The 57,671-nt window shown below is 54.3% G+C and carries 48 protein-coding genes and 1 riboswitch (2 of these 49 only partly in view); of the genes, 24 read left to right on the top strand and 24 right to left on the bottom strand.

Annotation, left to right across the window (positions count from 1 at the left end):
- The 16 genes from ftsQ to ilvI form a co-directional block, all read right to left on the bottom strand.
- On the bottom strand, positions 1-498 hold the 5' portion of the coding sequence (gene ftsQ / locus DFO57_RS08990; RefSeq protein WP_013024616.1) for a cell division protein FtsQ. It extends 342 nt beyond the left edge of the window; the window shows 498 of its 840 coding nt (coding positions 1-498); it begins with the start codon at positions 496-498; its stop codon lies beyond the left edge, outside the window.
- 1 nt (position 499) lies between these two features.
- Positions 500-1,417 carry a D-alanine--D-alanine ligase gene (locus tag DFO57_RS08985; protein ID WP_013024615.1) on the bottom strand — a complete coding sequence of 306 codons (918 nt, stop codon included), beginning with the start codon at positions 1,415-1,417 and terminating at the stop codon, positions 500-502.
- Positions 1,410-2,885, bottom strand: coding sequence for a UDP-N-acetylmuramate--L-alanine ligase (murC, locus tag DFO57_RS08980; RefSeq protein WP_013024614.1), 1,476 nt, complete (start codon positions 2,883-2,885; stop codon positions 1,410-1,412). Before murC ends, DFO57_RS08985 begins: the two co-directional genes overlap by 8 nt.
- Positions 2,886-2,959: 74 nt before the next feature.
- Positions 2,960-4,018, bottom strand: a complete 1,059-nt coding sequence (gene murG / locus DFO57_RS08975; protein WP_110015286.1) for an undecaprenyldiphospho-muramoylpentapeptide beta-N-acetylglucosaminyltransferase — start codon at positions 4,016-4,018, stop codon at positions 2,960-2,962.
- Entirely contained in the window at positions 4,015-5,229 is a 1,215-nt protein-coding gene (gene ftsW / locus DFO57_RS08970) for a cell division protein FtsW (RefSeq protein WP_013024612.1), read from the bottom strand. The genes murG and ftsW overlap by 4 nt, the downstream gene beginning before the upstream one ends.
- The gene (gene murD, locus DFO57_RS08965) at positions 5,229-6,545 is read right to left on the bottom strand and encodes a UDP-N-acetylmuramoyl-L-alanine--D-glutamate ligase (protein WP_015700959.1); all 1,317 of its coding nucleotides are present in this window, start codon (positions 6,543-6,545) and stop codon (positions 5,229-5,231) included. The genes ftsW and murD overlap by 1 nt, the downstream gene beginning before the upstream one ends.
- 2 nt (positions 6,546-6,547) lie before the next feature.
- Complete coding sequence (gene mraY / locus DFO57_RS08960) at positions 6,548-7,630, bottom strand: phospho-N-acetylmuramoyl-pentapeptide-transferase (RefSeq protein ID WP_013024610.1); 1,083 nt, start codon at positions 7,628-7,630, stop codon at positions 6,548-6,550.
- The gene (murF, locus tag DFO57_RS08955) at positions 7,624-8,982 is read right to left on the bottom strand and encodes a UDP-N-acetylmuramoyl-tripeptide--D-alanyl-D-alanine ligase (RefSeq protein ID WP_110015285.1); all 1,359 of its coding nucleotides are present in this window, start codon (positions 8,980-8,982) and stop codon (positions 7,624-7,626) included. Before murF ends, mraY begins: the two co-directional genes overlap by 7 nt.
- Complete coding sequence (gene murE / locus DFO57_RS08950; RefSeq protein ID WP_014606589.1) at positions 8,979-10,466, bottom strand: UDP-N-acetylmuramoyl-L-alanyl-D-glutamate--2,6-diaminopimelate ligase; 1,488 nt, start codon at positions 10,464-10,466, stop codon at positions 8,979-8,981. The genes murF and murE overlap by 4 nt, the downstream gene beginning before the upstream one ends.
- Positions 10,453-12,219 (bottom strand): peptidoglycan glycosyltransferase FtsI, encoded by a 1,767-nt coding sequence (locus DFO57_RS08945; protein WP_013024607.1) that lies wholly within the window; start codon positions 12,217-12,219, stop codon positions 10,453-10,455. The genes murE and DFO57_RS08945 overlap by 14 nt, the downstream gene beginning before the upstream one ends.
- Positions 12,220-12,235: 16 nt before the next feature.
- A complete protein-coding gene (gene ftsL, locus DFO57_RS08940; protein WP_013024606.1) occupies positions 12,236-12,556 on the bottom strand; it encodes a cell division protein FtsL in 321 nt (106 codons plus the stop codon).
- Positions 12,553-13,494: a 16S rRNA (cytosine(1402)-N(4))-methyltransferase RsmH gene (rsmH, locus tag DFO57_RS08935; RefSeq protein ID WP_014606590.1), complete on the bottom strand. Its 942-nt coding sequence runs from the start codon at positions 13,492-13,494 to the stop codon at positions 12,553-12,555. The genes ftsL and rsmH overlap by 4 nt, the downstream gene beginning before the upstream one ends.
- A gap of 2 nt (positions 13,495-13,496) precedes the next feature.
- Positions 13,497-13,955, bottom strand: coding sequence for a division/cell wall cluster transcriptional repressor MraZ (gene mraZ, locus DFO57_RS08930; RefSeq protein WP_014592911.1), 459 nt, complete (start codon positions 13,953-13,955; stop codon positions 13,497-13,499).
- Between the two features lie 493 nt (positions 13,956-14,448).
- Complete coding sequence (gene cra, locus DFO57_RS08925; RefSeq protein WP_019106419.1) at positions 14,449-15,459, bottom strand: catabolite repressor/activator; 1,011 nt, start codon at positions 15,457-15,459, stop codon at positions 14,449-14,451.
- A 196-nt stretch (positions 15,460-15,655) separates the two neighbouring features.
- A complete protein-coding gene (gene ilvN, locus DFO57_RS08920; protein ID WP_014592909.1) occupies positions 15,656-16,147 on the bottom strand; it encodes an acetolactate synthase small subunit in 492 nt (163 codons plus the stop codon).
- Between the two features lie 2 nt (positions 16,148-16,149).
- Positions 16,150-17,874 (bottom strand): acetolactate synthase 3 large subunit, encoded by a 1,725-nt coding sequence (gene ilvI, locus DFO57_RS08915; RefSeq protein ID WP_014606592.1) that lies wholly within the window; start codon positions 17,872-17,874, stop codon positions 16,150-16,152.
- Positions 17,875-18,607: 733 nt separating this feature from the next.
- On the opposite strand from ilvI, the gene leuL reads away from it, so the two are divergent.
- The 9 genes from leuL to aroD all read left to right on the top strand — a co-directional run bounded on the left by leuL (position 18,608) and on the right by aroD (position 28,759).
- Complete coding sequence (gene leuL, locus DFO57_RS23070) at positions 18,608-18,691, top strand: leu operon leader peptide (RefSeq protein WP_109707008.1); 84 nt, start codon at positions 18,608-18,610, stop codon at positions 18,689-18,691.
- Positions 18,692-18,779: 88 nt separating this feature from the next.
- Positions 18,780-20,342: a 2-isopropylmalate synthase gene (gene leuA / locus DFO57_RS08905; RefSeq protein ID WP_014606593.1), complete on the top strand. Its 1,563-nt coding sequence runs from the start codon at positions 18,780-18,782 to the stop codon at positions 20,340-20,342.
- Between the two features lie 2 nt (positions 20,343-20,344).
- Entirely contained in the window at positions 20,345-21,436 is a 1,092-nt protein-coding gene (gene leuB / locus DFO57_RS08900; protein ID WP_110015284.1) for a 3-isopropylmalate dehydrogenase, read from the top strand.
- 4 nt (positions 21,437-21,440) lie between these two features.
- Entirely contained in the window at positions 21,441-22,838 is a 1,398-nt protein-coding gene (gene leuC, locus DFO57_RS08895; RefSeq protein WP_014606594.1) for a 3-isopropylmalate dehydratase large subunit, read from the top strand.
- A gap of 10 nt (positions 22,839-22,848) precedes the next feature.
- Positions 22,849-23,454 (top strand): 3-isopropylmalate dehydratase small subunit, encoded by a 606-nt coding sequence (leuD, locus tag DFO57_RS08890; RefSeq protein WP_013024597.1) that lies wholly within the window; start codon positions 22,849-22,851, stop codon positions 23,452-23,454.
- Positions 23,455-23,848: 394 nt separating this feature from the next.
- Positions 23,849-25,882 (top strand): FAD-dependent oxidoreductase, encoded by a 2,034-nt coding sequence (locus tag DFO57_RS08885; RefSeq protein WP_110015283.1) that lies wholly within the window; start codon positions 23,849-23,851, stop codon positions 25,880-25,882.
- Between the two features lie 10 nt (positions 25,883-25,892).
- Complete coding sequence (locus tag DFO57_RS08880) at positions 25,893-26,756, top strand: shikimate dehydrogenase (protein WP_014606596.1); 864 nt, start codon at positions 25,893-25,895, stop codon at positions 26,754-26,756.
- Between the two features lie 11 nt (positions 26,757-26,767).
- Entirely contained in the window at positions 26,768-27,982 is a 1,215-nt protein-coding gene (locus DFO57_RS08875) for an MFS transporter (RefSeq protein ID WP_022622257.1), read from the top strand.
- A gap of 21 nt (positions 27,983-28,003) precedes the next feature.
- Positions 28,004-28,759 (top strand): type I 3-dehydroquinate dehydratase, encoded by a 756-nt coding sequence (gene aroD / locus DFO57_RS08870; protein WP_014606598.1) that lies wholly within the window; start codon positions 28,004-28,006, stop codon positions 28,757-28,759.
- Here aroD and DFO57_RS08865 read toward each other — a convergent pair.
- The gene (locus tag DFO57_RS08865) at positions 28,722-29,690 is read right to left on the bottom strand and encodes a LysR family transcriptional regulator (protein WP_014592901.1); all 969 of its coding nucleotides are present in this window, start codon (positions 29,688-29,690) and stop codon (positions 28,722-28,724) included. The two genes, aroD and DFO57_RS08865, sit on opposite strands and share 38 nt — an antisense overlap.
- Before the next feature lie 192 nt (positions 29,691-29,882).
- Between DFO57_RS08865 and DFO57_RS08860 the strand changes: the two genes are divergently transcribed.
- The gene (locus DFO57_RS08860; protein WP_110015282.1) at positions 29,883-31,190 is read left to right on the top strand and encodes an MFS transporter; all 1,308 of its coding nucleotides are present in this window, start codon (positions 29,883-29,885) and stop codon (positions 31,188-31,190) included.
- Positions 31,191-31,233: 43 nt separating this feature from the next.
- On the opposite strand, the gene DFO57_RS08855 is transcribed toward DFO57_RS08860, so the two are convergent.
- Complete coding sequence (locus DFO57_RS08855; RefSeq protein WP_013024590.1) at positions 31,234-32,412, bottom strand: MFS transporter; 1,179 nt, start codon at positions 32,410-32,412, stop codon at positions 31,234-31,236.
- A gap of 255 nt (positions 32,413-32,667) precedes the next feature.
- On the opposite strand from DFO57_RS08855, the gene sgrR reads away from it, so the two are divergent.
- The 4 genes from sgrR to thiQ all read left to right on the top strand — a co-directional run bounded on the left by sgrR (position 32,668) and on the right by thiQ (position 37,770).
- Complete coding sequence (gene sgrR, locus DFO57_RS08850) at positions 32,668-34,329, top strand: HTH-type transcriptional regulator SgrR (protein ID WP_110015281.1); 1,662 nt, start codon at positions 32,668-32,670, stop codon at positions 34,327-34,329.
- A 35-nt stretch (positions 34,330-34,364) separates the two neighbouring features.
- Positions 34,365-34,469: riboswitch (TPP riboswitch) on the top strand.
- 43 nt (positions 34,470-34,512) lie between these two features.
- Positions 34,513-35,499 carry a thiamine ABC transporter substrate binding subunit gene (gene thiB, locus DFO57_RS08845; RefSeq protein ID WP_013024588.1) on the top strand — a complete coding sequence of 329 codons (987 nt, stop codon included), beginning with the start codon at positions 34,513-34,515 and terminating at the stop codon, positions 35,497-35,499.
- Positions 35,475-37,085, top strand: coding sequence for a thiamine/thiamine pyrophosphate ABC transporter permease ThiP (gene thiP / locus DFO57_RS08840; protein WP_014592897.1), 1,611 nt, complete (start codon positions 35,475-35,477; stop codon positions 37,083-37,085). The genes thiB and thiP overlap by 25 nt, the downstream gene beginning before the upstream one ends.
- Positions 37,069-37,770: a thiamine ABC transporter ATP-binding protein ThiQ gene (gene thiQ / locus DFO57_RS08835; RefSeq protein WP_013024586.1), complete on the top strand. Its 702-nt coding sequence runs from the start codon at positions 37,069-37,071 to the stop codon at positions 37,768-37,770. Before thiP ends, thiQ begins: the two co-directional genes overlap by 17 nt.
- On the opposite strand, the gene DFO57_RS08830 is transcribed toward thiQ, so the two are convergent.
- Positions 37,767-38,531 carry a DedA family protein gene (locus tag DFO57_RS08830; protein ID WP_110015280.1) on the bottom strand — a complete coding sequence of 255 codons (765 nt, stop codon included), beginning with the start codon at positions 38,529-38,531 and terminating at the stop codon, positions 37,767-37,769. The genes thiQ and DFO57_RS08830 overlap by 4 nt on opposite strands.
- Before the next feature lie 167 nt (positions 38,532-38,698).
- Here DFO57_RS08830 and polB point away from each other — a divergent pair, with 167 nt between their 5' ends.
- The 3 genes from polB (at position 38,699) to rluA (ending at position 44,812) form a co-directional block, all read left to right on the top strand.
- Positions 38,699-41,059, top strand: a complete 2,361-nt coding sequence (gene polB, locus DFO57_RS08825) for a DNA polymerase II (protein ID WP_110015279.1) — start codon at positions 38,699-38,701, stop codon at positions 41,057-41,059.
- Between the two features lie 155 nt (positions 41,060-41,214).
- The gene (gene rapA / locus DFO57_RS08820; RefSeq protein ID WP_110015301.1) at positions 41,215-44,121 is read left to right on the top strand and encodes an RNA polymerase-associated protein RapA; all 2,907 of its coding nucleotides are present in this window, start codon (positions 41,215-41,217) and stop codon (positions 44,119-44,121) included.
- Between the two features lie 37 nt (positions 44,122-44,158).
- Entirely contained in the window at positions 44,159-44,812 is a 654-nt protein-coding gene (rluA, locus tag DFO57_RS08815; protein ID WP_088900667.1) for a bifunctional tRNA pseudouridine(32) synthase/23S rRNA pseudouridine(746) synthase RluA, read from the top strand.
- A gap of 64 nt (positions 44,813-44,876) precedes the next feature.
- Here the strand turns inward: rluA and djlA are convergent, their stop codons facing one another.
- Positions 44,877-45,692, bottom strand: coding sequence for a co-chaperone DjlA (djlA, locus tag DFO57_RS08810; RefSeq protein ID WP_013024581.1), 816 nt, complete (start codon positions 45,690-45,692; stop codon positions 44,877-44,879).
- 182 nt (positions 45,693-45,874) lie between these two features.
- Between djlA and lptD the strand changes: the two genes are divergently transcribed.
- From lptD to apaH, 6 genes are read left to right on the top strand one after another with little or no spacing between them, the layout of a single operon-like run.
- A complete protein-coding gene (gene lptD, locus DFO57_RS08805) occupies positions 45,875-48,247 on the top strand; it encodes an LPS assembly protein LptD (RefSeq protein WP_233255856.1) in 2,373 nt (790 codons plus the stop codon).
- Positions 48,248-48,301: 54 nt separating this feature from the next.
- Entirely contained in the window at positions 48,302-49,597 is a 1,296-nt protein-coding gene (gene surA / locus DFO57_RS08800) for a peptidylprolyl isomerase SurA (RefSeq protein WP_110015278.1), read from the top strand.
- Complete coding sequence (pdxA, locus tag DFO57_RS08795) at positions 49,587-50,579, top strand: 4-hydroxythreonine-4-phosphate dehydrogenase PdxA (RefSeq protein ID WP_013024578.1); 993 nt, start codon at positions 49,587-49,589, stop codon at positions 50,577-50,579. Before surA ends, pdxA begins: the two co-directional genes overlap by 11 nt.
- A complete protein-coding gene (gene rsmA, locus DFO57_RS08790; RefSeq protein ID WP_110015277.1) occupies positions 50,572-51,393 on the top strand; it encodes a 16S rRNA (adenine(1518)-N(6)/adenine(1519)-N(6))-dimethyltransferase RsmA in 822 nt (273 codons plus the stop codon). Before pdxA ends, rsmA begins: the two co-directional genes overlap by 8 nt.
- A 3-nt stretch (positions 51,394-51,396) precedes the next feature.
- Entirely contained in the window at positions 51,397-51,774 is a 378-nt protein-coding gene (gene apaG, locus DFO57_RS08785; RefSeq protein WP_013024576.1) for a Co2+/Mg2+ efflux protein ApaG, read from the top strand.
- A gap of 54 nt (positions 51,775-51,828) precedes the next feature.
- Positions 51,829-52,686, top strand: a complete 858-nt coding sequence (gene apaH / locus DFO57_RS08780; protein WP_014606606.1) for a bis(5'-nucleosyl)-tetraphosphatase (symmetrical) ApaH — start codon at positions 51,829-51,831, stop codon at positions 52,684-52,686.
- A 56-nt stretch (positions 52,687-52,742) separates the two neighbouring features.
- Here the strand turns inward: apaH and folA are convergent, their stop codons facing one another.
- The 3 genes from folA to DFO57_RS08765 all read right to left on the bottom strand — a co-directional run bounded on the left by folA (position 52,743) and on the right by DFO57_RS08765 (position 55,747).
- Positions 52,743-53,225, bottom strand: coding sequence for a type 3 dihydrofolate reductase (gene folA, locus DFO57_RS08775; protein WP_024472273.1), 483 nt, complete (start codon positions 53,223-53,225; stop codon positions 52,743-52,745).
- Positions 53,226-53,457: 232 nt separating this feature from the next.
- On the bottom strand, positions 53,458-54,597 hold the full coding sequence (locus DFO57_RS08770) for a porin (protein WP_014592892.1): 1,140 nt from the start codon (positions 54,595-54,597) through the stop codon (positions 53,458-53,460).
- Between the two features lie 262 nt (positions 54,598-54,859).
- Positions 54,860-55,747: a LysR family transcriptional regulator gene (locus DFO57_RS08765; RefSeq protein WP_110015276.1), complete on the bottom strand. Its 888-nt coding sequence runs from the start codon at positions 55,745-55,747 to the stop codon at positions 54,860-54,862.
- A gap of 95 nt (positions 55,748-55,842) precedes the next feature.
- Here DFO57_RS08765 and DFO57_RS08760 point away from each other — a divergent pair, with 95 nt between their 5' ends.
- The gene (locus DFO57_RS08760; RefSeq protein WP_013024571.1) at positions 55,843-56,901 is read left to right on the top strand and encodes an SDR family oxidoreductase; all 1,059 of its coding nucleotides are present in this window, start codon (positions 55,843-55,845) and stop codon (positions 56,899-56,901) included.
- A gap of 181 nt (positions 56,902-57,082) precedes the next feature.
- Here the strand turns inward: DFO57_RS08760 and DFO57_RS08755 are convergent, their stop codons facing one another.
- Positions 57,083-57,671, bottom strand: the 3' portion of a protein-coding gene (locus DFO57_RS08755; RefSeq protein WP_029570998.1) for a transcriptional regulator. 311 nt of this gene lie beyond the right edge of the window; the window shows 589 of its 900 coding nt (coding positions 312-900); its start codon lies off the right edge, out of view — the gene reads right to left on this strand; its stop codon occupies positions 57,083-57,085.

Raw genomic sequence — 57,671 nt, 5'->3', positions numbered from 1 at the left:
GCCTTCTGGACCGTATAACATCGGCAGCGTTTCTTTACCCATGTGGTTAGCCGGGACGCTGAATGACACACCGTCGCTGTCCACCATGTGTGAGTCATTCCAGCGCGCTACCGGTGTAAACTCCACCAAATGAATTTTCAGTTCGTCTGGCCACTGCTTACGCACACTAACCTGTTTAATCCATGGCAACCGTTCTATCTGCTGCTGGATCACGTTCACGTCCTGCGACATAAACGTGCCCGGTGAACCCAGTGACAAAATCGCCTGACGAATATCGTCATGGGTTGTGTAGTGCAGTTGCCCTGTGACCACCAGCTTCGACAGGGGTAAACGGGAGGCATCGTTCATCCACTTCAGAACGACCAGGCCACCCGCAATCATTACGCCCATCACCATCAGCAGAAACACGATGCCGAAGAGCCGGGCACCGTTACTGCGACCGGTGCGTGCCCGCTCCTGCGCTTCACGATTACGTACATTCATCGCCGCCTGTGACATATCAGTCGGCCAACTCCAGAATACGTACGACCAGTTGAGAAAATGTCAGCCCGGCCTGCTTTGCCGCCATCGGCACTAAGCTGTGGCTGGTCATGCCCGGTGAGGTGTTCGCTTCCAGCAGTTGGAAGTGTCCTTGATCGTCAGTCATGACATCAACGCGTCCCCAGCCGCTGCATCCGAGTGCACGCCAGGCTGACCACACCAGCTGTTGTAATTCCGCCTCGCGCTCGGCACTCAGCCCGGCTGGACAGAAGTACTGAGTATCGTCAGAAATGTATTTCGCTTCATAGTCATAGAACTCGCTGGCGGTCTTTATTTTTATCGCGGGCAGAATCTGGTCACCCAGAATGCCAACGGTATATTCCTCACCGCTCAGAAAAGCTTCGACCAGCACATTGTCGTCGTGGCGAAACGCCTCTTCCAGCGCAGCTGACAGATCGCTTAACTGGTTTACACGGCTGATGCCGACGCTGGATCCCTCGCTGCTCGGTTTCACGAACAGGGGTAATCCCAATGCGCTAATCGCCGCCTCGGTCGCCGCATCCAGACCGCTCTGCATCTGTTCACGCGTAATCCAGACAAATTTACCCGCCGGCAGTCCCCTGCCCTGCCACAGCAGTTTGGTGCGCAACTTGTCCATGGTGACGGCGGAAGCCATCACACCGCTGCCGGTGTAAGGCAACTGCAGGAATTCCAGCACCGCCTGAAGCGTGCCGTCCTCGCCGCCGCGACCATGCAGGGCGATAAACACCTTTTCAAAACCTTGCGCGGTTAACTCCAGCACTGAGACGTCGCGGGTATCAATACCCTGTGCATCGATACCGGCTTCACGCAGGCCCGCCAGCACGGCACCGCCGGACATCAGGGACACGTCGCGCTCGGCTGACGTGCCGCCCATTAAAACGGCAACTTTAGTCATGACGGCCCTCCACTTTACGTGCTGGCTGCAGTTTGCATTCAGCCAGCTTCCGCGCCACTTTACCGACGTTTCCTGCCCCCTGAACCAGAATCAGATCGTTGCCTGACAGCAAAGGCGCCAGCATTTCAACGAGCGCATCATGTTCCGGCACCAGAATAGGATCGACCTTGCCGCGATGACGAATGGCGCGGCACAGTGCACGGCTGTCTGCGCCTGGGATGGGCGTTTCGCCTGCGGCGTAGACATCCAGCATCAGCAAAACGTCAACCTGAGACAGCACGTTGGCAAAATCATCAAACAGGTCACGCGTGCGGGTATAACGGTGCGGCTGAAACACCATCGCCAGTTTTTTATCCGGCCAGCCCGCTCGCGCGGCTTTAATGGTGGCGTCAACTTCCGTGGGATGATGACCATAATCGTCCACCAGCATGGCGGTGCCAGGCTGCCCATTAACCGGCTCCGTAGGAAACTCACCCAGCTGGTCGAAACGACGACCGGTACCCTGGAAGCTTTCCAGCGCAGCCAGAATCGCGCTGTCTTCAATCCCTTCTTCGCTGGCCACCGCCACGGCGGCGGCGGCGTTTAAAGCATTGTGTCGACCCGGCGCATTCAGAGTGATCTGTAACGGCGCTTTGTCCTGACGAATCAGGCTGAAATGAACCTGCGCGCCGCGTTGTTCAAACGCCTCGATGCGAAAGTCGGCGTCGTCGCTGAAACCATAAGTAGTAATCTGGCGGCCGACACGCGGCAGCAGATCGCGGATCACGGCATCATCAACACACATCACCGCACGACCGTAAAACGGCAAATTGTGCAGGAAATTAATGAACGTCTGCTTCAGGTTTTCAAAATCGCCCTGATAGGTGTCCATATGATCCGCTTCGATATTGGTGACAACGGCGACCATTGGCTGTAAGTGCAGGAATGACGCATCGCTCTCGTCCGCTTCGGCGATCAGGTAGCGGCTACTGCCCAGACGTGCATGCGTGCCTGCGGCTTTTACCAGCCCCCCATTCACAAAGGTGGGGTCCAGACCGCCTTCCGCGTAAATGCTCGAGACCATCGCCGTCGTGGTGGTTTTGCCGTGCGTGCCGGCAATCGCAATACCGTGGCGAAAACGCATCAGCTCTGCCAGCATCTCTGCGCGGCGGATGACCGGGATTCGCTGTTCGCGTGCAGCCACCAGCTCAGGGTTGTCCTGCGCCACCGCACTGGAGACCACGACAACGCTGGCATCCGTTACGTTTTCCGGGCGATGGTTAAAGTAAATGGTCGCGCCCAGATTGATCAGATTCTGTGTCACCGGATTTGGCGCCAGATCAGAACCGCTGATATGGTAACCTTCATTCGCTAACACTTCGGCAATACCGCCCATGCCAGCACCACCGATGCCGACAAAGTGAATGTGCCGGACGCGACGCATCTCGGGCACGATAGAACGCAGTTTCGCCAGTTGTTGTGTATTCATTACGCTTTATTACCTACCTACTCATTCAGTTTGTGCTCAATATGAGCACGGGTCAGCCAGGCTGACCTGATGCGTTAATGTGCGGCGCGAGCCACTTCCTCCGCGACCCGTTCAGTCGCATCGGGTACCGCCACCTCGTGGGCTTTTTCAGCCATCGCGAGTAATGTTGGTCGATCCCAGTGACGCAACGTTTCCGCTACCGCCTCCGCTGTAAACTGCGGCTGCTCAAAAATTTTGGCTGCACCTGCGCCCTCAAGCGGCAAGGCATTCCAGTACTGCTGACGATCTTTATGCTGAAACGGCACGAAGATCGCCGGTAATCCTGCCGCGGCGATCTCACTCACCGTCAGTGCACCTGAGCGACAAATCACGACGTCTGCCCAGGCGTAGGCCGCTGCCATATCATCAATAAACTCGGTCACCTTGTGATGGTCCTGACCCACTTGCTGATAAGCATGTTGAACGTCCTGCAACGCGCCTTTTCCGGTCTGATGCCAGACGGTAATCTGCTCACCCAGTAGAGCCGCAATCTGGGGCACGGTCTGGTTAAGGATACGTGCGCCCTGGCTGCCACCCACCACCAGAATACGGATAGCGCCGCTGCGCCCGGCCAGACGCTGAGCCGGTGAGGGCAGTGCCAGCACGTCTGTACGTACCGGGTTTCCTACCACCTCTGCGTGAGGAAAGGCGCCGGGAAACGCCTGCATAACCTTGGTGGCGATTTTTGCCAGCCACTTGTTTGTCAGCCCGGCGATCCCGTTTTGCTCATGCAGCACCACAGGAACACCGCAGCTCCATGCAGCCAGGCCACCCGGCCCCGAAACATAGCCACCCATGCCCAGCACAACGTCAGGCCTCCAGGCTTTAATAATCTTGCGAGCCTGACGCCAGGCGTTGAAAATACGCACCGGTGCCAACAGCAGGGCTTTGATGCCCTTGCCGCGTAATCCGCTGATACGAATGAAGTCGATGTCGATACCGTGCTTCGGTACCAGATCGGCTTCCATACGATCTGCAGTGCCTAACCAGCGAACTTCCCAGCCCTGCGCTTTCAGATGATGGGCAACAGCCAGCCCCGGGAAAACGTGTCCACCGGTGCCACCTGCCATTACCATCAATCGTTTACCACTCATCGACCACCTCGGGTAAACGCCTGCGCTTTAGCCAGACGCGTTTCATAATCAATACGTAACAAAAATACGATGGCCGTCGACATAATGATCAAACTCGAGCCACCGTAACTAATCAGCGGCAACGTCAGACCTTTGGTCGGTAACATACCGGCCGCAGCGCCCACGTTGACCAGTGCCTGAAAGCTGAACCACACGCCAATTGAACAGGCTAAAAAGCCGGAAAAACGTTGATCAAGTTCAAGCGCGCGCCGGCCAATCGACATCGCACGAAAAGCCACGAAGAATACCATTAACAGCGCTAAAACCACACCGATGTAACCCAGTTCTTCTCCGATAATGGAGAAAATAAAGTCGGTATGGGCTTCGGGCAAATACTCCAGTTTCTGAACCGAATTCCCCAGCCCCTGCCCCCAGAATTCACCGCGGCCAAACGCCATCAGAGACTGCGTCAGCTGGTAGCCGCTGCCGAACGGATCTTCCCACGGATTCCAGAACGAGGTGACACGGCGCATACGGTATGGCTCGGCGATGATCAGCAGCACCACAGCAAAGATGCCGGAGCCGATAATGGCCAGGAACTGCCACAGTTTGGCCCCCGCCAGAAACAGCATCGCCAGCGTAGTGACAAACAGCACGACCACCGTCCCCAGATCGGGCTGGGCCAGCAGCAGTACGGCCAGCACCACCATCACGCCCATTGGCTTACAAAAGCCCCAGAAGTTATTTCGCACCTCTTCTACCTTGCGCACCAGGTAACTGGCGAGATAGCAGAAGAGCGTGAGTTTAGATAACTCGGCGGGCTGAATACGCAGCGGCCCCAAGGCAATCCAGCGTGACGCACCGTTTACCGAGCTGCCCACCACCAACACAATCAGCAGCATGGCGACGGAAACCATCAGCATTATGTTGCTGTAGCGCTGCCAGAAATCCATCGGAACGCGCAGCGTGACCAGCGCCATGCCGAATGCCAGCGCAATATAGAACGCATCACGCTTGGCAAAGTAGAACGGATCGTCATTCAGACGCTGACCTACCGGCATTGATGCCGACGTCACCATCACAAAACCAATCGCGGCTAATCCCAGGGTTAACCACAGCAGCGTACGATCGTAGAGCACCAGTGAGGTATCGTCGCTCTCACGCGACCCCATCACCCAGTTGCTCAGGCGACCTGACAGATAATTCACTATGCCTGCACCAGGAATCCGCATCAGCTTAACTCCCTGGCCAGCTGCGCGAAGACGTCACCGCGCTGTTCAAAATTGCGAAACTGATCGAGGCTGGCACAGGCGGGGGAAAGCAGTACCATATCGTCCGGCTGGACCTGTCTGGCGATCTGCTCCATGGCCTGCTGCAGCGTATCGGTACGCACCGCCGCGTCAGGCCGCAGCGTGGCGAGCGCATCGCCATCGCGACCAAAGCAGTACAGCCGGATACGATCGCCTTGCAGATAAGTGGCCAGCGGCGAGAAATCAGCCGATTTACCATCGCCCCCGAGCAGCAGCCAGAGCGTGCCGTTAACCTGTAAGCCTTTCAATGCCGCTTCCGTGCTGCCAACGTTGGTCGCTTTTGAATCATTGATCCAGCGCACCCCGCGACTCTGATGAACCAGTTGAAAGCGGTGTGGCAGTCCAGAGTACGCTGCCAGCGCAGACAGGCTGGTTGAGCGGGGCAGCCCTACCGCATCTGCCAGCGCTAAAGCCGCCAGCGCATTGGTGTAATTGTGTTGGCCCACCAGCGTCATTTCGTCGGTATTCAGGACCTTCTCGCCTTTGGCGCGCAGCCAGATACTGCCCTGCTGCTTATTAAGGTGATAATCGCCAATATCGATGCCAAAACTCACGCAGCGCGCGTCAGCGCCGCGTACCGGCATCGTCATGCCATCATCCGCGTTCACGACACAGACCTGCGCGTTTTCGTAAATCCGCAGTTTTGCTGCCCGATACTGCTGCATACCTAACGGATAGCGATCCATATGATCTTCAGTCACGTTAAGGATGGTGGCCGCTGCGGCTTTCAGGCTGTGAGTGGTCTCCAACTGAAAGCTGGACAGTTCAAGGACATAGAGCTGCGCAGGCGCTTTCAGCAGGCTGAGGGCGGGTAAGCCAATGTTGCCGCCGACACCGACCTGCCAGCCTGCGGCCTTCGCCATTTCGCCGACTAAGGTGGTGACCGTACTTTTTCCGTTCGAACCGGTAATTGCCACGATGGGTGCCTGTGCTTCACGGCAAAACAGCTCAATATCGCCCACGATTTCGATGCCCGCATCCGCGGCTTCGCACAGCGCCGGATGTGCCAGCGCAATACCGGGGCTGGCAACAATCAGGTCGGCAGCCAACAGCCAGTCGCTGTTGATCCCGCCCACATAGCGCTCCACCTGCTCAGGCAGCTTGTCCAGCCCGGGCGGTGACATACGGGTATCCATCACGCGTGGCGTTACGCCCTGCGCTACAAAGAAATCAACACAGGACAGCCCGGTCAGGCCCAGTCCGATGATGACAACTTTTCTCCCGCGATAGTCAGCCATGATTAACGTACCTTCAGCGTCGCCAGGCCAATCAGCACCAGCATGAGCGAAATAATCCAGAAGCGCACAATCACGCGCGGCTCCGGCCAGCCTTTAAGTTCATAGTGGTGGTGAATCGGCGCCATACGGAAAATGCGTTGCCCGCGGAGCTTGAACGATCCCACTTGCAGGATCACCGACAGGGTTTCAACAACAAACACGCCGCCCATGATCACGAGTAAAAATTCCTGACGCAGCAGCACGGCGATGGTGCCCAGTGCGCCGCCCAGCGCCAGCGATCCGACATCCCCCATAAACACCTGGGCCGGATAGGTGTTAAACCAGAGGAACCCTAACCCCGCCCCCACGATAGCGGTACAGACGATCACCAGTTCGCCAGCGTGGCGCAGATAAGGAATATGCAGATATTCTGCGAATTTCACGTTACCCGTTGCCCAGGCAACCAGCGCAAAGCCCGCCGCAACAAAGACGGTCGGCATGATCGCCAGGCCGTCCAGACCATCGGTGAGGTTAACGGCATTGCCGGTGCCGACGATGACGAAGTAAGCCAGGACGATGTAAAACAAGCCCAGCTGTGGCATAACATCTTTAAAGAAAGGCACCACCAGCTCGGTCGCCGGGGTATCTTTTCCGGCCAGGTAAAGCGCAAAAGCGACGCCCAGAGAGATCACCGACATCCAGAAATATTTCCAGCGCGCAATCAGCCCTTTCGTGTCTTTACGGACCACTTTGCGGTAATCATCGACAAAACCGATCACGCCAAAGCCCACCAGCACCACCAGTACGCACCAGACGTACGGGTTGGAAGGGTAAGCCCACATCAATACTGACAGGGTTATCGACGTCAAAATCATGATGCCGCCCATGGTCGGCGTACCGCGCTTGCTAAAGTGCGACTCCGGACCATCGTTACGCACAACCTGGCCGATTTGCAGTTTTTGCAGCCACGCAATCAGCCGTGGGCCCATCCACAGTGAAATAAACAGTGCGGTCAGCAGGCTGACAATGGCGCGAAACGTCAGATACGAAAAGACGTTGAAGCCGGAATAAAATGCGACCAGATGCTCGGCCAGCCAAACTAACATGTTCCTTTCTCCTGTAAACTCTGTACTACCTGCTCCATGGCGGCACTACGCGAGCCCTTAATCAATACGGTCATTTCCTGGTGTTCGGACAGCAGCTGGCGTAAACGTTCAGTCAGCGCGGTTTTATCGCTGAAATGTTCGCCAACGCCACTGCTTTCACTTAGGAAGTGGCTGAACTGACCGGTGCTGAGCACCCGATCCAGCCCTGCGGCTTTGGCCGCCAGCCCGACTTCACGATGAAACTTTTCGCTTTCATCACCTAATTCAGCCATATCGCCCACGACCATCACACGGTAGCCCGGCATCTCAGACAGCACCTGTGCCGCCGCAACCATCGATCCTACGTTGGCGTTATAACTGTCATCCAGAATGAGTTGATGCTCAGAGAGGCGAACAGGGAATAAGCGGCCGGGAACGGACTGAAGACTTTTCAGGCCCGCCTGAACTGCGCTAAGCGGCGCATCGACCGACAGGGCGAGCGCAGCAGCGGCCAGCGCATTGGCGATATTGTGCCGCCCGGGCAACGGCAGAATGATGTCGGCTTCTCCACGGGGCGTGCGCATCACAAAATGGGTCCCATCCTGACGAATGCGGATATCATGCGCACCGAAGTCACAGTCCGCGGCCTGAGGCGAGAAACGCCAGACCGTTTTACCGTGCAGGTTCTCCTGCCAGCGCGGCCAGTCATTGCTGTCAGCATTTAAAATGGCCGTTCCCCTGGCAGGCAGGCCGTAAAAAATTTCACCCTTCGCTTTTGCTACACCTTCCAGCGACCCGAAGCCTTCGAGGTGCGCGGCGGCCAGATTATTGACCAGTGCCGCTTCCGGACGAACCAGGTCAGTGGTGTAAGCGATTTCGCCCTGATGATTGGCGCCAAGCTCAATGACGGCATACTGATGTTCTGGCGTGAGACGCAGCAAGGTCATGGGCACGCCAAAATCGTTATTCAGGTTACCGGCGGTATGCAGCGTTTCGCCGCACTGACGCAAAATGGACGCGGTCATCTCTTTCACTGACGTTTTGCCGGATGAGCCGGTCAGCGCAACAACGCGGGCAGTGGCCTGCTGGCGCACCCATGCTGCCACCTTACCAAAGGCGATACGCGTATCTTTTACAACCACCTGAGGCACTGAGACAGGTAAATGCTTACTCACCAGCAAGGCTTTGGCACCCTTGGCGATGGCATCTTCTGCAAAGTCGTGGGCATCAAAACGCTCGCCCACGATGGCCACAAACAGGCTGCCTGCGGTGACCTTACGGGTATCCGTCGTGACGTCATTTAAAACCAGGTCATCGCCGTGCAGGGTGCCGCTGGCGATCTCTGCCAATGTGCTCAATGAAACCGGAATCATGCTACGCCTCCTAGCAGTGTGGCGACCGTGGCACGATCGGAGTAATCCAGGCGTTGATTGCCAATAATTTGATAGTCTTCGTGACCTTTTCCAGCCACCAGTACGATATCATCGGGCTGGGCCTGCATAATGGTGCTGGTCACGGCCTGCGCCCGACCGGCGACCACGCGGGCACGGCCAGGGTCAAGCAGCCCACTCAGAATATCCTGTACGATGGCCTGCGGATCTTCGCTTCGTGGGTTATCATCTGTCACCACCACGATGTCGGCAAATTGCTCAGCGATCGCTCCCATTAGTGGGCGCTTACCTTTATCACGATCGCCGCCACATCCAAACAGGCACCATAGTTTGCCTTTGCAATGCAGCCGCGCCGCTTCCAGCGCTTTCTCTAATGCATCTGGCGTATGGGCATAATCCACTACCACGGTGGGTTTACCGGTGGCGCTAAAGACCTCCATGCGTCCGTTCACCGGCTGCAGTCTTGCCGCTACGCGCAGCAGATCGTCCAGGGCGTAGCCCAGCGCCAGCAGCGTCGCCAGCGCCAGCAGTAAATTGCTGACGTTGAAGGCGCCCATCAGGCGACTGTTCATTTCGCCCTCGCCCCAGCTGGAGTCAAAACGAATGTGCGCACCATTGTCGTGATAATTCACGTCAGTCGCACGAAGCCAGCGGCCATGACAGCCGGGCTGCAGATTATTTTCCATCGTGACGGCCACAGCGTCTGGCAGGTTTGCCAGCCAGCGGCGACCGACCTCATCGTCAGCATTGATAATGGCCACACCGACCTGATGTTCGGAAAACAGCAGCCATTTAGCGGACTCGTACTGCTGCATGTCACCGTGATAATCAAGATGGTCGCGACTGAGATTCGTAAAGACGGCAGCGGCAAACGGCAGCGCTGCGACCCGATGCTGTACCAGCCCGTGCGAGGAAATTTCCATTGCCGTCAGCGATGCGCCCTTCCTGACCAGTTCGTCCAGGTTATGTTGCACATCCACCGCTGAACCGGTGGTGTTTTCAGCCGGGACCAGTTGCCCGACCAGACCATTGCCGACTGTCCCCATCACCGCGCTGGTTTCACCCAGCAGGCTGGCCCACTGCGCCAGCAGCTGTGTGGTCGTGGTTTTGCCGTTCGTACCGGTCACGCCAATCAGTTTCTGCTTTTCGCCCGGCTGCTGGTAAAAACGGCCTGCCAGGGCAGAAAGACGCTGATGCAGTTGCGCCAGATAAATCACCGGTACGCCGTGCATCTCCCGAATTTCACCGTCGCTTGCTTCCCCTTCCGCTTCCGCGATAACGGCCGCCACGCCCTGCGCAATTGCCTGAGGAATAAACCGGCGTCCGTCAACCTGATGGCCTGCAATTGCAACAAACAGATCACCTGCAGCCGCTAAGCGACTGTCCAGAGTCATGTCACGCAACGGGCGCGCGGGTGCGTCAGGCACCCACGGTCCGAGTAAGTCGCGCAGGTTACGATCTGTCACTTGATTCCTCACTTCTGTTTGTCACCAACTCGTTTTTGTCATTGGTCGGCAGGGCATCCGGTTCGATGTTCATGGTGCGCAGCACGCCGCCCATGATGGCACCGAACACCGGTGCAGAAACCGCACCACCATAATATTTACCGGCCTGGGGATCGTTAATGACCACCACCAGCGCAAAACGAGGGCGACTGGCAGGCGCAACGCCTGCGGTATACGCAATGTATTTATTCACGTAACGACCATCCGGGCCGACCTTTTTCGCCGTACCGGTTTTGATCGCCACGCGATAGCCTTTAATGGCGGCTTTTACCCCGCCGCCGCCCGGTAGCGCCACGCTTTCCATCATGTGGACCACGGTTTTCACGAGGGCCTCAGGAAACACGCGCTCTCCGCCTACCGGCGGATCAACTTTCGTTATCGACAGCGGACGGGCAATGCCAAAGCTGCCAATGGTTGCATAGACTCGCGCTAACTGTAACGGGGTTACCATTAGCCCGTAGCCGAAAGAGAAGGTGGCCCTCTCTATGTCAGACCACCGTTGTTTTTTAGGGTATAAGCCACTACTTTCCCCGACCAGCCCCAAATTGGTCGGTTTGCCCAGCCCAAAGCGCGCGTAAGTTTCTACCAGTGCTGAGGAGGGCATCGCTAACGCCAGTCGTGAAACACCAACGTTACTCGATTTCTGTAAAACACCTGTCAAAGTCAGTTCGTTATAGCGCGCGACATCTTTGATTTCATGGCCGTTGACGCGGTAGGGAACGGTATTCAGCACGCTGTTCTCTTTCACCACGCCACGTTGCAGCGCCGTCATCACTACCATCGGCTTCACCGTTGAACCGGGTTCAAAAATGTCGGTGATGGCGCGGTTACGCATCAGGTCTTTGGCCGTGTCGCTCAGATTATTCGGGTTGTATGCCGGACTGTTGGCCATCGCCAGCACTTCACCGGTGTTAACGTCCACCAGCACCGCCGTGCCTGATTCCGCTTTGTTAAACGCCACCGCGTTATTAAGTTCGCGGTAGACCAGCGCCTGCAGGCGTTCGTCGATGCTCAGCGTCAGGTTATGCGCGGCACGGCTGTCTACAGAGGAGATATCTTCGATAACACGGCCATAGCGATCTTTACGTACGGTTCGCTCGCCCGGCTCGCCGGTCAGCCATTTATCGAAGCTCTTTTCGATGCCTTCAATGCCTTCGCCATCAATATTGGTAAAGCCGATGAGGTGTGAGGTGACCTGCCCCGCCGGATAGTAGCGACGGGACTCTTCGCGCAGGTGAATGCCCGGCAGCTTGAGTTTTTTAACATATTCCCCAATGGCGGGATTAACCTGGCGCGCCAGATAAATAAAGCGCCCTTTGGGATTGGCATTTACGCGCGCGGCCAGCTGATCGATCGGGATGGAAAGCGCATCTGACAACGCTTTCCAGCGGCTGTCGAGCGTGACGCCACCGGCATCGTGCAGCTCTTTAGGATCGGCCCAGATCGCATTAACCGGCACGCTGACCGCCAGCGGACGGCCACCGCGATCGCTGATCATCCCGCGCGCGGTCGGCACCGCCTGAACGCGTAAGGAGCGTAAATCGCCCTCTTTAACCAGCTTGTCTGGATTGATCACCTGCAGCCACGCAACCCGGGACAGCAGCCCACCTAACGCCAGCAAAATGCAACCGCATAACAACGCAAAACGCCAGCTTACAAAGCTGGCTTTATCTTCTGGTTTTTTTAACTTCAGCGTTCTTTTTACGCCGTTCATTAGCAGTAACAGATCCTTATTTTTGCACCACGATGTTTTCCTGCGAAGGATCAACGTGCTGCATCTGCAGCTTTTCGGTGGCGATCCGCTCAACGCGGCTGTGATCGCCAAGGGCGTTCTCTTCCAGAATCAAATTGCGCCATTCAATGTCCAGCGCATCGCGCTCCAGCACCAGCTGCTCTCGCTGGGCAGTTAACAGGCGCGTTTTATGCGTAGTGGTGACCACCAACACGGCAGAAACCAGTACAGCAATCAGCAACAGCAGTGGAATTTTGCCTTTGCGCAAAATATCCCCGGCGATAACGCCGGGTAGGCTGTGCCTTTCGTTGCCGATCATGCGTCGGTTCTCTCCGCGATGCGTAAAACGGAACTACGCGCACGGGGGTTCTCTTTCACCTCGGCGTCACCCGGTACCATCTTGCCCAGTAACGTTAACTGACGACCGCCCAGCGCATTGAGCTGCTGTTCGGTCATTGGCAGTCCACGCGGCACCTGCGGACCCCGACTTTGATCGCGCATAAAGCGTTTTACTAAACGGTCTTCCAGCGAATGGAAGCTAATAACGGACAAACGCCCTTGTGGAGCCAGGACCTCGACCGCGCCTTTCAGGGCGGTATCGATCTCTTCCAGTTCGCTGTTAATCCAGATCCGAATCGCCTGGAAGCTGCGGGTGGCCGGATGTTTAAACTTGTCTTTAATCGGCGTGGCCGCGGCGATCACCTCTGCCAGCTCTTTCGTGCGCGTCATTGGCTGTTCACGGTTGCGCTCGACGATGGCGCGGGCGATGCGTTTTGCAAAACGCTCTTCCCCATACGTTTTCAGCACAAATGCGATATCGGCTTCTTCCGCCTGCATTAACCATTCGGCGGCAGAGTGGCCCCGCGTTGGATCCATTCGCATATCCAGCGGTCCGTCGCGCATAAAAGAAAAGCCACGTTCAGCATCATCCAGCTGCGGGGACGAAACCCCCAGATCCAGCAAGATGCCGTCGATGCGCCCAACCAGTTCACGCTCTGCCACGTAGTCCGCCAGGGCGGAAAAAGGGCCGTGAACAATGGAAAAGCGCGGATCCTTTATCTCAGCCGCCGCGGCGATAGCTTGCGGGTCACGGTCAATGGCGATGAGCTTTCCGCTGGCGCCAAGCTGCGCCAAAATTAAGCGTGAGTGACCGCCACGACCAAAAGTGCCGTCGATGTAGATTCCGTCTTCCTTGATGTTGAGGCCATTAACCGCCTCATCCAACAGCACGGTGGTGTGTTTGTAATTTTCCTGCATAGCTATAGCGATAAATCCTGCAACCGCTCAGATAAAGGCGCCTGAGCTGACTGTTCTGCGTCAATATCTTCCCTGACTTGTTGATACCAGGTCTGTTCATCCCACAGTTCAAACTTGTTGAACTGCCCAACCAGCATCACTTCTTTGCTTAAATTTGCATGCTGACGAAGCGTATTCGCCACCAGTAAGCGGCCCGCATTGTCCATCTGACATTCACTGGCATGCCCCAACAGCAAGCGCTGCACGCGGCGCTCCAGAGGATTCATGCTGGAAAGACTCGCCAGCTTCTTCTCAATGATTTCCCAGGCGGGCAAGGTGTAGAGCAACAGGCATGGCTGGTGGAGGTCGATGGTACACACCATCTGCCCCTGTGATTCCTCGTTCAGCAAATTGCGATAGCGGGTTGGTACCGCCAGGCGTCCTTTGCTGTCGAGATTGACTAACGTTGCTCCACGGAACATGCCAGTCTCACCCCTCAATTACCCAATAACACCACTTTATCCCACTTTTTACCACAAAACGAGTTTAAGGATCGTAGGAAATCATTGTCAAGCCGGAGCGGCAGGTGAATATGATTATTTACCGAGGCGGGAATTAACGCTGGGAAGGTTTCAAAACGCCAAAAGATGATTAATCAAAATTAAACTAATGAATAACTGAATAAAAAAACCTGCCCCGAAACAGCATGGCTAAAATTAGCGCGCTTATTCCGGCCGAACGGCGGCGCGTCGTTTTGAGACAGGGGACGCATTTTAGGGGATTTCTTAAAGGATGCACAGCGGCACGCGCGCGGACGGGGGTTTTAAACAGCGGCTAAGTTGTAAGTAAACAAGAATGGTCTGTTAAGTTAATTTGTTAGCATAGATGATTAGCGCTGACGCTTTTTTACTTTGTAAGGAAAGAGTTTAAAAACAGCAGGTAATAGTCAGGGGCAGACGCATTGCTGCCCTGATTTTATTTAGAAATTCTGCTTAATTGTCCCCGCCGTAATAAATTACGACGAATTCGGGTTAAACCGGGTTTGGGTTTTCTGGGTTCATCTAAAGAAGCCAACACTAATTCCAGCACCCGTTCGGCGACATCACGATGACGTTGACCCACAGACAGGACCGGACATTCAAGAAAGTCCAGCAGCTCATGATCGCCGAAGGTGGCAATCGCCAGGTCGGCCGGTAAGCGGCCGTTACGTTTCAGCGTAACATCCATAACGCCCTGCAGCAGGCCAAAAGAAGTGGTGAAAAGCGCATCTGGCATTGGATGATTTTCCAGATAGGTTTCGAACAGGGCTGCGGAGGCAGTGCGTTCAAAACTGTTACAGTAAATGTAATCTATCGGGCGCTCATCCCCTTTCCAGGCATCTCTGAAGCCCAGCTCGCGCAGAAAACTGACCGACAATTCAGGTAACGCGCCCATAAACAGCACATTACTGATTTTAAGCTGACGCAATTCAGCAGCCAGCGCAAAGGCATCATCCTGATCGGCACCCACCACGCTGGTAAAGTGTTCGCGATCCAGCGCCCGGTCCAGCGCAATAATCGGCAGCGGGTGATTAATCCAGCGCTGATAAAAAGGATGTTCGGGCGGAAGCGACGTTGAAACGATAATCGCATCAACCTGGCGTTGCAGCAGATGTTCAATACAGCGCATCTCGTTATCGGGCTGATCTTCAGAACAGGCGATCAACAGCTGGTAGCCGCGCTGGCGGGCCTGGCGTTCAAGGTAGTTAGCAATACGCGTGTAACTGGTATTTTCCAGATCGGGGATGACCAGCCCAATCGAGCGCGTGCGACCGGCGCGCAGACCTGCCGCTACCGCATTGGGATGGTAATTGTGCTCGCGCACCACCGCCATGACTTTCTCAACGGTTTTGTCGCTGACACGATACTGCCGTGCTTTCCCATTAATAACGTAACTGGCCGTGGTGCGCGATACACCCGCCAGACGCGCAATTTCATCCAGTTTCACTGTAACCCCACCATTAAACAGGCTTAAGCTGATCGTTAATCCGCAGATAAGCTATGGACATCCTTTCTAGCACATCTAACAGCAGAAAAGTGCGCGTAGCAACCGCTTTTCCGATGGTTGGCTGTCTTACGCATTAAAAAGAAAAAACCCGGCATTTCGCCGGGTTGCAAATTTCGCTGATGCTACCAGTGCGTCATTAACGCATAATGCGCTCACCACGAGACACGCCCACAATACCCGAGCGGGCCACTTCAACAATTTCCGCCACTTCCCGGACGGTGTTCAAAAAGGCATCCAGCTTGTCGCTAGTCCCTGCCAGCTGAACCGTGTAAAGCGAAGGCGTAACGTCAATGATCTGTCCACGGAAAATTTCGGCGCTGCGCTTTACCTCTTCACGGCCATAGCCCGTTGCCTGAATTTTCACCAGCATAATTTCACGTTCAACGTAAGCGCCCTGCCCCAACTCCGTGACGCGCAGTACATCGACCAGCTTGTGCAGTTGCTTCTCGATCTGCTCCAGCACTTTCTGGTCGCCCACGGTCTGAATCGTCATGCGTGACAACGTAGGATCGTCAGTGGGCGCAACGGTGAGACTCTCAATGTTATAGCCGCGTTGTGAAAACAGGCCCACTACGCGAGACAATGCGCCGGATTCGTTTTCCAGCAAAACCGATAAAATGCGACGCATAATTATGTCCTCTCCGTTTTGCTCAACCACATTTCGTCCATACTGCCACCGCGAATCTGCATCGGGTAAACATGCTCGCTGCCGTCAACGTTGACGTCAACAAAGACCAGCCGTCCTGTCGCCAGGGTTTCCAGCGCCATGGCCAGCTTCTCTTCCAGCTCAGCGGGATGATTAATGGCAATACCCACGTGGCCATAGGCTTCTGCCAGACGAACAAAATCAGGCAGCGATTCCATATAGGATTGAGAGTGGCGGCCAGAATAGATCATATCCTGCCACTGCTTCACCATGCCCAGGAAACGGTTATTCAGGTTCAGCACCAACACCGGCAAATCGTACTGCAGTGCGGTAGAGAGCTCCTGGATGTTCATCTGAATACTGCCATCGCCCGTAACGCAGATGACGGTTTCGTCAGGCAGGGCCATTTTCACCCCCAGTGCGGCAGGCAGGCCAAAGCCCATGGTGCCGAGACCACCGGAGTTGATCCAGCGACGGGGTTTATCGAAGGTGTAATAGAGGGCGGCGAACATCTGATGCTGACCCACATCCGAGGTCACATAGGCCTCCCCGTTGGTGAGACGACAAATGGTTTCGATAACCGCCTGCGGTTTGATTTTGTCGCTGGTGCGATCGTATTCGAGGCATTGACGACCACGCCAGGTTTCAATCGACTGCCACCAGTCGCGCAGACTGTCCAGTTGCTGCTTCGCTTCGCTTTGGTCAAGCAGTTCGAGCATTTGCTGTAACGTCTGTTTGGCATCCCCAACGATCGGAATATCGGCCGCCACCGTTTTTGAAATGGAAGTAGGATCGATATCGATGTGCATCACGGTAGCGTTCGGGCAATACTTCGCCAGATTGTTCGTGGTGCGGTCATCAAAACGGACGCCCACCCCGAAGATCAAATCGGCATTGTGCATGGTCATATTTGCTTCGTAGGTGCCATGCATGCCAAGCATGCCTACGCACTGACGATGACTGCCGGGAAACGCGCCCAGCCCCATCAATGACGTGGTAACCGGAATATTCAGGCGCTCGGCCAGCTGCAGCAGTTCGGCTTCGCACGAAGAGGTAATCGCGCCGCCTCCGGCGTAGATCACCGGCTTATGCGCTGCCAGCAACGTGTTTAACGCACGCTTGATCTGGCCCTTATGCCCCTGAATCGTCGGATTATAGGAGCGCATGCTCACTTCCTGCGGATAATGATAAGGCAGCTTATTGGCAGGATTGAGAATATCTTTTGGCAGATCGATAACTACCGGTCCAGGACGCCCCGTGGATGCCAGCCAGAAGGCTTTTTTCAATACCGTCGGGATCTCTTCGGTATTTTTCACCAGGAAACTGTGTTTCACCACCGGACGGGAAATACCGACCATGTCACATTCCTGGAAGGCGTCGTAGCCGATCAGGGATGAAGGCACCTGACCTGACAGAATAACCAACGGAATAGAATCCATATAGGCCGTCGCAATACCGGTGATCGCATTGGTTGCGCCCGGACCCGACGTTACCAGCACCACGCCCACTTCGCCGGTTGCGCGAGCCAGGCCATCGGCCATATGCACGGCGCCCTGCTCGTGACGAACCAGAACGTGATCAATACCGCCGACGGTCTGCAGCGCATCGTAAATGTCGAGCACTGCGCCACCCGGATAACCGAATACCTGCTTAACGCCCTGATCGATTAACGACCGGACGACCATTTCGGCTCCTGACAACATCTCCATTTTCTGCCTCCCGGCTTGAGGAACTGAATCTACTGACGACTGCTTTCCCGCTAGCCACATGCATCCTGCCCTGCTATTCGCCAATTAAGATCAAAACCTTATGTTTTTGCAAAGACAGCAGAATTCATTTCTGCTGTCCCGATACAGAGAATTCTGCTGGGTTATTTTTCTAAGAGTAGGTCGATTACCATAACCGCAGAAAAACGGGCTGGCAAACGCCAAACGCCTTTTATTAAAGGGCACAGGATACAAAGGCTCTGCTCGCCAACTTTGGCTTACGATTATTAAACTAAATACGTCTGTTAATAGCAGAGGAAAATGCTGGGATTGATATTTTTTCCAGCCGTATCTAAGAAATAAAAAAAACATATGATGCAGGCCTTCAGGCAGCCGTGTTTTGGTCGGGCACTTTTATGGCGTAAGTCTCTTATAAACGCGTCATGCACATTCGATTATGCTGCCTTTAAACAAAACCGCCTGGGTAAAATAATGCCACGACAGTAAATTATCATTATATTTCATTGCATTACTCCATCACCGTAGCCCTTCAGGCCCGGATCGTCGGCACTAAACGCCGCGCGTGCAAAGGGTCTCGTTTAATACTCTGCGCAGGCGTTAAATGTCAGAACATTTTTCTTTACTGTGACAAAAAAATAACCCTTCGCTTATGGTTGACATTGATTGGCGATTCCAGTACCAATAGAGGCAGCAAAAAATTCACGAGGTTTGAAACATGTCACGTTCTTTCCGTCTATCAGGTCTACTACTAAACGCAACTTATCTGCGCGGTAGACTTGTGGGCGAAATCAAACACTGATTCGAACCTGCTAAAAGTTAAAAACCCGCGCCTGTCGCGGGTTTTTTTATGCTCGTTGCAAGGCAAGAAACGCAAAAGGATGAACACGATGAGCCAGCAAGTTATTATTTTCGATACCACTCTGCGTGATGGTGAACAGGCATTACAAGCCAGCCTGAGTGTGAAAGAAAAACTGCAAATTGCGTTAGCGCTGGAACGTATGGGCGTTGATGTTATGGAAGTCGGTTTCCCTGTGTCCTCACCGGGTGATTTTGAATCCGTGCAAACCATTGCACGCACGATTAAAAACAGCCGGGTTTGCGGCCTGGCACGCTGTGTTGAACAAGATATTGATGCCGCCTACGAGTCTTTACGCGTCGCCGAGGCCTTCCGTATCCATACTTTTATTGCCACCTCACCCATGCACATTGCCACCAAGCTGCGCAGCACCCTGCCTGAAGTGATTGAACGTGCGGTGCGCATGGTGAAACGCGCCCGTAACTACACGGACGATGTGGAGTTTTCCTGCGAAGACGGTGGCCGTACCCCGATTGACGACCTGTGCCGCATGGTCGAAGCCGCAATTAATGCCGGTGCCACCACCATAAACATTCCGGATACCGTTGGCTACACCTTGCCAAACGAGTACGCCAACATTATCAGCCAGTTAATTCACCGCGTGCCAAACATCGATAAAGCCATCCTGTCTGTTCATACCCATGATGATTTAGGTATGGCGACCGGCAACGCGATTGCTGCCGTGCAGGCTGGCGCGCGTCAGGTGGAGGGTACGCTGAACGGGTTAGGTGAGCGCGCCGGTAACTGCGCACTGGAAGAAGTGATCATGGCGATTAAAACCCGTCAGCAGATCATGAATGTTCACACCAACATTCACCATCAGGAAATTTATCGTACCAGCCAGATGATTAGTCAGATCTGCAACATGCCAATCCCGGCTAATAAAGCGGTGGTCGGTTCTAACGCCTTTGCCCACTCTTCGGGCATTCATCAGGACGGCGTCATTAAAAACCGTGAAAACTATGAAATCCTGACTCCAGAATCCATTGGCCTGCACAAAATTCAGCTTAATCTGACATCCCGTTCCGGCCGCGCAGCGGTAAAACATCGTATGGAAGAGATGGGCTACACAGAAAGCGAATACAATCTGGACTCCCTGTATGACGCTTTCCTGAAACTGGCGGACAAGAAAGGTCAGGTGTTTGATTACGACCTGGAAGCGCTGGCTTTCATTAATAAACAAAACGAAGAGCCTGAATTTTTCCAACTGAATGATTTCAATGTGCAGTCAGGCTCCAGTATCACGGCCACCGCGTCGGTGAATCTGGGCTGCGGCGAACAAACGAAATCAGAAGCGGCGACCGGTAACGGTCCGGTTGATGCGGTTTATCAGGCCATTAACCGAATTACCCAGTTCAACGCAGAGCTGGTTAATTACAAGCTGACGGCAAAAGGCCACGGCGAGAATGCGCTGGGTCAGGTTGATATCGTGGTGGGCTACAACAATCGTAAGTTCCACGGCGTCGGTCTGGCGACAGATATCGTCGAGTCTTCTGCCAAAGCGATGGTGAACGCATTAAACAACATCTGGCGAGCCAAACAGGTCGAGAAAGAGTTACAGCGCAAGTCTAAAGATCAGAAGGAAACGGTGTAATCATGTCAAACTCTTCACATATCGCAGTACTGGCGGGCGACGGAATCGGCCCGGAAGTGATGGCCCAGGCTATCAAAGTATTGGATGCGATTCGTCAGCGTTTTAACCTGCGTATTACCACCAGTGAGTACGACGTCGGTGGTATCGCCATTGACCGTCACGGCGAACCCTTGCCACCGGCTACCGTTGCAGGCTGCGAACAGGCCAACGCAATCCTGTTTGGATCGGTAGGTGGCCCTAAGTGGGAGCACCTGCCCCCGGCCTCTCAACCCGAGCGCGGGGCGCTGTTGCCGCTGCGTAAACACTTTAAGCTGTTCAGCAACCTGCGTCCTGCGGCGCTCTACAGCGGCCTGGAAGCTTTTTGTCCCTTGCGCAGCGATATCTCAGCACGCGGTTTCGATATCCTGTGCGTACGTGAACTGACCGGCGGCATTTATTTTGGTCAGCCGAAAGGACGCGAAGGCAGCGGCCCGCACGAGCGCGCTTTTGATACCGAAGTCTATCATCGTTTTGAAATCGAACGCATTGCGCGTCAGGCTTTCGAGTCCGCCCGCAAGCGCCGTAATAAAGTCACCTCTGTCGATAAAGCTAACGTGCTGCAAACATCCGTTATGTGGCGGGAAATCGTGAACGAGATCGCGAAAGATTATCCCGATGTTCAGCTGAGCCACATGTACATCGACAACGCCACCATGCAGTTGATCAAAGATCCTTCTCAGTTCGACGTGCTGCTGTGCTCTAACCTGTTTGGCGACATTTTGTCAGACGAGTGCGCGATGATCACCGGCTCAATGGGCATGTTGCCGTCCGCCAGCCTGAGCGAAGACGGTTTTGGCCTGTATGAACCGGCTGGCGGCTCGGCGCCGGATATCGCCGGGCAAAATATTGCTAATCCCATTGCCCAGATCCTGTCACTGTCGCTGCTGCTGCGCTACAGCCTGAATGCCGATGACGCCGCCGCCGCTATTGAGCGCGCCATTAGCCGGGCGTTAGCGGAAGGCTATCGCACCAAAGACCTGGCCGGTGACGGCCCTGCGATCAGCACAGATGAGATGGGCAGCATCATTGCCCGCTTTATCGCCGAGGAAAAATAATAAAATGAAAACCTTATACCAGAAGTTATTTGATGCACATGTCGTTCACGAAGCGCCGAATGAAACACCGTTGCTCTATATCGATCGTCATCTGATTCATGAGGTGACTTCGCCACAGGCCTTTGATGGCTTGCGTGCCCACGGTCGTAAAGTTCGTCAGCCTTCAAAGACGTTTGCCACCATGGATCACAACGTGTCCACCCAGACCAAAGATATTAATGCTTCGGGCGAAATGGCGCGTATTCAGATGCAGGAACTGATGAAAAACTGTGCCGAATTCGGCGTGCAGTTGTATGATCTGAATCACCCGTTCCAGGGCATCGTGCATGTGATTGGGCCAGAGCAAGGCATGACGCTGCCCGGCATGACCATTGTCTGCGGCGATTCCCACACGGCGACGCACGGTGCCTTTGGTTCACTGGCCTTTGGTATTGGTACGTCAGAGGTTGAGCATGTTTTTGCCACGCAAACCCTGAAACAGGGCCGTGCCAAAACCATGAAGATTGAAGTGACAGGTACGGTTGCGCCGGGCATTACGGCGAAAGATATCGTACTGGCGATTATTGGTAAAACCGGCAGCGCAGGCGGTACCGGCCACGTTGTTGAATTCTGTGGCTCGGCGATTGAAGCGCTGAGCATGGAAGGCCGCATGACGCTGTGCAACATGGCTATCGAGATGGGCGCAAAAGCCGGTCTGGTCGCCCCGGATGAGACCACCTTCGCTTACCTGAAAGGTCGCCAGTTTTCACCTCAAGGTGAAAAATGGGAGCAGGCCGTTGAGTACTGGGGCACGCTGAAGTCCGACCCAGGCGCTAAGTTTGACCGCGTGGTGACGCTGCATGCGGAAGAGATTGCACCGCAGGTGACCTGGGGAACCAACCCCGGCCAGGTGATCGCGGTGGATGCGCAGATTCCCGATCCGGCTTCGTTTGCCGATCCGGTCGAGCGCGCCTCTGCGGAGAAAGCGCTGGCTTACATGAATCTGCAACCCGGCATCAAACTGACCGATGTCAGCATTGATAAAGTCTTTATTGGCTCCTGCACAAACTCACGCATTGAAGATCTGCGTGCCGCCGCCGCGATTGCCAAAGGGCGTAAGGTCGCGCCTGGCGTTCAGGCACTGGTGGTGCCGGGTTCAGGCCCGGTTAAAGCACAGGCCGAAGCGGAAGGGCTGGATAAGATCTTTATTGAAGCAGGATTTGAGTGGCGCTTGCCCGGCTGCTCAATGTGTCTGGCCATGAACAACGACCGTCTGAACCCCGGCGAGCGCTGTGCCTCAACCAGTAACCGTAACTTCGAAGGCCGCCAGGGCCGTGGCGGACGGACGCATTTGGTTAGCCCGGCAATGGCCGCCGCTGCCGCCGTTAATGGCCATTTCGCCGACATTCGCAGCCTGACATAAGGACACCATCATGGCAGAAAAATTTACCCAACATACTGGTTTGGTGGTTCCACTGGACGCCGCTAACGTCGATACCGATGCCATCATTCCAAAGCAGTTTTTGCAGAAAGTCACCCGCGTAGGCTTTGGCGCCCACCTGTTCAATGACTGGCGTTTCCTGGACGATCACGGCCTGGAACCCAATCCGGACTTCGTTCTCAACTTTCCGGAGTATAAAGGTGCTTCTATCCTGCTGACGCGGGAAAACTTTGGTTGTGGTTCGTCACGTGAGCATGCGCCCTGGGCACTGACCGATTACGGCTTTAAAGTCGTGATTGCGCCCAGCTTTGCCGATATTTTCTATGGCAACAGCTTCAACAACCAGTTACTGCCGGTTACGCTGAGCGATGAGCAGGTGGAGGAGCTGTTTACGCTGGTGAATGCGCATCCGGGTATCCGCTTCGAAGTGGATCTGGAAGCGCAGGTCGTGAAAGCGGGCAACAACACCTACAGCTTTAAGATTGATGACTTTCGTCGTCACTGCATGCTGAACGGGCTGGACAGTATCGGCCTGACGCTGCAGCACGAAAGCGCGATCTCGGCTTACGAAAGTAACCAGCCTGCCTTTATGCGTTAACGCGTAAATAATGTAACCAGCCCGTTCGGCTCTGCCGTTCGGGCTTTTTTTCATCTGGCAAAACTGCGCTAAAACAATTAATCGCGATTTATTTTATTGCAGAAATCCTGTTATTTATTCAGCAACAACGTTGATATTTTGACTCGCATCATTTTCCTCTCAACTTTCCCTTCTCTTTTTTCACAAGACGTAAATGGCTTGCTGATTTAATTAATATCATTTTCATTTTTATGTTATTTGATCGTTAACTCCATAGAGCTCACCTATAGCTTGTAGAAAAAAAAGCATTATTTCCGCTCATTCCCCCTCGCTATCATCGCCACAGATAAAGATTAACGCAAAACACATCGAGATCGTCTCAGCCTGGCTGTCGGATCTTTTGTGGAGACTCTGTATGCACGCTTATCCTCACCTGTTTACCCCGCTCACAATCAACGGAATGACGTTAAAAAACCGTGTCATCATGCCGCCAATGGGCACCAACCTGGCCAGTCTGAATGGCGAAGTGTCTCAGGAACAGCTTGATTACTATTCGCTTCGCGCCAGGGGCGGCACTGGGCTCATTACGATTGAGAATATTTGTGTGGATTTTCCCTTCGCGTCGAACGGCACCACACAACTGCGCATTGATAATGATCAGTATATTCCTGGCTTATACAAACTTACCGAGACGTTGCATAAACATGGAACCTGTGTCGCCATCCAGTTAAACCACGCCGGTGCATCAGCCTATGCCTATCGCCTCAATGGGGAAATGCCCATTTCCGCCTCCGCGGTCCCCTCCAAAAAGAATGGTAATATTCCCCGTCCGATGACGCATGAGGAAATATATCGGGCGGTTGACAAATTTGGCGACGCAGCAGAACGCGTCAGACGCGCCAATTTTGACTGCGTAGAGATTCATGCCGGTCACTCTTATTTAATCAGTCAGTTTTTATCTCCACTGTTTAATCAGCGTACTGATGAATTTGGTGGCAATATCGAGAATCGGTCGCGCTTTTTAACCCTGATTGTCGACAAAGTTCGGGCCTGCGTGGGACCGATGTTTCCCATCAGCCTGCGTATCAGCGCGGATGATTTCTTACAAGGCGGAAACACGCTGGAAGATTCGCTACACATTCTTGAACGTTGTCAGGAAAAGGTCGACATCATCAATGTGTCAGCGGCGCAGAATGACAACCTGTATTTACAGATAGACCAAATGTCTCAAGAGGATGGCTGGAAACGCTATCTGTCACGTGCCGTTCGCACCAGATTTAATAAGCCCACCGTTGTCGCAGGCAATATTCGCACCCCGCAACTTGCTGAAGACATTCTTGCTCAGGGTGACGCGGACCTGATCGCCATTGGTCGTGGGTTGATTGCTGAACCGGATTGGGTACAAAAGGTACAGAGTGGACATGAGGAGACGATGCGTAAGTGTATCTCATGCAATATTGGATGCGCCGACCATCGCATCGCCCGCTCTCTTCCCCTTCGCTGCTCAATTAACCCCGATATCATCCATGGCGACGCTTATAAGCAGCGCCAGGTCAAGCGACCGACGCGTGTCGTCGTGATCGGGGCTGGCACGGCAGGCATCGAAGCCGCCTGCACCGCCGCAGAGGTAGGGTGCAAGACCTGGCTGTTCGAAGCCAAAAACCATATCGGTGGGCTGGCTGTCGAGATCGCACGATTACCCGAAAAAAAACGTATTGCCGATTTTCCGCAATTCCTGCGCAACCGTATGGCCCGGCTGGAGAATTTGCAACTGCATCTGGGACAACAGGTTCAGCCCGAGCAGCTTGAGGTTCTGCGTCCCGACTTAATTGTTAATGCCACGGGCTCTGTCCCCCTGCTGCCGCCCATTGCGGGATTACATGAGACGATCGACCGCCCCGGCAGCGTCGTATTCACGATTACGGGCATGATTCAACACCTGGATACATTCAGCGCTCTGCAAGGCAAACGTATCGCCGTGGTCGGCGGCGGTGCCGTTGGACTCGATGTCATCGAGTATTTTGCCACCCGGGGCGCTGAAGCAGTACTGATTGAAATGCAGAATTCACCAGGACGTGACCTCGACATCATCACAAAGAGTGCCATGTTAACGCTGCTTGAACAGCACCAGGTAGAACAACACATGGACACGCAGCTCATTGAGGTCAAACCCGATCGCTTCCGCGTTAAAAACGCCCACCACACCTTCGACATCGCCTTCGACTACGGCTTTATCTGTCTGGGGATGCGCCCCAACCGCAGCGGTTTCGAGGCCGTTGAGCGCTGGGCCACCGCCAGACATATCAAAATAATGAACATCGGCGACAGCCTGAAAGCCCGGCGAATTATTGATGGTGTACGCGAAGGACGCAACGTACTGGATGCCCTGGAAGAGACTGGCGCACTGGGCAGCCACGAAGCGGCAAGCATTCCACTTTTAACTTACTGAGGACACTATCATGGCAGAACGTATTACCGGGCATACCGAGCTGATTGGGCTGATCGCCACCCCCATTCGCCACAGCATGTCGCCAACCATGCACAACGAAGCTTTCGCGCACCTTGGGCTGGACTATGTTTATCTGGCTTTTGAGGTCGGCACTGCGGAACTGGAGAAGGTGGTGCAGGGTTTTCGTGCGCTGAAGCTGCGCGGATGCAATGTTTCCATGCCCAATAAGACGGAGGTTTGCCGCTATCTGGATACGTTGTCTCCCGCAGCACAGCTTGTGGGCGCGGTGAATACCGTCGTCAATGATAACGGCGTGCTGACCGGGCACATCACGGATGGGACAGGTTATATGCGCGCCCTCGCTGAAGAGGGCATCGATATTCTGGGCAAAAAGATGACGATTCTGGGCGCGGGCGGTGCGGCAACGGCCATTTGCGTTCAGGCCGCCCTGGATGGCGTTAAGGCGATCTCGGTCTTTAACCAACGCGATAAATTCTTTGCAAATGCCCAGGAAACCGTTGCGAAGATTCGCGCCCATACTGACTGTGAGATTCACCTTTTTGACCTCGACGACCACGATCGTTTGCGTGCTGAAATTAACGACAGCGTTATTCTGACCAATGCGACCGGCGTCGGCATGAAACCCTTTGAAGGACAGATGCTGCTTCCCGACGAGAGCTTCCTGCGTCCTGAGCTTATTGTCTCCGATGTGGTCTATATCCCACGTAAAACACATTTGCTTGAGACGGCCGAGAAAAAAGGCTGCCGTATTATTAACGGTCTCGGCATGATGCTGTGGCAAGGCGCAAGCGCGTTCGAAATCTGGACGGGAAAACCGATGCCGGTTGATCACATCAAAAACATCCTTTTTTGAGGATGGCTGAGATGAAAAACAAGTATATTCCCACCGCCGCCGGGCTGTATCTCAATTACCTCATTCATGGCATGGGCGTGCTGGTCATCACTCTCAACATGGCTAACCTGCAGGCGCAATGGAACACCGATGCGGCGGGCGTATCGATTGTGATTTCCTCACTGGGCATTGGCAAACTGATTACCATCGTTACCGGTTTTCTGTCGGATCGTTTTGGCCGAAAGCCTTTTGTCTATTTTGGCATCATCAGTTACGTGGCCTTTTTCATCGGTATCCTGTTTACCCGGGATATTTATACGGCCTATTTCTTTGGCGTGCTGGCAGGAATGGCTAACAGTTTCCTTGATTCTGCTACCTATCCGGCGCTGATGGAGGCCTTCCCGGACTCCGCCAGCCGCGCTAACGTGCTGATAAAAGCGTTTGTCTCCGCCGGACAATTTTTATTGCCGTTTATCATTAGCCTGCTTATCTGGGCGGATTTGTGGTTTGGTTGGTCATTCGTGCTGGCAGCAGCCTTAATGACGATGAGCGGAATCTACCTGATCAAAATGCCGTTTCCCGATCACCGGGTACAGAAAGTCTCGGAAACATCAGCCAGCGTGACCGCGCCACCGCGTAGTCGTCTGTATCAGCTGGATATGGTTGTGTTCACCTTTTACGGCTATATCAGCATGGCGACGTTTTATCTGGTGAGCCAATGGCTGGCACAGTATGGGCAGTTTGTCGCGGGCATGCCCTACACCGCATCGGTGAAGTTACTCAGTATCTACACGGCAGGATCGCTGACCTGCGTATTCGTCACTGCGGTCATGGTGAAAAAAGTGTTGAGCTCCGCCATCGCGATGGTCATTTACACGTTCCTGTCGGCCCTCTCACTGCTGATAGTCTGCCTCTATCCAACGCCACTGATTGTTACCGGTTTTGCGTTCGTATTTGGGTTTGCAGCCGCGGGCGGCGTTATGCAACTGGGTGCAACGATTATGGCGATGAGTTTTCCACAAGCGAAAGGCTTTGCGACAGGCGTGTTTTATACCGCCGGCAGTCTGGCCAGCTTTACCATCCCTTTATTTACAGCGCATCTTTCACGAACCAGTATCGCCAGCATCATGTGGTTTGATCTGATTATTGCGGTGACAGGTTTTATCCTTGCGCTTTATATCGCTTCCCGCCAATTTCAACGTCATTGTGCGGAAACACGCCGTCAGTCCGCTACAGCGGCTAGTTGAACAGTTAAAACAGGAATGACTATGACTCAAACGGTTAGGGTTAAAAAAATCGTCTTTCAGGCAGGGCAAACGCGGCTTTGTGTGCCCTTGACAGGCCGCACTCGCGAGGAGCTTCAGGCCAGAGCACAGTTACTGACTTCCGCACAGGCAGACATTATCGAATGGCGCGTCGACCACTTCATCGAGGGTAAAGACGAGAAGCAAGTCTTGCTGGCGCTGGCCGACATTCGTCAGCAACTTGGGGAAACGCCGCTGCTCTTTACCTTCCGCAGTAAAAAAGAAGGTGGCGAAATGGACATCAGTGATGACCAATACTTCGCGCTCAACCACGCGGCCGCCTTAAGCGGGCTGGCTGATGTGATTGATATTGAGTTGTTTAACGATGAGTCACGCATCCGTTCGCTGGTAAGCGAGGCGCATAACGCAGGTGTTAAGGTCATTATGAGTAATCATGACTTTCACCAAACGCCCGCGAAGGAAGAGATCATTTACCGGTTACGTCGCATGCAGGATTTAGGTGCAGACCTGCCCAAGATTGCCGTAATGCCTCAAACACCTCAGGATGTGCTGACGCTGCTGTCTGCGACCCTGTTAATGAAAGAGCACTACGCAACGCGGCCGCTTATCACGATGTCGATGGGAAAAATGGGCGGAGTCAGTCGGGTCACCGGACGCCTGTTCGGTTCCGCAATGACGTTTGGCACCCTGGGCCAGTCCTCGGCACCAGGGCAAATCGCCGTTACACAACTGCGGGAGATGATGGAGACGCTTTCCTAGCGGCGGACATGCCCAAAGCCGCGCTTTGGGCATGTTTCCTGGCGACATCACTGTGCGTAATAATAAAGTTTTTTAGCCTCAGCGCCGCCGGTGAAAGCATTTTTGTTTTAATTGTCGCCAGACAAATATAACGCGGTGGAAGCGAATTTTTGATCGTCAGGATATGGAGATTGTAGTGCGTGAGCGCCGCAATTCTTGGCATGATGGCAATACCATAGCCGATACTGACCAACCCGGCCATTGCTAAATCCTCTTCCACATAACAGGCAATATCCGGTGACAGCGTTTGCTGGTGAAAGATGTCGTCAATAAACGGACGTAGCCCACTACTTTCTGAAAAATAGACATAGGGATAATGGATGGTTTCCGCTAAATCAACGTCGCTTTCGTGAAGACGCGCTAACGGATGATCTTTCGCTGTCACTACCACTAATTCTTGTTCAATAACCGGGATAAATTCAATATCAGGATCGTCGCCAATCCGCGAACAGATGACCATATCAACCTTATCCGCTTTGAGTGACTGCAACAACGCAACTGACGTCCCCTGTTTAAAAGAGAATGTCACATCATTATGACGAAAGTGTTGGGAGTAATTGTTGATAATTTGCGGAATAACATATTCTCCCATTGTATAGATAAACCCAATTCGGATATTTTCCCGGCACAGAAGGTGATTGTTTTTTAGCCTATCCCTGCCATTTTCCAGTGCCGACAGTGCTGTCTCAACATAGGGTAAAAAACATTTCCCACTTTCACTAATCCTTACATTTCTGCCCTGACGGAAAAAGAGTGAAACGCCTAACTCCTTTTCTAACTCAGCGATAGCATGGCTAAGAGAGGGCTGGGTGATAAAAAGACTGGATGCCGCTTCCGTGTAATGCTCCGTTTCTGACAGGCGTTTAAAATAATAAAGTTGCTTGAGGTTCATGGCATTTGCCTTTGAATGAAAAGTAAATCTGCTATCGCTACTTTATCACCGTTAAAAGGACTAATTATGTACTCAGGTCAAAATTAATGACGCTTAAAAAATGCTATAAAGAAACAAAAAAATTAGCAATATCAGACTATTTTTCAATGTAAAAAAAACATCAAAAAATAGTTTAAACTTCAGGGATACATCATGGAAAAGTTATACAATGAGGAACACGCTGGCAGGCGCACGCCGAAAGATAAACCCACGAAAGTCAGAATAATCATTCTGCTATTAATATCCGCTGGCACAATGATTAACTATCTTGATCGGACAATTTTAGGCATCGTTGCGCCAAAAATCACCCGCGAACTTGAAATCGATCCCGCTATGATGGGCGTGGCTTTTTCTGCCTTCGCCTGGACGTATACGCTGGCACAAATCCCCGGAGGGATGTTTTTAGATCGCTTTGGTAACAAACTGACCTACGCCCTTTCCGTGCTGTTTTGGTCGATTTTCACTCTACTGCAAACATTTACTCTTGGGCTCAAGTCTTTGATCTTCCTGAGACTGGGGCTGGGATTGAGCGAAGCACCCTGTTTTCCGGTTAACAGTCGCGTAGTGGCAAAATGGTTCCCGCGTCATGAACGTGCCCGCGCCACCGCAACCTATACCGTCGGGGAATATATTGGTCTGGCGGCTTTCTCGCCCTTACTCTATCTCATTCTGGAGTATCACGGCTGGCGCAGCCTTTTTTTTATTACCGGCGGAGCCGGTATTCTGTTCACGTTTATTTGGTGGCGACTTTACCATGAGCCTGAAGCATCCCAAAAAGCCAATCAGGAAGAAATTGATTACATTATCAATAATGAACCCATTGAAACATTAAAAAACACGCCCTTTAATTGGCCCGATGCCAAACGTTTACTCTGCTGCCGGCAAATTATTGGCGCCAGTCTCGGACAATTCGCTGGAAATACGACCCTGGTGTTTTTTCTGACATGGTTTCCCACCTATTTAGCGAAAGAACGGCAACTGGAATGGCTTCAGGTGGGCTTTTTCTCTGTATGGCCATTTATGGCTGCCGCTGTAGGCGTTATCTTTGGCGGGTGGCTCTCAGATAAACTGTTGAATGCAACAGGATCTATTAATCTGAGCCGAAAACTTCCGGTTATTAGCGGCCTGGTGCTTTCCGGCACGATTATTGCGGCTAACTGGATGAGTTCAGACAGCGCCGTTATCATCGTTATGTCCATTGCCTTTTTTGGACAAGGCATGGTCGGTCTGGGCTGGACAATAATCGCAGATATTGCCCCGGCTTCTATGGCAGGACTCACTGGTGGTATATTTAACTTTTGCGCCAATATTGCTTCGATTTTAGCGCCCCTGATTATCGGCATTATCATTTCAATGACAAGCAGCTTTTTTTATGCGCTCGTGTATATCGGCATCACTGCGGTGATTGGCTTAGTCGCCTATATCTTTATCATTGGCGATATTAAGCGGATTGTGCTCTAAAGCACCGTTCCCCCGGCACTGTTCTGCCGGGGGAACGTGCTTATTAAACGTCTTTAACGTTGCGTATCATTCCCAGCGTCAGTAAAGCAATCGCGGCGATCACCCAGTACACGCTGCCGTGACCAAAATGTTCAACCAGTATGCCCTGAAATAACCCCGCCAAAATAATGCCGGTCGAAATGCTGTTGGTAAACAGGGTTGTGGCTGCGCCTGCCCGCCCCGGCATCAGATCCTGAAACCACAACATTCCAATGCCCGCGACAACGCCGATAAACAGGGCGTTAAACACCTGCAGGACCAGCAGCGCCAGGTGGCTGTGAAACAGAATCAGGCCGCTGTAAAACACAACGGCGGAGGCCACCGCGCCCACCATCATCTTTCGCTTACCCCAACGTTTGGCATAGAAACCGGCCAGGATCATGACCGGGATTTCCAACCCGGCGGCCGTGCCCATTAAGAGACCGGCAAGCTTTTCGGGCAGGCCCAGATCGTTGCTGATCCACAGCGGCATATCGATAATGTACATGGTGTTACAGGTCCACATCAGCGTTGATGCGGCAAACAAAATGCGCACGTCACGAATCCGCCAGCCGCTCAGGGGGATCCCGCCCGACTGCATCAGGGAAGCCGCACGTGGCACCGAGGGCACGGTAAACCAGATCAGCAGGAAACAGAGAAAAAACAAGCCGGCCGCCACGCTGAACAGCGTAACGAAACCAAAATTCAGCGCCAGCGCAAACGACAGCGGTGGCCCAATCACCCACGCCAGCGACACCTGAGCGCGCATAATGGAACTGAACATCACCACTTCGCGCGAGGAACTGTCGGCATATTCTCGCGCCAGCGCAAAGAGCTGCGGCATGGCGACGTTCGCCAGCGACGATAACAGCACGCCCAGCGTTATCAGCGTCAGGTAATGGCGGGTAAACGCGAACAGTATGGCGTTTGCCAGGGCAAGGATACAGCACACTAAGATGATATTCCGCCGATCGCCAACGCTGTCGGAGCGCTTTGCGATCATCATGCTGACCACAATGCCGGCGATGGCATTGATGGTAAAAAACAGCCCGACCCAAAGCGGTGGCACCTGCACTTCTCGCGATAAAAACAGGCTCAGCGTCGGTGCCTGCAGCGCACCGGCCACGCCGAGGATAAAGGCGGTCACCATAAAAGCCAAAAAGACCGGATTGAAACGGCGCGAGAACGATAACAAAGATTTCATGCCTTATCCCTGACAGAACAACGGGAGAAACGGGAACAATGGAACCCCGACCCAAACCTACAACGTAAAAAAAACCAGCAGAATAACCCTGCTGGCGAAATCGTAACACACTACTCAGAAGGGACAGACATCGCTGCCAGTCCATGTCAGAGCGCCATTCATTACTGAATGCCTCCCGCTCTTCCAATACAGGAAAGATTGCCTCTAAAATGGGGTAAGAAAAACAGAGCACCTTTATCAGGGAGTTCCTCTTTTATGTCGTCATCACGTCTGAAGCAGCAGTTCATTCGTCTGTGGCAAAATTGCCAGGGACAACCACAGGAAACAACCCTGGGCGAACTGGCTGATTTGCTGCACTGTTCGCGTCGCCATATGCGAAACCTGCTCAACAGAATGCAAGCGGCTGGCTGGCTCACCTGGCAGGCCGAAGCCGGACGGGGCAAACGTTCCCTGATGACCTTCTGCTACACCGGGCTGGCGCTGCAGCAGCAGCGTGCCGAAGATCTTCTGGAGCAGGATCGTATCGATCAGTTAGTCCAGCTGGTGGGGGATAAAGATCAGGTCAGACAGATGATCAGCGCCCACCTGGGGCGGAGCTTCCGCCAGGGCAAACATATTTTGCGCGTCCTCTATTATCGCCCTCTGCTGAATCTGTTACCCGGTTCGCCCCTGCGCCGTTCGGAAACCCATATTGCCCGCCAGATCTTTAGCGGCCTGACGCGCATAAATGAGGAACAGGGGGAAATCGAGGCCGATATCGCCCATCACTGGCAGCAAACATCCGATCTCCACTGGCGCTTTTATTTACGCCCTGCCATTCGTTTTCATCATGGCCGGGAGCTGGACATGGCCGATGTGATCGCAAGCCTGGAACGCCTGCGTCAGTATCCCCTGTTTTCTCATATCCAACGGCTCGACTCACCGGCCCCCTGGACCCTGGATATCTATCTGGATCAGCCCGACAGCTGGCTGCCCTGGCTGCTGGGCAGCGTCAGCGCCATGATTCTGCCACGGGAATGGCCTGAAATTCGCGATTTTGCCCGTCAACCTGTGGGAACAGGTCCTTATCGGGTCGTCCGTAATCAGCACAGCCAGTTGAAGATAGAAGCGTTTGACGACTACTTTGGCTATCGCGCGCTGATCGATGATGTGTCGGTGTGGGTACTGCCAGAGATCAGTGACGAGCTGGTTTATGCAGGGGTTCGCCTGCAGGGCGAAAAAGCCGATGAGAAACAGGAAGAGAGCCGGCTTGAAGAAGGCTGCTACTATTTACTGTTCGATCAGCGTTCAGAAAAAATGGCCGACCGAGACATTCGACGCTGGCTCAGCGACCTGCTTAACCCGATTGCACTCCTCAATAATGCGGGCAGGGGTTATCAGCGCTACTGGTTCCCGGCTTACGGCCTGCTACCCCGCTGGCACCATCGCCGCGATCTGACCCCAGTGGACAAACCGGCGGGCCTCACGAGCCTGACGTTAACCTGGTATAACCAGCATATTGAGCATGTCAGTATTACGGATGCCTTACGTCCGTTGCTGGCAGAACAGGGCGTTACGTTGAACACCCGGGAAGTCAGTTACGAAAGCTGGCATCAGGGCGAAGGCGAGAGTGATATCTGGCTGGGCAGCGTCAATTTTACCCTGCCCCTCGAATATTCCCTGTTTGCCCTGTTATACGAAACGCCGTTGATGCAGCACTGTCTGCCTGTTAACTGGCAGCAGGATGCCACGCGCTGGCGTGAAAAAACGCTCTCCCTCGCTGAATGGGGTAAATATCTGGTGGAAAATAGCTGGCTTCATCCGCTGTTTCATCACTGGCTGCTGCTGGAGGGCCAGCGCAGTATGCGCGGCGTGCGGATGAATACATTGGGCTGGTTTGATTTTAAATCCGCCTGGTTTGCCCCGCCTACGCTGTGAGCCTTTCCCCTTGCGCATTTAATGACTAGAATGTGGCGTTCTCAACGGGGTGCCCCTTTCCACAGTGTCAGGGCGCTGAGAAATACCCGTCGAACCTGAATCGGTTAATACCGACGTAGGGATTTGAGAGGTTGTTTTGCTCAGATCCTTTGCGACTCAACCCTGCCGCCCTAGGAGCGCAAAGTGTTAAAAAACGTCCTGCCCGTGCTGCTGTTACTTTCTGCCCCGGTCTTTGCGGCCAAACCTGTCCTGACGGTTTACACCTACGACGCCTTTTCCGCTGACTGGGGGCCGGGTCCGGCCGTCAAAAAAGCCTTTGAAGCCCAGTGCGGTTGCGAGCTGAAATTTGTCGCGCTGGAAGACGGTGTTTCGCTGCTGAACCGTGTACGTATGGAAGGCAAGAACACAAAGGCCGATGTGGTACTAGGCCTGGATAACAACCTTCTGCAGGCCGCGCAGCAAACCGGCCTGTTTGCCAAAAGCGACGTGGATACCCGTGAGCTGCAGGTGCCCGGCGGCTGGAAGGACACCACCTTTGTGCCGTTCGATTACGGTTATTTCGCATTCGTGTACAACAAAAACACGCTAAAAAATCCCCCTACAAGCCTGAAAGAACTGGTCGAAAGCCCAGAGAAATGGCGCGTGATTTATGAAGATCCTCGCACCAGCACGCCAGGCCTTGGCCTGCTGCTGTGGATGCAAAAGGTTTACGGGGACAACGCGCCTGAGGCCTGGCAAAAGCTGGCGAAGAAAACCGTCACGGTCACCAAAGGCTGGAGTGAAGCCTACGGCCTGTTTCTTAAAGGCGAGAGCGATCTGGTGCTGAGCTATACCACGTCACCGGCTTATCACATCATTGAAGAGAAAAAAGATAACTATGCTGCGGCATCCTTCGCCGAAGGCAACTATCTGCAGGTTGAGGTGGCCGCCCGACTGGCGAACAGCAAGCAGCCCAAACTGGCAGAACAGTTTATGCAATTCATGGTTACGCCAGCCTTTCAGAACACCATCCCTACCGGGAACTGGATGTATCCGGTGATCAAAACTGACCTGCCCGCCGGGTTTGCCTCGCTCAGCGTGCCGAAGACAACATTGCAGTTTTCACCGGAAGAGGTTGCCAGCCACCGTTCGCAATGGGTTAGCCAATGGCAACGCGCCGTCAGCCGTTAATCCCTTTCTGGCTGATTCCGGGTTCGCTCGCCACGCTGCTGCTCTGCAGCGTGGCGCTGCTGGCCTTCACAGCACTGTGGATGGCGGCGCCAGCGACCAACTGGCGGTCTGTCCTGCAGGATACGTATCTGCATCATGTTATTGGCTTTTCGTTTAAGCAGGCGCTGCTTTCCGCCCTGCTCTCCTTGCTGCCGGCCATTCCACTGTCCCGAGCCCTTTATCGGCGGCGCTTTCCCGGACGTCAGGTGTTGCTGCGCCTGTGCGCCATGACGCTGGTTCTGCCCGTGCTGGTGGCCGTATTCGGCCTGCTCACCGTCTATGGTCGGGTGGGCTGGCTGGCGCAGCTTTGCGCCTGGCTTGGCGTGGACTATCACTTCTCGCCTTACGGGCTTCAGGGAATTTTACTGGCCCATGTGTTTTTCAACCTGCCGCTGGCCACGCGCCTGATGCTGCAGGCGCTGGAAAGCATTCCTGCCGAACAGCGTCAGCTTGCTGCCCAACTGAACATACGTGGCTGGCATCATTTCCGGCTGCTTGAATGGCCCTGGCTGCGCCGCCAGCTCCTGCCCACCGGGGCATTAATCTTTATGCTCTGTTTTGCCAGTTTTGCCACCGTGCTATCGCTGGGTGGCGGGCCGCAGGCGACCACCATCGAACTGGCCATCTTCCAGGCGCTAAGCTATGACTACGATCCGGGCCGCGCGGCGCTCCTGGCGCTGATTCAGCTCAGCTGCTGCCTGGTGCTGGTGCTCCTCAGCCAGCGCTTCAGCAACGCCATTCCGGCGGGTAGTCCGCAACTGAACGGCTGGCGCGATCCTCAGGATTCCACGCTGGCCCGCGTCAGCGACGCCGCCATCATCTTTTTCGCCCTGCTGCTACTACTCCCACCGCTGCTGGCGGTGATCGTAAATGGTCTGGATGGCGGGCTTCGGGGCGCGTTACAGCAACCGGCGTTATGGCAGGCAACGTTGACCTCGTTACGTATCGCGCTCGGCGCCGGCGTGCTGTGTCTGGTCCTGACCACCATGCTGTTGTGGAGCAGCCGGGAGCTGCGCCTGCGGCGGCATACACTCGCCGCACAGATCATGGACACCAGCGGCATGCTGATTTTGGCAATGCCCGGTATCGTGCTGGCAACCGGCTTTTTCCTGCTACTGAACGCCACGACCGGCTTGCCGGACTCCGCGGATGGCGTGGTGATCTTTGCCAATGCGTTAATCGCGATTCCCTACGCGTTGAAAGTGCTGGAAAATCCGATGCGGGATATCGCTGAACGTTACGCCCACCTGTGCGGGGCACTGGGCATCAGCGGCTGGAACCGCCTGTGGCTGATTGAACTCCGGGCGTTGAAACGTCCGCTGGCGCAGGCGCTGGCGTTTGCCTGCGTGCTGTCGATTGGTGATTTTGGCGTCGTGGCGCTGTTTGGTAATGGCGATTTCCGCACGCTGCCGTTCTACCTTTATCAGCAGATAGGCGCCTATCGCGGTGCCGATGGTGCCGTTACTGCACTGTTATTGCTGCTACTCTGCCTGTCTCTGTTCACCTTGATGGAAAAATTACCGGGCCGCCATGCTGACACTGAATAATCTGACTTACCTGTATCAGCATTTGCCGATGCGTTTTTCCCTTCACGCCGGGCGCGGCGAACGACTGGCGATTCTCGGCCCAAGCGGGGCAGGTAAAAGTACGTTATTAAACCTGATTGCCGGTTTTCTGCCCGTCAGCCAGGGCAGCCTGACGATTAACGGTGTTGACCATACGAATAGCGTGCCCGCCCAGCGCCCGGTATCAATGCTGTTTCAGGAAAATAACCTGTTTCCGCACCTGAGCGTAGAACAGAATCTGGGGCTGGGCTTACATCCCGGTCTGAAGCTGACCTCAGATCAGCGCCAGCAGGTGACGACCATTGCGCAGCAGGTCGGACTCAGTGAGATGCTGTCACGCCTGCCGGGCCAGCTCTCGGGAGGACAACGCCAGCGCGTTGCCCTGGCACGCTGTTTACTGCGCGATCGCCCGGTGCTGCTGCTGGATGAACCTTTTTCGGCGCTCGATCCGGCCCTGCGCGGCGAGATGCTTAATCTGGTGCGCACCGTCTGCGAAACCCGTGCGATTACGTTGCTGATGGTGTCGCACAGTCTTGAAGACGCACAGCAGATAGCGCCACGTAGCGTGGTGGTGGTGGATGGACGCGTTTACTGGCAGGGATCGACGGACGCACTGCTGTCAGGGAACATACGGGAAGCCGATGTGCTCGGCATCCCGCGCCGTTAACCGATAAAGACCTGCCACAACAGGTGGCGGAAAATCGGCATCATCGGATGAAACTGGATGCCGACGAACGCCGCAACGGCCACCACAAAACTTAGCGGTGCCAGCCAGCGCAGACGTTCGGGTGGCAAATACGCCGTCGCCCAGTCGCGCGTTTTTCCACTGCGCCACCAGCGCCAGCACAGCCAGCATCCCAGCCATACCAGGATAGCAACGCCTAATAACAGCCAGATGAAATGGCCGCCCTGGGCTTCTTTCGGGACATCAATCGCGACGCCTGCCAGAATACCCGGCAATAAATAGAGCGGTGGCCATAAAATACAGCCGATCAGATTGGGGGGCAGAAATTTGCGTATCGGCAATTCCAGCATACCCGCCACCAGCGGGATCAGCGGCCGGGTTGGCCCGACAAAGCGCCCGACCAGAATGGTAAACATGCTGTGCTGATACAGCGCGTGTTCGGTCTTATCCAGCAGCCCTTTGTACTTTTGCAGGTATTTCCAGCGATGGAGCGGCCCCTGAAACTTCCAGCCAATGCCATAGGAAACCCAGTCGCCCAGCAGGCAGCCAATGAAGCCCGCGGCCCAGGCGGGATATAAGCCGATCTGTCCACTGCCCACCAGCGCACCCAGGCTCGCCATCATGACGGTGCCAGGGAGTAACAGCCCCACGAACGCCAATGACTCCAGAAACGTCACCAGCGCGACGGCAAACAGCGCCCACTCCAGCGACTGTGTAATCAGGTGTTCAACCCAGGCTTCCATATCAATCCTCAGAAAAAGCAGAAGGCTGGATTGTCCAGAGCAGACATCACAGCGTCAAGGCAAGAATTGTAGGCCAATATTGACAAAACGCACCGGCAGACACTGTATAAATATCCATGTTATACTGGTTAATGAGATGTCCGACTCGCTATCTGCCTGGAGAATACGTGAATAAGCCCCGCGCAGGGTTTCTGCTCAGCCGTCACTGGCGCGACACGCCGCAAGGCACCGAAATTACGCTGTGGCTGGCCACCGACGAGGGTGCTCAGCGCGTTGTGCTGCCTTTGCAGGAATCCGTGACGTTTATTCCCTGTGAATATCAGGCGCAGGTCGACACGCTGTTGCAGGGCGAGCGCCAGCTGCGGATGCAGCCTCTGCAATTAAAAGATTTTCGCCGCCGTCCAGTATTTGGCCTGTACTGCCGGCAGCATCGCCAGTTGCAGTGGGTTGAAAAGAAACTGCGCGAAAGCGGTATCCCCCTGTATGAATCCGACATTCGTCCACCCGAACGCTACCTGATGGAACGGTTTATTACCGCGCCCGTGTGGTTTGATGGTGACATTCAGGGCGACACATGGGTTAACGCCCGTCTGAAACCCCATCCCGATTACCGGCCCCCGCTGAAGTGGGTCTCGCTGGATATTGAAACGACCCAGCATGGCGAGCTTTACTGCATTGGTCTGGAAGGCTGCGGGCAGCGCCAGGTTTTCATGCTGGGACCGCCTAACGGCGACGCCAGCGAACTGGATTTCGAACTTATCTATCTTGAGAGCCGCCCGCAGTTGCTGGAGGCGCTGAATCGCTGGTTTGCCGATAACGATCCGGATGTGATTATCGGCTGGAACGTGGTGCAGTTTGACCTGCGCGTGCTGCAGAAACACGCCGATCGCTACGGCATTCCGTTACGTCTTGGCCGCCAGCAGGCCGCGCTGGAGTGGCGCGAGCATGGGTTTAAACCCGCCGTGTTTTTTGCCCAGGCGACAGGTCGCCTGATTATTGACGGCATCGATGCCCTGAAATCCGCCTTCTGGGATTTTCCCTCTTTTAGTCTGGAATCTGTTTCGCAACAGCTGCTCGGTGAAGGCAAAGCCATTGATAACCCATGGCAGCGCATGGAAGAGATCAACTGGCGTTTTGCCAACGATAAACCGGCGCTGGCGCGCTACAACCTGAAGGACTGCGAGCTGGTCACGCGCATCTTTCATAAAACCGAGATCATGCCGTTTTTACTGGAGCGCGCTGCCGTTAACGGGCTGGCAGTCGATCGCCACGGTGGCTCCGTCGCGGCATTCGGTCATCTGTACATCCCCCGCATGCACCGGGCCGGTTTTGTCGCCCCGAATCTGGGCGATGTGGCGCCGGAAGCCAGCCCCGGCGGCTACGTGATGGATTCCCGGCCGGGCCTGTATGATTCCGTATTAGTGCTGGATTATAAAAGCCTGTATCCCTCGATTATCCGCACCTTTCTGATCGATCCCGTCGGGCTCATCGAAGGTCTGGCGCACCCAACGGATGCGGACTCGGTGCCCGGTTTTCGCGAGGCGCGCTTCTCACGTGAGACGCATTGCCTGCCCGCCATCGTAGAGCAGATTTGGCAGGGGCGCGAAACCGCAAAAACACAGGGCAATAAACCCCTGTCGCAGGCCCTGAAAATCATCATGAATGCGTTTTACGGCGTGCTCGGCACCAGCGCCTGCCGCTTTTTTGACCCTCGCCTGGCCTCGTCTATCACGCTGCGCGGTCATGCCATCATGCAACAAACCCGTGAACTCATTGAAGCCGAAGGCTACGATGTGATTTATGGCGACACCGATTCGACCTTTGTCTGGCTGAAATCCGCCCGGGATGAAGACGAGGCAGAGGCAATTGGCCGGGCACTGGCCGGGAAGGTCAACGGTTGGTGGCGTGAACATCTGCAGCAGCAATACGGCCTGACCAGCGCCCTGGAGCTGGAGTATGAAAATCACTTTTGCCGATTCCTGATGCCGACGATTCGCGGTGCTGAACAGGGCAGTAAAAAACGCTATGCGGGCTTAATTCGGGAAGGCGAAAGTGAGCGTATGGTGTTCAAAGGACTGGAATCGGTACGTACCGACTGGACGCCGCTGGCGCAGCAGTTTCAGCAGGAGCTTTACAGCCGCATATTTCATCGCCAGCCGTGGGAAGACTATGTTCGTAACACGGTGGCCCAGCTGTTGGCAGGTGAGCTGGACGACAGGCTGATTTATAAAAAGCGCCTGCGCCGCCCACTGAACGAGTATGAACGCAATGTGCCGCCGCACGTTCGCGCCGCCCGTCTGGCTGATGAGCAGAATCGTAAGCTGGGCCGGCCGTTGCAATATCAGACCGGGGGCCGCATTCGTTATGTGATTGCCACCGGCGGCCCCGAGCCGGTAGAGGCCCGAACCACGCCGCTGGACTACGATCACTACGTGACTAAACAGCTGCAGCCCGTAGCCGAAGGCATTCTGCCTTTTGTCGATGGCGACTTTGCTACACTCATTACCGGGCAGTTAGGCCTTTTTTGACAGGTGACGAATGCCCTGCCATCCAGTACCATAACGCCCTTCCTCAAAACTCACTGCTCTGACATGACGCACCAGGCCCTTTTGCCTGGATGAAATGCTATTGCCTGAGAATGGGGAACACCTTCAAAAACGTTAAAAATTCGAGCAAAAATTATATGGTTTTTACATTAGGTCAGCGTTGGATTAGTGATACAGAAAGTGAACTGGGATTAGGCACCGTGGTGGCGATTGATACGCGCATGATCACCCTGCTGTTCCCGGCCACAGGGGAAAATCGCCTCTACGCTCGCAGCGACTCGCCGGTCACCCGCGTGATTTTTAATCCGGGTGATACCGTTACCAGCCACGAAGGCTGGCAGATGCAGGTCGATGAAGTACGCAATGACAATGACCTGATAACCTATATCGGCACGCGCCTTGATACCGAAGAAACCCACGTCATGCTGCGTGAAGTGATGCTCGACAGCAAACTGGTGTTCAGCAAACCTCAGGACAGGCTGTTTGCAGGCCAGCTCGACCGTATGGATCGCTTCGCCCTGCGTTTTCGCGCACGTAAATATCAAAGTGAGCAGTATCGCCTGCCCGTCAGCGGCCTGCGCGGCATGCGTACCAATCTGATCCCCCACCAGTTGCATATCGCCCACGACGTAGGCCGCCGCCATGCGCCGCGTGTCCTGCTGGCGGATGAGGTCGGCCTGGGGAAAACCATCGAAGCCGGCATGATCATCCAGCAGCAGCTGTTGGCAGGCCGTGCTGAACGCGTACTTATCGTCGTGCCAGAAACCCTGCAACATCAGTGGCTGGTAGAAATGCTGCGCCGCTTCAACCTGCGCTTCGCCCTGTTTGACGACGATCGTTACGCTGAAGCCCAGCACGACAGCGACAATGCCTTTGACACCGAACAGTTGATTATCTGCTCGCTGGACTTTGTGCGTCGCAACAAACAGCGTCTGGATAAGCTGGCGGACGCCGACTGGGATTTAATGGTGGTGGATGAAGCGCACCATTTAGCCTGGTCCGAAGGCGAACCAAGCCGTGAGTATCAGGTGATCGAAAAACTGGCTGAAAAAACGCCGGGCGTCCTGTTACTGACCGCGACGCCAGAACAGCTGGGCATGGAGAGTCATTTTGCGCGCCTGCGCTTGCTTGACTCCGACCGTTTTCATGATTTTGCCGCTTTTGTTGAAGAGCAGCAGCACTTCCGCCCGATTGCCGATGCGGTGACATCGCTGCTGGCCGATCATGCCATCTCACAAAACGAGATGAATATGATCAATGAGCTGGTCGGCGAGCAGGATATTGAACCGCTGCTGCAGGTGGCAAACAGCGATCGTGAAGGCAAACAGGACGCGCGCAGCGAACTCATTTCCATGCTGATGGATCGCCACGGTACCAGCCGCGTGCTGTTCCGTAATACCCGCAACGGGGTGAAAGGCTTCCCGAAACGTGAGTTACACGCTATTCGTCTGCCCCTGCCGGCTCAGTATCAAACGGCCATTAAGGTGTCCGGTATTATGGGCACACGTAAAAGCGCAGAAGCGCGCGCGCGCGATCTGCTCTATCCGGAACAGATTTATCAGGAGTTCGAAGGCGATACCGGCACCTGGTGGAACTTCGATCCGCGCGTTGAATGGCTCATGGGTTACCTGACCAGCAACCGTAAAGAAAAAGTGCTGGTGATCTGTGCTCAGGCCGCTACAGCACTTCAACTTGAGCAGGTGCTGCGTGAACGTGAAGGGATTCGCGCCGCCGTGTTCCATGAAGGGCTGTCGATCATTGAACGCGATCGGGCTGCCGCCTGGTTCGCTTCTGAAGAGAACGGCGCACAAGTCCTACTGTGCTCCGAAATTGGTTCCGAAGGCCGTAACTTCCAGTTCGCCAGCCGTCTGGTGATGTTCGATCTGCCGTTTAACCCGGATCTGCTGGAACAGCGTATTGGCCGACTGGATCGTATTGGCCAGGCGCACGATATTCAGATTCTGGTCCCCTGGCTGGAGAAAACGGCCCAGGCCGTGCTGCTGCGCTGGTATCACGAAGGGCTGGACGCGTTCGAGCACACCTGCCCGACCGGCAGAGCCATCTACGACAGCGTCAACGCAGAGCTGATTAACTACCTGGCCGCACCGGAAAACAGCGACGGGTTTGATGATTTCATTAGCGAATGCCGTAAGCAGCATGATGCGCTGAAATCCCAACTCGAACAGGGCCGCGACCGCCTGCTGGAGCTAAACTCTAACGGTGGTGAAGCCGCCCAGGCGCTGGCCAATACCATTGCCGAACAGGATAATGATACCGAACTGGTTAACTTTGCTCTTAACCTGTTTGATATCGTCGGCATTAATCAGGAAGACCGCAGTGATAACCTGATCGTGCTGACACCTTCAGATCATATGCTGGTTCCGGACTTTCCGGGCCTGCCGGAAGACGGCTGTACGATCACCTTCAATCGCGACCAGGCCCTGTCGCGTGAAGATACGCAGTTTATTACCTGGGAACATCCGTTAATCCGTAATGGCCTGGATCTGATTCTGTCAGGTGACACCGGCAGTTGTGCGCTGTCGCTGTTAAAGAACAAGGCATTGCCTGTGGGGACACTGCTGGTCGAGATGATCTACGTGGTGGAATCCCAGGCACCGAAACATCTGCAGCTAACCCGCTTCCTGCCCCCTACGCCGGTGCGCCTGCTGCTGGATCGCAACGGGACGAACCTGGCCGGTAAAGTGGAATTCGAAAGCTTCAACCGCCAGTTGAATGCCGTTAACCGCCACACCGGCAGCAAGCTGGTGAATGCCGTACAGCAGGACGTTCACGCGATCCTGACGCTGGCTGAAAAAGAAGTCGTCAGTGAAGCACGTGCCGTTATTGACGCGGCACGGCGCGAGGCGAGCGAAAAGCTGGGGGCCGAGTTATCACGTCTGGAAGCACTGAGAGCCGTTAACCCCAACATCCGTGACGATGAGGTCGAGGCGCTGGAAACGAATCGCCAGCAGGTACTGGAGAGTCTGGATGAAGCGAACTGGCGACTGGATGCACTGCGTCTGATTGTGGTTACGCATCAATAAGTTCAGGGCCGCAAGGCCCTCTTTTTTGGAATAGAGTATGGAACCCTACAATCCGCCGCTTGAGCCCTGGCTGCACATTCTGTATCAGGATGCCCATATCATGGTGGTGAATAAGCCCAGCGGCCTGCTTTCGGTACCCGGTCGGCTTGACGAGCACAAAGACAGCGTGATGACGCGGATCCAACGCGATTATCCTGAGGCGGAATCTGTGCATCGGCTGGACATGGCGACCAGCGGCGTGATTGTGGTCGCCCTGACAAAGGCCGCAGAGCGCGAGCTTAAACGCCAGTTTCGTGAACGCGAGCCTGCAAAGACCTATGTGGCCCGGGTTTGGGGCCATCCGGCGCAGGAGAAGGGCATGGTGGATTTACCGCTGATTTGCGACTGGCCTAATCGCCCGAAGCAGAAAGTGTGTTTCGACACCGGCAAGTCGGCGCAAACCGACTATGAGGTTGTGGAATACGGTGAAGATAACAGCGCGCGCGTCGCGCTCAAACCGATTACCGGGCGCTCGCATCAGCTGCGCGTACATATGCTGGCGCTGGGCCATCCGATTCTGGGTGACGGTTTTTACGCACATCCGGAAGCAAAAGCCATGGCAGATCGTCTTCTGCTGCACGCCGAATCGCTGACCATCACGCACCCGGCGTTTGGTAATGCCATGACCTTCAGGCAGCCTGCCGATTTTTAATCTGCCATGATGCTAATGCTTCTGCTTCGCGCGCCCTCGCCATCAGCCCGGGCGCGCATTTCACTTATTTAAAGCCTTTTTCTTTGCGAATCAGATCGTAAGCCGACTGAATGTCCTGCGCTTTCTGTTTCGCCATCTCCATCATCTCGGGCGGCAGACCTTTCGCCACCAGCTTATCCGGGTGATGTTCACTCATCAGTTTGCGATAGGCGCGTTTGATGGTGGTGGCATCGTCGGTGGTTTTCACACCCAAAACGTTACAGGCATCGGATAACGTCGGGCCTCGTTGCGCCTGCTGAAAACCGCCCTGCTGTGAATAGCTGCGACCGCCGCCGAACTGCTGTCCCCCCTCCATCATGCGCAGAAACTGGTCGAACTGACTCTGAGAAATCCCCAGTTCTTCACCAATCACATACAGCACCTGACGTTCATTGGGATGCAGCGACCCATCGGCAAACGCGGCCTGGATCTGAATTTCCAGAAACATCCTAATCAGATCAAAACGTCCGAAGCAGGCACTGCGCAATTCACGCAGTTTGGTACGGAGCGGATATTCCCCCTGCTTGCCTTCGCGAAAGGCGCGCTGTGCAGCCATTCGGGCATCGCCATGCAGCTGCATGCGATCCATAAACAGCGATGCAATCTGAATATCCGCTTCGGTTACGCGCCCTTTCGACTTGGTTAAGTGCCCCATGACCTGAAAAGTCGTGCTGAAAAAGAGTGACTGCCGGGTCTGATTATTTGAGAAGTAAGCTTTGCTCTGCGCGCCGCGAACCTTGTCAAATCCATGCCCAATGATCAGACCAATAACAATTCCCCAAAAGCCTGCGCCGGACAGCAATCCAAGCACTAAACCTATTACTTTTCCCCAGTAGCGCATAAACTCCTCAATTCGCCATGCTTACGGCTGAAAATTGCATTATCATACCTGTCATTTATCTCAGCGCCTAACGGCAGCGCGGACAGAAAAGGATTAACACTGGCGCAACGCCAGGCAGTGCGTTAGTCTCTGACCCGATTGTCGGCATGATGCCAGTTTTCATGGAATTCTCGATACCGCGTATGAAAAAACATATACCTACTCTGCTGGCCACCATGATCGGCGCAGCCATTAGCCAGCAAGCCTTCGCCGATGATTTAATGTCGCAGTGTATGTTAGGCGTGCCGAGCTACAATCGCCCCCTGGTTAACGGCGATCCTAATCAGCTGCCCGTTACTATTCACTCGGATTCCCTGAAAGGCAACTATCCTGACGATGCGGTCTTCACAGGTGATGTGGATGTGCAGCAGGGTAACAGCCGCATGCTGGCAGATGAAGTACAGCTTCACCAACGCCAGCCTGAAGGTCAGACCGTCCCCGTTCGTACCGTCGATGCGCTAGGTAATGTGCACTACGATGATAATCAGGTCATCCTGAAAGGTCCGAAAGCCTGGTCAAATCTGAATACCAAAGATACCAACGTCTGGAACGGCGATTATCAGATGGTAGGCCGTCAGGGCCGTGGAACGGGCGATCAGATGAAGCTGCGCGGTGAAAACCGTTACACCATCATGGAAAACGGCACCTTCACTTCCTGTCTGCCCGGCAGCAACAGCTGGAGCGTCGCGGGTTCTGAGATCATTCAGGATCGTCAGGAAGAAGTGGCTGAAATCTGGAATGCGCGCTTTAAACTGGGTTCCGTTCCGGTGTTTTACAGCCCCTATCTGCAATTGCCATTGGGCGATCGTCGCCGTTCCGGTTTTCTGATCCCCAATGCTAAATACGGCAGCAGCAACGGTTTTGAGTTCATTCTGCCCTACTACTGGAACATCGCGCCGCAGGCCGATGCGACCATTACGCCGCATTACATGAGTAATCGCGGGCTGCAATTACAGAATGAGTTCCGTTATCTGACACAGGCTGGCGCAGGCCTCGTTGAGTTTGACTATCTGGCCTCAGATAAACAGTATGACAACGACAAAGCTGCACGCGGCATTGCCCAAAATGACAGTTCGGACCGTTGGTTATTTTACTGGCGTCACTCTGGTGTTTACGACCAACACTGGCGTTTCAGTGCTGACTACACCAAAGTCAGCGATCAGTATTATTTCAACGATCTGACCTCGCCTTACTACAGTTCGACAGATGGTTACGCCTCGCAAAAATTCAGCGTGGGCTATGCGGATACCAACTGGGACGCAACGCTGTCGACCAAAGATTTCCAGATTTTTGGCAACACGAGCAACAGCAACGTCTATCGCGCCTTCCCGCAACTGGATCTGAACTGGTACCAGAACGATGTGGGTCCGTTCGACACCCGCATCTATGCGCAGGCCGTCAAGTTTACCAACGTCAACAGCAACTATCCTGAAACCACGCGTTTACACGTTGAGCCCACGATTAATCTGCCGTTGTCCAACGGTTGGGCCAGTCTGGATACCGAAGCGAAGTTTCTGGCGACGCACTATCAGCAGAAAGATGTTGATTACTACAACACGAATTTTGCGCCAACCAGTACAAGTAGTGGCGTGCTGAAAGACTCTGTTAACCGGACCTTGCCACAGTTTAAAGTTGACGGTCGTATGGTGTTTGACCGCGATATGGACTGGGCGCAGGGCTACACGCAGACGCTGGAACCCCGGGTTCAGTACCTGTATATCCCGTATCGTGACCAGAGTGATATCTACCCTTACGACTCCACCCTGCTGCAAACCGACTATACCGGCCTGTTCCGCGATCGTTCATACAGCGGCCTGGATCGCATCGCATCGGCCAACCAGGTTGCCACCGGTGTCACTACGCGAATTTATGATACCGATTTGGTTGAACGTTTTAACGTTTCTGTGGGTCAAATCTATTCGTTCACGCCTTCTCGTACGGGTGTTAACCAGGTCAATAAAGAAGACGACACCGGTAGTCTTCTGTGGGCGGGTGACAGCTACTGGAAGATAAGTGACCGTTGGGGCGTGCGCGGCGGGCTGCAGTACGATACCCGCCTGAATAACGTGGCACAGGGAAATACCGTGCTGGAATACCGCCGTGATGCTGACCGTATGGTGCAGTTGAGCTACCGTTACAGTAGCCCGGAGTATGTTGCTTCTGCGCTGAACGACAGTTCACTGGTGAATAACCCGATTTATAAAAACGGGATTTCACAGGTCGGTACGACGGCGAGCTGGCCGATTCATGATGCCTGGTCGGTGGTTGGCGCGTATTACTATGATACGCGTAATAATCGTCCTGCATCACAGTTGGTTGGCCTGCAGTACAGCTCTTGTTGCTACGCAATTCGTCTGGGATATGAGCGCAAAATCAACGGTTGGGAAAACAACGACAGTAAGTATGACAACCAAATCTCATTCAACATTGAGTTACGTGGCCTGAGCTCAAATTATGGTCTGGGAACCGGCCAGATGCTGAGTCAGGGTATCATCCCTTATCAGCGTGCATTCTGATGTTGTGATGTTTGACAGGCAATCCCGCAGTGCGGAACCAATAATGGATAAAGTATGAAGAACTGGAGAATGCTGATTCTTGGTGTGGCGCTCAGTGCCAACACCGCGTTCGCAGCACCACAAGTGGTTGATAAAGTTGCAGCTGTAGTGAATAACGGCGTGGTCCTCGAGAGTGACGTGGACAGCATGATGAGCACCGTTAAATCTCAGGCGAAGCAGGCAGGTCAACAGTTGCCTGATGACAAGACGTTGCGCCATCAGATCCTCGAACGTGAGATCATGGACGCGATCATCCTGCAGTTAGGTGATAAAGCCGGTTTACAGATTACCGATCAGCAACTGGATCAGGCTATTCAGAATATCGCCGCGCAAAACCGCATGAGCGTTGATCAGCTGAGAAGCCGCCTGGCTTACGACGGGATGAACTACAACACCTATCGTGCTCAGATCCGTAAAGAGATGCTGATCTCTGAAGTGCGTAATAATGAAGTCCGCCGTCGTGTCACTATCCTGCCGCAGGAAGTCGATACGCTGGCGCAGCAGGTTGGCGCTCAGAATACGCAGGGCACTGAAATGAATATCAGTCATATCCTGCTGCCTCTGCCGGAAAACCCTACGCAGCAGCAGGTTGACGATCAGGAGAAGCTGGCAAAACAGCTGATAACGGAACTGAAAGGTGGCGCAGACTTTGGCAAGCTGGCCGTGACCTACTCCGCCGATTCTCAGGCGCTGAAGGGCGGCAACATGGGCTGGGCAAAAATCGAAGAGCTGCCTACCCTGTTTGCTCAGGCGCTGACCACAGCGAAGAAGGGCGACATTGTTGGCCCTATCCGTTCAGGTGTGGGTTTCCATATCCTGAAGGTGAACGATCTACGCGGCGAGAGCAAAAACGTCTCTGTTACCGAAGTGCATGCGCGCCACATTCTGCTGAAGCCGTCTCCGATCATGACTGACGATCAGGCTCGCGCTAAGCTGGAACAGATTGCTGCCGACATTCGCAGTGGTAAGACGACCTTTGCCGCGGCCGCCAAACAGTTCTCCGACGATCCGGGTTCGGCTAATCAGGGCGGCGATCTGGGCTGGACCTCACCAGAAGTGTTTGACCCGGCATTCCGCGATGCGCTGCTGCGTCTGAAAAAAGGCGAAACCAGTCAGCCGGTCCACTCCTCTTTTGGCTGGCATCTGATTCAGCTGCTGGATACGCGTCAGGTGGATAAAACCGATTCAGCCCAGAAAGAGCGCGCTTACCGTATGCTGTTTAATCGTAAGTTTGCGGAAGAAGCGCAAACCTGGATGCAGGAACAGCGCGCCGGCGCTTACGTGAAAATCCTGGATAACAATGCGCAGTGATTTTCGTGTGGTGATCACGCCCGGCGAACCCGCCGGGATTGGTCCCGATCTTGCCGTTCAACTGGCTCAGCGAGCCTGGCCTGTTGAACTGGTTGTGTGTGCTTCTCCCCAGCTGTTGCTGCAACGTGCCGCTCAGCTGGGTTTGCCGTTGACGCTGCGCGTTTACGACGCCGCAGGCGAACCCGAACCGCAACAGGCTGGCACGCTCACCGTCCTCCCCGTTGAAATACCGCAGCCGGTCACGCCCGGCACGCTATGCGTCGCCAACAGCCACTATGTGCTGGAAACTCTGGCACGCGCCTGCGACGGATGTTTATCCGGGGAGTTTTCTGCCTTAATTACTGGCCCCGTTCACAAGGGCGTGATTAACGACGCGGGCATTCCGTTTACCGGGCATACCGAATTTTTTGCCGAGCGCGCGGGCGCGCAGCGCGTGGTGATGATGCTGGCCACCGAGCAACTGCGTGTCGCGCTTGCCACTACGCATCTGCCGTTAAAAGATGTTGCTGGTGCCGTCACCCGCGATTGTCTGCATGAAGTCATCACCATTCTGCATCAGGATCTCAAGCATAAGTTTGCCATTGCTCAGCCGCATATTTTTGTCTGCGGACTGAATCCCCATGCCGGAGAAGGCGGTCACATGGGGCGGGAAGAGATAGACACGATCATCCCGGCACTCAATGCGCTGCGCGAGCAAGGCATTCAACTCACCGGTCCGCTGCCTGCGGATACGCTGTTCCAGCCCAAATATCTGCAACATGCCGATGCGGTGCTGGCGATGTATCACGATCAGGGGTTACCGGTGCTTAAATTTCAGGGATTTGGTCGGGCGGTTAATATTACCCTCGGCCTGCCGTTTATCCGTACCTCAGTCGACCACGGCACCGCGCTTGAATTAGCCGGGTTGGGTCAGGCTGACGCGGGCAGCTTTATCACGGCGCTTAACCTCGCCATCACTATGATCAAGAGCAGTAATGAATAATCGCGTCCATCAGGGGCACTACGCCCGTAAACGTTTCGGGCAAAACTTCCTGAACGATCAATATATTATCGACAGCATCGTCTCCGCCATCCATCCACAGCGCGATCAGGCAATAGTGGAAATCGGTCCGGGTTTGGGTGCACTTACTGAACCCGTGGGCGAACGCCTGGACAGTTTAACCGTGGTGGAGTTAGATCGCGATCTGGCTGCACGCCTGCAAACTCATCCGTTTTTAGGGCCCAAGCTGACGATTTTCCAGCAGGACGCCATGACGTTTGACTTCGCTGCGCTGGCCAAAGAGAAAGGCCAGCCGCTGCGGGTCTTCGGTAACCTGCCATATAATATTTCGACCCCGCTGATGTTCCATCTGTTCAGCTATACTGGTTCGATTATAGATATGCACTTCATGCTGCAGAAAGAGGTGGTTAATCGTCTGGTTGCGGGTCCCGGCAGCAAAGCCTATGGTCGTCTGAGCGTAATGGCTCAGTACTATTGTCAGGTGATTCCGGTGCTGGAAGTGCCGCCGCACTCTTTTACCCCGCCCCCGAAGGTGGACTCGGCGGTTGTGCGGTTAGTCCCTTACATGACACCGCCTCATCCGGTCAAAGACGTGCGTATTCTGAGCCGCATTACCACTGAAGCATTCGGTCAACGCCGCAAAACGCTGCGTAACAGCCTGAGCCATATGGTCGTTGCTGGCGCACTGGATGAGCTGGAAATCGACACCAGCCTGCGTGCCGAAAATGTTTCGGTCGCGCAGTATTGCCAGTTAGCAAACTGGCTGGCAGATCATCTGGATCAACCCCAGGAGTAACCCATGAGTGAACCGGCCCGCGTATCGCTGCACGTACAAAGTCTGTATGTCGCCTCACAGTCCTCACCGGAAGATGAGCGCTATGTCTTTGCTTATACCGTCACGATTCGCAACGTAGGCCGGTCCTCAGTGCAACTGCTCCGACGCTACTGGCTCATCACTAACGGCAACGGCCGTGAGACGGAAGTTCAGGGTGAAGGCGTCATAGGCGAACAGCCTCATATTGCACCGGGAAACGAATATCAGTACACCAGCGGTGCTGTTCTTGAAACCCCGATGGGCACCATGCAAGGTCACTATGTGATGGTCGATGAGCAAGGCGATGAATTCCACGTCGAGATCCCGGTATTCCGCCTCGCGATTCAAACCCACATCCATTGATACTGGCGCCCTTCGCCCGCCTGGCGGGCGACTGTCTGAGTTGGATAATCCTCTATGAATACTTACCTGATTGGCGACGTTCACGGTTGTTATGATGAATTACGTGCTCTGCTGAACCAGGTTAATTACGATCCCAGTCAGGATACCTTATGGCTGACGGGTGACCTGGTGGCGCGAGGGCCCGGCTCGCTGGAGGTTCTGCGCTACGTAAAGTCATTGGGTGACAGCGTCCGTCTGGTGCTGGGTAATCACGATCTGCATTTGCTGGCCGTTTATGCCGGAATCAGTCGTAATAAACCCAAAGATCGCCTGACACCGCTGCTGGAAGCGGAAGATGCCGATGACCTGATTAACTGGCTGCGTCGCCAGCCGTTGCTGCAGGTCGATGAAGAGAAAAAGCTGGTGATGGGCCATGCCGGCATTACGCCTCAGTGGGATCTGGATACAGCACAACAGTGCGCACGCGAAGTGGAAGCCGTGCTGTCCAGCGACAGTTACCCACTGTTTCTTGACGCGATGTACGGCGACATGCCGAATAACTGGAGTGAATCCCTGACCGGCCTGGCCCGCCTGCGCTTCTCGACCAATGCACTAACCCGTATGCGTTTCTGCTTTCCTAACGGTCAGCTAGACATGATCTGTAAGGATGCGCCGGAATCCGCCCCGCCGCCGTTAAAACCCTGGTTCATGATTGAAGGCCCGGTCGCACGCGATCACACCATTGTTTTCGGTCACTGGGCGTCGCTGGAAGGGAAAGGCACGCCAGAGGGCATTATCGGTCTGGATACCGGCTGCTGCTGGGGCGGGAACCTGACGCTCCTGCACTGGGAAACCCAACGCTACTATATTCAGCCATCGAACCGTCAGTTGTCCGTACCGGACGATCTTACTCCGCAATCGTCAACCCGCTAACGCGCAGCCATAAAAAAACGCCTTGTCACAACAAGGCGTTTTTTACTGCGCGTAAATTAACGGCGGCGTTCGAGGATCTCAAAGCAGTAACTGTGCGAGTTCTGCTCATCGGCATCATGAAACTCACTGAACGTGGAGTGCCACTCATCCGGCTCGTAATCCGGGAACTGCGTATCGCCTTCCACTTCCGCATCAATGTGCGTCAGATAAAGACGGTCGGCGCGCGCCAGCATCTGCTCATAGATGCGGCCGCCGCCAATGACCATGATCTCTTCAGCCTCACCCGCCGCACTGATGGCGTCGTCCAGCGAAGTTACCCAGGTTACGCCTTCGGCACTGCCCGGCTTGCTGCTGACCACAATGTTGAGCCGGCCAGGCAATGGACGACCAATAGATTCAAAGGTCAGTCTGCCCATAATAACTGGCTTTTTCAGTGTGTTGCGCTTAAACCACGCCAGGTCTGCAGGCAGGTCCCACGGCATGGCGTTTTCCATTCCAATAATGCGATCTGCTGCTAATGCCGCGATAAGACTAATCATGTTAAAAGGCTCGCTGAAAAAAACAGGCGCCATGATACGTAAAGGTTAAACCTTCGTCGATAGCAGGAAGGTGCTTATTGCATAAAGCGGCATTGCCACCATGTTTCAGACGTTGTACAGGGTTTTACTCCATAAGAAGGGCAAGCCCACCGCAAAAGTCGCCAGATAATGGCGTCACCTCGCTATAAATCATGATAATAAAAACGGCTCCCTGGGGAGCCGTTGTGTGTCATCAGAAATCGTAGCGGAAACGAACCAGGTTCATATCGCCCTGATTGTCCGTACTGGAAGTGAAGACATGTTCGTAATCCACACGGAAACCGTAGTCCAGGAATAACGTTACGCCCAGGCCATTGTCAATGCGCTGGTAGTTGCGGCCATTCACGTATTCTAAACGGTCGCCCATCACATAAGGCTGAACGGCTTTGACACCATATTGCGCCACCGGGATTTTGTATCCGGCGTAATATTCGATGCCCCAGGCATCGTCCGCAAAATAGTTATTCACGTTGCGCTGTTTGGTCGTCAGGAAGTTTTGATACCAGCCACCGCCTGCTGACAGTGTCCAGTTACCCGGCGTCCAGCTCAGTGCTGTGCCAAAAATGTTTTGGTCGTAATCTTTATTGTTGCCCGTGACCGGATCACGCATGCTGGCGCGGGTGTAGTTCCAGGCCGTGCCCCATGCCAGCGTTGGCGTAATGTTGTAATTCACGCCCAGCGAACCGCCGCCCTGACGCTTGTAGCGCAGTCCATTGCCCGGCAAATATTCGTTATCGCTAAACAGGTAAGAGGCATAAAGATCAACTGCACCATAACTGTTTTTGTATTTCAGCTGCTTACGAGAACGGTATGAACCGTCGTAATCACCGTTAATGCCGTTACCCGGTGCCTGGGCCAGCATGTCGTAATCCCAGATATCCGTCTTGGCACCTACAACGTCGTAATAAACGCTGTTCTGCTGACCGAAGGTCAACTGGCCCCAGGTTTTACTTTTCAGGCCGGTATAGAGCTGGCGGCGCGTGGTTTCATGCGCCCCTTCAGCGTAGTGATTATCCCAGTTGAATACGGCCGGAATGTTAACGCCCAGCTCGTAGTAGCTGGTCCAACTGATATCGTCGAACAGGTAGTAATCCGCGCTAAAGCGGAAACGTGAACCACCGTCAAAGCCATTACGCTTATAGGATTTATCATTCACGCCGGTTTGATGGTTAAACTGAGGACGAATACTGCCACCGAATTTAAAATCGAGACGGCTAAGGGGATCGCCTGCTTGTGGGTCTTGTTTGAGAAGAGTGATTTCAGCCTGGCTGGAAAAAGACGCCAGAGCCAGGAGTGCAGCCACTGCACTCAGTGAAAAAGAACGCGCTTTCATTGTTATAACTATCCTGTTTACGCTCTAATAATGAGCGAGCCGGATATTACAGCGGTCAATGTCAGCCTGGTAGTTTTTTGTATTATAGATTTGTGCGAATGAGCAGATTGGGCATGATTGGCTAAAAATTAAATCAAATTTATTTGAGATTGCTGCCGCTTACCCCAGTATGAACGGGTTGATACAGCGCCAGTGGGCCGCATCAGCAGCCTGACTGAGAATGCGTTACATCGCCGGTCTTCCCTTTGGCTGTGAGCCGTGTTTAGTTTGCCCCTGGCAGATCGACCAGCACTTTTTCGATTAACGCGACGATGCCTCTAATCCTGGGAGGGATAAAGCGCGCATCCGGGAAAACAGCATACACAAAGCGATCGGCATAGCGATACGCTGGCAACACCCTGATAAGCGAGCCGGATTTCAACGCCTCAGTTGCAAGGGGTAATTGCATACCGCCTACACCGATTCCCGCCTGCAACGCCTGTAATAACCCTTCACTGCTATTGGCCCTGAAGGCTGTCTTTACGGCCAGTTCTACGGTTTCATCGCCCCTGACAAGCCGCAATGGCGCAGACTCGGCAATGCTGCTGAAACGCACGTGCGGTTGGCACATCAATGCATCCAGTGAATTGAGCGGCGGGAAATCCGGTGATGCGAAAAGCGGTGTTTCAATACGCGCGATTTTCCGTGCCGGATACACTTCCGGCGCATCCTGAGTAAGGCGGAACGCCACATCCACGCCTTCTCTGGCCAGGTCGGATATCCTGTCATCAAGCGAGAGCGTCAGATGCAAACCCGGATTCGCTTTTTGCAATCCGAGCAGATGAGGAAGAAACAAACGCCCTAATCCGCCCGGGAGTTGAACGTTTATCTTGCCCTGCCATTGCTGTGCGGCAGGGGATAGCTGGTTCTCGACCGCCTGCATTGCCTCAAGTATGGGCTGCATCTTACGCCGGTAATATTCTCCTTGCGCTGTCAGTACCCTCACCCGCGTCGTCCTGTGCAGCAGCACTACGCCGAGTTCAGCCTCAAGCGCGGCGATCTGCTGGCTGACCGCAGACTGTTTGATATTCAACTGGCGTGCTGCCTCAGAAAAAGACCCCGCCTCAGCCACGCGTAAAAACGTTCGAATGGCATTGAGCTTGTTATTCATTTACGCATTTCTCTTATAAGTGACATCAGCGTTCGGGGATACCGACAAAAAACAATTTATAGCAGGCTGTCTGCAACCAAACTGGAGGACAAAAAATGTCACAGAAGCCTCAATCTAAAGTCGCACTGGTTGCGGGTGCAAGCGGTATTGTCGGCAGCAAACTGGTTAAAACGCTGTTGCAGAATGAATGGCAGGTTATTGGATTGTCTCGCGCAGGAGGCGCTCACCGGGGCACGGTGCCGTTTGTTAACGTCGATCTGCTCAATGAAAAAGACACTGCACGCGCCCTCAAGCCCCTTCGGCACGTTACCCACATTTTCTACAGCGCCTGGCTTAATGCCGCGAGCTGGCGGGAAATGGTTGAACCCAACGTCACCATGTTACGTAACCTGGTCACTCAGGTTGAGAACGTGGCTCCGCTGGAAACGGTGAGCCTGATGCAGGGCTACAAAATTTACGGCGCTCATCTTGGCCCGTTCAAAACCCCCGCCAGAGAAAGCGATGCCGCTATTCCCGGCGCCGAATTCAATACGGCGCAACAGGACTGGCTGTGCCGCTTTCAGCATCATAAAACCTGGCACTGGCATGCACTTCGTCCTGGCGTTGTCGGCAGCGCGTTAACCGGCAATACCATGAATCTTGCGCTGAGTATCGCGATATATGCTTCACTGTGCAAAGCGCAAAATCTGCCCCTGCGCTTTCCAGGGTCGCAGCGCACCTGGCACAGCATTATCGATCACACCGATGATAGCTTATTGTCTGCCGCCACCCTGTGGGCATCAACCGCATCCTCCGCCAGGAATCAGGCATTTAACATCAATAACGGTGATATCTGGCGATGGTGTGAGCTCTGGCCCCTCATTGCAGGCTGGTTTGAACTGGAGACGGCGCCCCCGGTTGCGTTGTCATTTCAGCAGCTTTTCGGCGATTACCGCAGGACATGGCATGCCCTGGCGGAAAAAAAACAGCTGGTTGAGGCTGACATCATGAGGCTGAGTGACGGTCAGTTCGCCGATTTTGTCTTTAGCTGGGATTACGATATGTTTGGTGATGGCAGCAAACTGAGGCGGGCAGGGTTTACCGAATTTTGCGCCACGGATGAGATGTTTATCCGCCTGTTTACTCAGTTCAGGATGGCGAACATTATTCCCTGAGGCATGCAGCGAGCCATTTTCCCCTGCCGCAGCGCTGGCAGGGGAGCATTGATCAATCGCGCTTCGCAGGCAAAAGCCGCCCACGGGAGCGGAAAAACAGGGCCATCAGGCACCTGGTCGAATCACGCTAAACTGGCTTCACGACGCAGAGGTATGTCAACGCGCCGACAGAACGGATCAATCAGATGATGACCCGGCCGTTATTAACCGAATGGCACCAGCGGTTTTTATAGTCTCCGGACATCGAACCGTAGGAGTAATGAAGAGGAAGCTGCTTTTCTGCTGCTTCCTGATACAAGGCTGTCAGGTTCTTCCACATCAGCATTGTCCCCACCGCGCCAGCATTGCTGTCTATCCGGTAGCCAATATTAATAAAATCAACGAACATCCCGGCACTGCTCGAGACAGAAAGCAGGAGCTGCAGTGCAACAGGTTCATTATGCAGGAACATCATATAGCCTTTGAAACAGGGCTGAAACTCCCGGAAAAACGCTTTATTAATGGCCCTCTCCGCGATGGCCTGATTGCGTCTCGCCTGATAGAGAATCTCAAACACCTCAAAAATATGTTCCCCGTCAAGCTGGCTGACATTGAGAAAACTCCCCCCGTCATTGAGAAACTTTCTGAGCTCTCTCTCCCGTGTCGAGACCGTTTTACGGGAAAAGTCGGCGACAGGGCTCTTGGTAAAAGCGGCATGGCTCTTACTAAACAGGCTATAGGAGGTATTGAGGAAGCGATGACGCTGCAAATGATGTAGCGACTTGCACCGG

The sequence above is a fragment of the Pantoea sp. AG702 genome, from assembly GCF_003182295.1.
Taxonomy (GTDB): Bacteria; Pseudomonadota; Gammaproteobacteria; order Enterobacterales; family Enterobacteriaceae; genus Pantoea; species Pantoea ananatis.
This window is presented reverse-complemented; position numbering and strand designations above follow the sequence as displayed.

What these genes read in the sequence shown, in the direction of transcription:
- DFO57_RS08985 (WP_013024615.1), bottom strand. Translation starts at nt 1,417, where the DNA reads ATGACTAAAGTTGCCGTTTTAATGGGCGGCACGTCAGCCGAGCGCGAC.
- murC (WP_013024614.1), bottom strand. Translation starts at nt 2,885, where the DNA reads ATGAATACACAACAACTGGCGAAACTGCGTTCTATCGTGCCCGAGATG.
- murG (WP_110015286.1), bottom strand. Translation starts at nt 4,018, where the DNA reads ATGAGTGGTAAACGATTGATGGTAATGGCAGGTGGCACCGGTGGACAC.
- ftsW (WP_013024612.1), bottom strand. Translation starts at nt 5,229, where the DNA reads ATGCGGATTCCTGGTGCAGGCATAGTGAATTATCTGTCAGGTCGCCTG.
- murD (WP_015700959.1), bottom strand. Translation starts at nt 6,545, where the DNA reads ATGGCTGACTATCGCGGGAGAAAAGTTGTCATCATCGGACTGGGCCTG.
- mraY (WP_013024610.1), bottom strand. Translation starts at nt 7,630, where the DNA reads ATGTTAGTTTGGCTGGCCGAGCATCTGGTCGCATTTTATTCCGGCTTC.
- murF (WP_110015285.1), bottom strand. Translation starts at nt 8,982, where the DNA reads ATGATTCCGGTTTCATTGAGCACATTGGCAGAGATCGCCAGCGGCACC.
- DFO57_RS08945 (WP_013024607.1), bottom strand. Translation starts at nt 12,219, where the DNA reads ATGAACGGCGTAAAAAGAACGCTGAAGTTAAAAAAACCAGAAGATAAA.
- ftsL (WP_013024606.1), bottom strand. Translation starts at nt 12,556, where the DNA reads ATGATCGGCAACGAAAGGCACAGCCTACCCGGCGTTATCGCCGGGGAT.
- rsmH (WP_014606590.1), bottom strand. Translation starts at nt 13,494, where the DNA reads ATGCAGGAAAATTACAAACACACCACCGTGCTGTTGGATGAGGCGGTT.
- mraZ (WP_014592911.1), bottom strand. Translation starts at nt 13,955, where the DNA reads ATGTTCCGTGGAGCAACGTTAGTCAATCTCGACAGCAAAGGACGCCTG.
- ilvN (WP_014592909.1), bottom strand. Translation starts at nt 16,147, where the DNA reads ATGCGTCGCATTTTATCGGTTTTGCTGGAAAACGAATCCGGCGCATTG.
- ilvI (WP_014606592.1), bottom strand. Translation starts at nt 17,874, where the DNA reads ATGGAGATGTTGTCAGGAGCCGAAATGGTCGTCCGGTCGTTAATCGAT.
- leuL (WP_109707008.1), top strand. Translation starts at nt 18,608, where the DNA reads ATGTCACGTTCTTTCCGTCTATCAGGTCTACTACTAAACGCAACTTAT.
- leuA (WP_014606593.1), top strand. Translation starts at nt 18,780, where the DNA reads ATGAGCCAGCAAGTTATTATTTTCGATACCACTCTGCGTGATGGTGAA.
- leuB (WP_110015284.1), top strand. Translation starts at nt 20,345, where the DNA reads ATGTCAAACTCTTCACATATCGCAGTACTGGCGGGCGACGGAATCGGC.
- leuC (WP_014606594.1), top strand. Translation starts at nt 21,441, where the DNA reads ATGAAAACCTTATACCAGAAGTTATTTGATGCACATGTCGTTCACGAA.
- leuD (WP_013024597.1), top strand. Translation starts at nt 22,849, where the DNA reads ATGGCAGAAAAATTTACCCAACATACTGGTTTGGTGGTTCCACTGGAC.
- DFO57_RS08885 (WP_110015283.1), top strand. Translation starts at nt 23,849, where the DNA reads ATGCACGCTTATCCTCACCTGTTTACCCCGCTCACAATCAACGGAATG.
- DFO57_RS08880 (WP_014606596.1), top strand. Translation starts at nt 25,893, where the DNA reads ATGGCAGAACGTATTACCGGGCATACCGAGCTGATTGGGCTGATCGCC.
- DFO57_RS08875 (WP_022622257.1), top strand. Translation starts at nt 26,768, where the DNA reads ATGAAAAACAAGTATATTCCCACCGCCGCCGGGCTGTATCTCAATTAC.
- aroD (WP_014606598.1), top strand. Translation starts at nt 28,004, where the DNA reads ATGACTCAAACGGTTAGGGTTAAAAAAATCGTCTTTCAGGCAGGGCAA.
- DFO57_RS08865 (WP_014592901.1), bottom strand. Translation starts at nt 29,690, where the DNA reads ATGAACCTCAAGCAACTTTATTATTTTAAACGCCTGTCAGAAACGGAG.
- DFO57_RS08860 (WP_110015282.1), top strand. Translation starts at nt 29,883, where the DNA reads ATGGAAAAGTTATACAATGAGGAACACGCTGGCAGGCGCACGCCGAAA.
- DFO57_RS08855 (WP_013024590.1), bottom strand. Translation starts at nt 32,412, where the DNA reads ATGAAATCTTTGTTATCGTTCTCGCGCCGTTTCAATCCGGTCTTTTTG.
- sgrR (WP_110015281.1), top strand. Translation starts at nt 32,668, where the DNA reads ATGTCGTCATCACGTCTGAAGCAGCAGTTCATTCGTCTGTGGCAAAAT.
- thiP (WP_014592897.1), top strand. Translation starts at nt 35,475, where the DNA reads ATGGCAACGCGCCGTCAGCCGTTAATCCCTTTCTGGCTGATTCCGGGT.
- thiQ (WP_013024586.1), top strand. Translation starts at nt 37,069, where the DNA reads ATGCTGACACTGAATAATCTGACTTACCTGTATCAGCATTTGCCGATG.
- DFO57_RS08830 (WP_110015280.1), bottom strand. Translation starts at nt 38,531, where the DNA reads ATGGAAGCCTGGGTTGAACACCTGATTACACAGTCGCTGGAGTGGGCG.
- rapA (WP_110015301.1), top strand. Translation starts at nt 41,215, where the DNA reads ATGGTTTTTACATTAGGTCAGCGTTGGATTAGTGATACAGAAAGTGAA.
- rluA (WP_088900667.1), top strand. Translation starts at nt 44,159, where the DNA reads ATGGAACCCTACAATCCGCCGCTTGAGCCCTGGCTGCACATTCTGTAT.
- djlA (WP_013024581.1), bottom strand. Translation starts at nt 45,692, where the DNA reads ATGCGCTACTGGGGAAAAGTAATAGGTTTAGTGCTTGGATTGCTGTCC.
- lptD (WP_233255856.1), top strand. Translation starts at nt 45,875, where the DNA reads ATGAAAAAACATATACCTACTCTGCTGGCCACCATGATCGGCGCAGCC.
- surA (WP_110015278.1), top strand. Translation starts at nt 48,302, where the DNA reads ATGAAGAACTGGAGAATGCTGATTCTTGGTGTGGCGCTCAGTGCCAAC.
- pdxA (WP_013024578.1), top strand. Translation starts at nt 49,587, where the DNA reads ATGCGCAGTGATTTTCGTGTGGTGATCACGCCCGGCGAACCCGCCGGG.
- rsmA (WP_110015277.1), top strand. Translation starts at nt 50,572, where the DNA reads ATGAATAATCGCGTCCATCAGGGGCACTACGCCCGTAAACGTTTCGGG.
- apaG (WP_013024576.1), top strand. Translation starts at nt 51,397, where the DNA reads ATGAGTGAACCGGCCCGCGTATCGCTGCACGTACAAAGTCTGTATGTC.
- apaH (WP_014606606.1), top strand. Translation starts at nt 51,829, where the DNA reads ATGAATACTTACCTGATTGGCGACGTTCACGGTTGTTATGATGAATTA.
- folA (WP_024472273.1), bottom strand. Translation starts at nt 53,225, where the DNA reads ATGATTAGTCTTATCGCGGCATTAGCAGCAGATCGCATTATTGGAATG.
- DFO57_RS08770 (WP_014592892.1), bottom strand. Translation starts at nt 54,597, where the DNA reads ATGAAAGCGCGTTCTTTTTCACTGAGTGCAGTGGCTGCACTCCTGGCT.
- DFO57_RS08765 (WP_110015276.1), bottom strand. Translation starts at nt 55,747, where the DNA reads ATGAATAACAAGCTCAATGCCATTCGAACGTTTTTACGCGTGGCTGAG.
- DFO57_RS08760 (WP_013024571.1), top strand. Translation starts at nt 55,843, where the DNA reads ATGTCACAGAAGCCTCAATCTAAAGTCGCACTGGTTGCGGGTGCAAGC.